The following is a 57,671-nucleotide window of genomic DNA, read 5'->3' as shown; positions in this document are numbered from 1 at the left end:
GACGGCTCGATCCACGTCACGGCCGTGGACGAACGCCGTGACATGGTGCGGTTCGGCGGTGCCCTGCCCGGTCTGGGGCGCGTCGAGCTGGCCGTCGTCGCCAGGGCCGTTCCGGCCGAACCGGACGCGCACGTCCTCGCCGCCGCCCTCGCCGGCCAGGACGTCGAGCTGGAGGGCAAGGTCGCCGTGGTCACCGGTGGCAGCCGCGGCTTCGGTGCCGCGTTCGCCGCCGCACTGGCCCTGCGCGGTGCGCACGTGTACGTCACCCACCGCCGGGACCCCGGTTTCCCGCCGGAGCTGCTGGCCGGTCTGGGAACGGCCGCCGAGCGCGTGCACGCGGTGCGTTCCGACGCGGCCGACCCCGCCGGGTGCGCACGGCTGCGCGACCACGTGCTCGCCCGGGAGGGCAGGCTGGACCTGGTGGTGCTCAACGCGTTCCCGAGCTTCCAGCCGCTGTTGCCGGGACCGGACACCGCCGAGCGCGCCGCCGAGTACGTCGCCACGGCCGTCACCGCGGTGTCCGCGCCGCTGTCCGCTCTGGCCGAGCCGCTGTCGGCGGCCGGTGGTCAGGTCGTGCTCGTGTCCAGTGACGTGGTCGCCGGTGCCGCGCGGACCTGGCAGCACTACGTGGACGCCAAGCTCCGCTGCGAAGAGCTGCTGCGCACGACGATCAGCGGGCACCCCGGTCTCGGCGGGCTGGTCCTGCGGCCCCCGAGGATGGACACCGGGTTCTCGCCGACCGTTCGCGGGGTCGTCGACGGGCTCGCCGTCGAAGCGGTCGCCGCGGCCGCTGTGGGCGGGCTCGGTCAGGTGAGCGCCGGCCGGGTCGAGGTGCTGGAGTCCTTCGCACCCGCAGGCGCACCTGCGGCCCCTGGTGTGCCGCCGACGGCGAACGCCGCCGCACCCTCGCCCGAGCCGACCACGGACCCCGCGGCGGACGGCGCCGTGCTCGCCGTCGCCGCGACCTTCACCACCGACCCGCTGGCGGCGCCCCTCACCGCGTGGTGCCGCGACCTCGGTCTCGGCCTGCGCCCGGTGCTCGCGCCGTTCGGCCAGGTGTTCCAGGAGCTGCTCGACCCCGCCGGCACCCTCGGGTCCGCGCGGTCGGGATGTGCGGTGGTGCTGGTGCGCTTCGACGACTGGCCGGCCGAGGAGACCGAGCGCACCCTGGGCGAGCTCGCGGAGGCCGTGCGGTCGTTCGCCGCACGGGCCCGCGTCCCGCTGCTGCTCCGCGTCTGCCCCAGCCCGTCGGTCACCGGCGCGGACCCGCGCCAGCACCGGCTCTTCGCCGACCTGGGCGACATCCCCGGGGTGCACCTGCTCGGCGCCGAGGACTGGCACGGTGGCACCGATCCCGGCGACGTGCACGACGAGGCCCGCTACCGCATGGCGCACCTCGCCTACACGCCGGCGGGGTACGACGCCCTGGCCACGGGGATCGCCCGCTCGGTGCACGCCCTGCTCGCCCGGCCGTTCAAGGTGCTCGTCCTCGACTGCGACAACACCCTGTGGGCTGGTGTGGCCGGCGAGGACGGCCCGGAAGGGGTCCGGCTCACCGGCGGTCACCGCCACGTGCAGGAGTGGGCCGTCGCCCTGCGCGAGCAGGGGGTGCTGCTCGCCCTCGCCAGCAAGAACGACCCGGAGACCGTGGACGCGGTCTTCCGCGCCCGCCCCGAGTTCCCGTTGCGGTCCGACCACGTCGCCGCGCGGGCGATCGGGTGGGACCCCAAGCCCGTCGGCCTGGCGCGGCTGGCCGCGGAGCTGAACCTCGGCCTCGACAGCTTCGTCTTCCTCGACGACAACCCGGTGGAGGTCGCCCAGGTCCGTGCCGCGTGCCCCGGCGTGCTGGCGCTCACCGTGCCCGCCGACGAGGAGGAGATCAAGCCGTTCCTGGACCGGGTGTGGGCCTTCGACCGCCTGGTGGTGACGGAGGAGGACCGCGGTCGCGCGGCCGCCTACGACGCCAACCGGGACCGCGGTGAGCTGCGCCGGTCCTCGCTGACCTTCGCCGACTTCATCGCGGGCCTCGACCTGGTCGTGGACATCACGCCCGCGGCGGAGGCGGACCTGCGCCGGGTCGCGCAGATGACCCAGCGCACCAACCAGTTCAACTTCAGCACCGTGCGCAGGCAGGAGAACGAGCTGCGCGCCCTGCTGGCGGAACCGGGCGTGCGCTGCCAGGTGGTGCGCGCCACCGACCGCTTCGGCGACCACGGCGTCGTGGGCGCGGTGATCAGCCGGCAGGACACCGACGAGCTGGTCGTGGACACGTTCCTGCTCAGCTGCCGGGTGCTCGGCAGGGGCGTGGAGCACCAGGTCCTGGCGTCGCTCGGCTCGGGCACGGCCGTGAAGATCCGCCTGCCCTACGTGCCCACGGCCAAGAACGAGCCCGCCCGGCGCTTCCTCGACGGCGTCGCCGACGGGGCACCGGCGGCCGGGGGCACCGACTACCTGCTGACGGCGGAGCAGGCCGCCGAGGTCCGCTTCGACCCGGAGTCGGCCGTCCTGGCGGACGACGCCCCCGCGGCCACCGCGGTCGCGGTGGTCGACGCGGGACCGCGGCTGAGCACGCTCGCCGCACTGGCCGAGAACCCGGCAGGCGCCCGTGAACCCGGCGAGGTCGCGGGTGTCGAGCAGCACGACGCCCTTGCGCTCGTGATCGACGCGCTGACCGACGTGCTCGCACTGCCTCGGGGAGCGGTGACGGCGGACAGCGCGCTGGCCGGTCTCGGTGCCTCGTCGCTCGCCCTGGTCGAGGCCGCGGTCGCGTTGCAGGCGCACTTCGGTGCCCTGGAGCTGGAGGTGTTCTACGAGCACCGCACCGTCGGCGACCTCGCCGCCTCCCTCGGCCCGGTCGTCCACCGGCCGCAGTCGTCCGCCGCCGCTCCGGCGGAGGACGTGGAGCCCCTCGTGGACGGCCTGGTCCGCGGTGCGCAGCAGGCGCTGGAGGCGTTCCACGCGCTCGGACAGGAGCAGGTCGACCACATCGTGGCGAAGGCGGCGCGTGCCGCCGCCGCGAGCCACCTGGACCTCGCCGTGCTGGCGGTCGCCGAGACGGAGCGCGGAGTCGTCGAGGACAAGGCGGTGAAGAACCTCTTCGCCGCGGAGCACGTCACCAACAGCATGACCGGCATGCGCACCGCGGGAGAGGTCCGCCGCGACGAGCTCACCGGCCTGGTGGAGATCGCCGAACCCGTCGGTGTGGTGTGTGCGATCACGCCCGTCACGAACCCGACCTCGACCGTCGTGTTCAAGGCCCTGATCGCGCTCAAGACCAGGAACCCGATCATCTTCGCCTTCCACCACCTGGCGCCCCGCTGCGGTGCCGAGGCGGCCCGCATCGTGCGCGACGCCGCCGTCGCGGCCGGTGCGCCCGCGCACTGCGTGCAGTGGGTGGAGACGCCCAGGCGTGCGGTCACGCAGGCGCTGATGAACCACGACGGCGTCTCGCTCGTGCTGGCCACCGGCGGCAACGACGTCGTGCGCGCCGCGCACTCGGCCGGCAAGCCGGCGATCGGCGTGGGAGCGGGCAACGTGCCCGCGTTCATCGCCGCCGACGCCGACCTGGCCCGCGCCGCGCACGACGTCGTTCTGTCGAAGAGCTTCGACAACGGCATGACGTGCGCAGCCGAGCAGACGCTGCTGATCGACACCGGGGTGTGGGACCAGGCTGTGGACAGCCTGCGGACCCGGCTCGCGCACGTGCTGACCGCGCAGGAGAAGCGCGCGCTGGAGGACTTCCTGTTCGGCCCGGACGCGCGCAGGGAGGGCAAGGTGTCCGTCAACCCGGCCGCCTCCGGCCGTTCGGCGCACTGGATCGCCGGCCGCGCCGGGTTCAGCGTCCCCGAGCACACCACGCTCCTGCTCGCCGAGGTCGGTGACATCGGCCCGGACGAACCGCTGACCAGGGAGAAGCCGTGCCCGGTGGTCGCGCTGCTGCGCGTGGCAGGGGCCGAGGAGGGCATCCGGCGGGCCGCTGAGGTCGTCGAGTTCCACGGCAGGGGCCACACGGCGGTCGTGCACACCGCCGACGAGCGGCTGGCTGAGCGGTTCGGCAAGGGCGTCAAGGCCGTGCGGGTGGTGTGGAACTCACCGGCGGCGCAGGGCGGCATCGGTGACCTCTACAACGCGTTCCTGCCGTCGATGACCCTCGGCTGCGGCAGCTACGGCGGCAACTCGGTCTCCGGCAACGTGACCGCGGCGAACCTGCTCAACATCCGCCGCATCGCCCGCCGCAACAACAACATCCAGTGGTTCAAGGTGCCGCCGAAGATCTACTTCGAGCCGAACTCGATCCGCTACCTCGGCGAGATGACCGGGGTGCACCGGGTGAGCATCGTGACCGGTCGCACGGTGGCCAAGCTCGGCTACGCGGACAAGGTGCGGTCCGTGCTGGCCGGCCGCTCCGAGCCCGTGGCCGTCCAGCTGATCGACTTCGTCGAGCCGGAACCGTCGCTGCAGACCGTGCAGCGCGGTGCGGAGATGATGCGCGAGTTCCAGCCGGACACCATCGTGGCCATCGGTGGCGGGTCCTCTTTGGACGCCGGGAAGCTCATGTGGCTGTGGTACGAGCACCCCGAGGTCGACTTCGCCGAGGCGAGGGGCCGGTTCGCCGACATCCGCAAGCGCCTCTACCGCTTCCCCGAACCGGAGCGCGCCAAGCTCGTGTGCGTGCCGACGACGTCGGGCAGCGGTTCGGAGGTCACCCCGTTCGCGGTGGTCACCGACCGGGAGACGGGCCGCAAGTACCCGCTGGCTGACTACGCGCTGACCCCGAGCGTGGCCATCGTCGACCCGGTGCTCGTGCGCTCGCTGCCCGCCGGGCTCGCGGCGGACTCCGGGTTCGACGCGCTCACCCACGCGACCGAGGCGTACGTCTCCGTCTACAGCAACGACTTCACCGACGGGCTGTGCCTGCAGGCGATCAAGCTGATCTTCGAGAACCTCGAGGACTCCGTGCTGCTCGGAGCGGAGAAGGCACAGGAGGCCATGCACAACGCGGCCACCATCGCCGGCATGGCCTTCGGCAGCGCGTTCCTGGGCATCGTCCACGCCATGTCGCACACGCTCGGCGCGACCTTCGGCCTGGCGCACGGCCGGACCAACGCGCTGTTGCTGCCGCACGTGATCCGCTACAACGGCCAGCCCCCCGCGAAGCTCACCGGCTGGCCCAAGTACGAGAACTACCAGGCACCGCAACGCTTCCAGCACATCGCCCGCACCCTGGGACTGCCCGCGGCCACGCCGGAGGAGGGAGTGCGCTCCTACGCCGCCGCGATCGAACGGCTGCGCTCGGCCGTCGGGCTGCCCGCCTCGTTCGCGGAGGCGGGGGTGCCCGAGGCGGCGTTCCTGAGCTCGCTGCCGCAGCAGGCCCTCAACGCGTTCGACGACCAGTGTGCTCCGGCCAACCCCAGGCAGCCGGTCCTGGCCGACATGGAGGAGCTGATGCGCACCGCCTACGCCAACGGGGCGGTGGACCTGGAAGACGTGCGCGCCGCGGCCCACAGCGGCCGCTGATCCGGTCCCGGTGGGTCCGCCCCGCGCGGACCCACCGGGATTGTGGCGTTTCGAGACGTGACTCTCCGGGTCACGTCTCGTTTGGGGTGCCCGGGACGTGATCGCGGAGGCAGACCCCGGGGGCCAGGCGGGCAGTGCGCAATCGGGCGCACTCCTGCCCGCCGTGCCGAAGTCGCGCGGCGAACTCGCCTTCCGCACGCGGTGCCCCGGCGCGCCCGGCACCGCTCCCGCGGTGCCGACGGCCGTCACCGCGGAGACCGCCAGGGGGCATGGCGACCGGTCCGCTGTGGAGTCCGGGCTCCCCCGGCTTGCCGAGCAACGTCGTCGCTGGTCACGGCCTTGATGCGCAGTCAAACGCACACTTCCGGCCATTCCACCCGCGCGGGCTCACCGGCTGCGCTGAACCACCGCGCGACCGGATGGTGTGGACACGCCCGACGACACCTCGCGCACAAGCGTTCCGGCACCGCACGCGCACCGCCGGAGCCCGGTGACCACGGCCTGTTCGCCGCCGATGTGGACGCGACGGCGACTGGCGCGGCTGTCGTACTGTTCGCCTCGAAGCGCTGGTGGACGTCGAGGCAGCCGGAGGCAACGTGCTCAAGGAACCCGAGGGCCTGCTGTGGCCGGTAGCACCCGCATCCACCCCGCGGGCCGAGCCGGGCGGGATGGACGGCGGCCTGGTCGCGCACTCGCACGGGCAGCGGCTCGACCACGCGCTGAGCAGGGTCACCAGCGGGTTGACGGCGACTGGCCCCTGCCGCAAACTCCCGTCCAATTCGAATTTGCACGCGGTCATGGCCGAGGGGTTCACCCGGCGCGACAGGGCGGCGCAGCAGGCCTGAGCCAGGCCGCGGCGTCGCTGGTGCTCACCAACCGGACCGACTCACGACGGAGCTCCGCAGATGGCTCAGCAGCGCAACGAACCGCACAGGACTTCCTCTGACGCGCCCCGGTCGGTCCACCGGGGCAAGGAACTCGGCCGGTTGCTCAGCGCGCTCACCGCGGCGGAGACGAACAGGCCGGCGGTGGTGCTGGTGGAGGGCACCACCGGCGTCGGCAAGACGACGCTGCTGGGCGAGGTGGCGGACGCCGCCAGGGCACGCGGGTTCCAGGTGGCCGGTGCCGCGACGTCCACTCTGGACGGTTTCATGTCGTTCTCCGTCGTCCGGCAGCTGTTCGAGAACCTCACCGCGGGGCCGGAGGCCGGCGTCCTGGAGTCGATCCTCGGTGTGGACGGTCAGCCGGAAGCCGGCAACCGCACCGCGGCGGGGCTCGACGAGCCGGCGACCCACCAGACGTACCACGAGCTCTACCGGCTCGTGAGCGGCCTCGCCGACCGCGGACCGGTCTGCTTCGTCGTCGACGACCTGCAGTGGGCCGACGCCTCGTCGTTGCAGTGGCTCAACTACCTCATGCGGCGGGCGACCAAGCTGCCGCTCGCCGTGCTGCTCAGCTGCACGACCGGGATCTACCCCGCGGACCCGCTCCAGATCGCGGAGATGCAGATCTACGCCACCCGCGTGCGGATCGGCGGTCTCACCGCGGACGAGGTGTCGACGTTCGCCGAACCGGTGCTCGGCAGCCGGCCAGAACTTGAGGCCGTCACAGCCCTGCACGCGGCCACGGGCGGGAACCCGCTGCTCCTCCACTCCCTGCTGGAGACGACCGGGGAGTTCTCCGTGCAGGAGATCCCGTCCTCGTACGGGGTGGAGGAGCTGGGCGAGTCGGTGCTCGCACGGCTGCACGGCGAGCCCGAACCACTGCTCCGGCTGGCCAGGACGATCGCGGTCGTGGAACCCCCGGACCTCGGGCTCGCGGCCGAGGTCGCCGGGATGACGGTGCCGGAAGCCACCGACGGCGCCGACCGGTTGACGCGGATGGGGCTGCTGACCGGCGCCGCCAAGCCGGCGTTCACCCACTCCGTGTTCACGGACGCGATCACGAGCTCGATCACGCGCGCGGTCAGGGACGACCTCCACGCACGGGCCGCCGCGAGCCTGCACGCGTCCGGTGCACGAGCGGCGCTCGTCGCGCGGCACGTCCAGTGCACCTCCGCGAAGCTCGGCCGGTGGGCCGCCGACGCGCTCCACCGGGCAGCGGACCAGTTGCTGCACGACGGTGACGCGACCACCGCCGCGAGCTTCCTCACCAGGGCGCTGCAGGAGCACGTGCCGGCCGAGCTCAGGACGAAGCTGCTCGTGAAGCTCGGCCACGCCGAGTCGTTCTTCGACCCCTACCAGGCGGCCACGCACCTCAAGCAGGCGTTGGAGGACATCGAGGAACCCGAGCTCCTCCTCGACGTCACCTCGCTGCTGTCCAGGACGCTCTGCCTCGACGGGCGCTACGAGGACGCGCGCGCGGCGTTGAGCGAGTCCATCGCCAGGATGTGCGCCTCCGCACCGGAGTTCTCCGCTCAGCTGCGCCTCGCGCTCCGCGTCACCCTGCCAACCGAGCAGTCCGAGCAGTCCGAGGAGCCCGACGCCGCTCCGGACCGCGTCGCGGTCGACTGGCGGCGCCGTGACGCCCGTGGCCGCGGGCTGGCCGCACTGGTGGCGGAGGACCTGAGCAACCGGGGCGAAGACCTGACGACGTCCCGCGAGGCCGCGCTGACCGCGTTGTCCGCGGGCGCGGTGTCGATCATGCATGACCCGCAGCGGATGATGGCCGCCATCAACTCGCTGATCAGGACCAACGAGCTCGACCTGGCCCTGCGGTACTCCAGCGAGGCGATCCTGGAAGCCCACCGCCAGAAGCTGGACCTGGTCTTCGTGCTGGGCCACACGCTGCGGTCGCGGGTGCACTTCCACCGCGGGGCTCTGGCCCAGGCGGTAGTGGACGCCCGGCTCGCACTGGCCAAGGCGCACCGGATGAACCTGCACCAGCGCCACCCCGGCCGCATCTGGCCGATGGACGCGCTCCTGTCCGCGCTGCTGCACCTCGGTGACGTCGAGGCGGCACGGGAGCTGGTCGAGCCCATCGGCCTCACCAGCCCGCTGCCGAACAGCTGGCACCACACCAGCCTCCTGCAGGGACGCGGTCACCTCCGCATGCGGCTGGGGGACGACGCCGGCGCGCTCACGGACCACCTGGAGTGCGGGCGGAGGCTGAAGTCGTGGGGTGCTCCCGGCCCCGCCGTGCTGCCGTGGCGCTCGTACGCGGCCGTTGCGCACCTCCACCTCGGTCAGTCGCTGGAGGCGGTGCAGCTGGCCCTCGAAGAGCTCGAACTGGCCAAGAAGTGGGCCTCCGCACCGAGTCTGGCCCGCGCGATGCTCACCGTCGGCATGGCGACCGGTGGCGCGGCGGCACTGCCGTGGCTCATGGAGGCCGAACACGTCCTGCGCAACACGCAGGCGTTGCTGCTGCGCGCGACGGTCCTGGTGGAGCTCGGGACGACGAGGTGGCGCCACGGGCAGCAGAAGCTCGCCAGGGAGGAGCTGGCCCAGGCGAAGGTGGCCGCGGAGCGGTGCGGTTCGCTGCCGTTGCTCACCAAGCTCGCCGAACTGCCGGCGGAGGCGGTGGGACGGTCCGGCGCCGGGCCGGCCGCTCCTGTTTCCGTTTCCGCGGGCTCTCCTTTGACGCCGCAGGAGCACCGCGTGGCGAGCCTGGTCGCCACGGGCTCCTCGAACGACGAGGTCGCCAGGAAGTTGTCCGTGTCGCGGCGGGCCGTCGAGTTCCACCTCACCCACGTCTACCGCAAGCTCGGCATCCAGCGGCGCACGCAGCTGGCGGCGATGTTCCACTCGACCGGCAGCAGCAGGTAGGGAACGGCTTCCCTCACGCGGGGCCCGCCACGAGGTGCGCCGAGATGCTGCGCAGCTTCGCGCAGGTCTCCTCGATCTCCCGCTCCGGCCGCGAGGACGCCACGATCCCGGCGCCCGCGCGCAGCCACCGCCGTCCCTTCCGCTCGTACACCGCGCGCAGGACCAGGCCCGCGTCCAGGAACCCGTTGTCCGACGCGAACAGCACGGCACCCGAGTAGACGCCCCGCGGCGCGGCCTCCGCCCGGGAGGTGAACTCACAGGCCGCTTTCCCCGGCGCACCCGAGATCGTGACGCCGGGGAACAGCAACTCCAAGGCGTCCCAGGAGGTCTTGCCCTCGGTCAGCCGGCCGCACAGTCGCGACGCCGGCTCGTCCACCACCACCGAGCCCGGCTCGCACACCTCGGTCAACCCGGCGAACGCGCACTCGACGGCGATCGCGTGGTCGTGCGCCTCGTCCGGGTCCGGCACCAGCTCGTCCACACGGGACTCCAGCCGCGGCCGCGTGGCGACCTTCCCGTCCGACCCGGCCTCCAGCACCGTCTGCGCGCAGAAGCCCGTCGTCGTCAAGCCGCCGATCGACAACAGGAACGACCGCTCCGGTGCGGTGGCCGCGCGCCCGGCCAGGTACGTCTCCACGAAGTCGACGGGCTCGTCCACGGGCACGCTGCGGGACAGGGTCACCTTGCGCAGCCCGGTCGAACGGATCTCCTCCACCGCCGCCAGCACCGCGTCGCGGTACCGGCCGCTGCCCGCGTCCAGGTCCACCGGCACGGTCGCACGCCCCGGTGCCGGCGCGTCCTCGACCGGTGCGGTGCGCAGGTGTTCGAGCAGTGCGCCGAGCCGCGCGTCGCCGCCCCGCACGACGCTCGCCCTCCCGTCCTCGATGCGCACCTCCACCTCGGGCACCACGAGGTGCACGACCTCCGAGTCCCCGGCGAGGTCCGAGCGGTCGTTCAAAACGTGCACGGCCTCGAACGCGATCCAGCCGCACACCGTCCACTCGCGCAACGACAACCGCTCCAGCGCCGCACGTGCCGCGCGCACGGGCCCGCCGACGACCGGCCACGACTCCTCCACCGAGTCACGCCGAACCCGCACACGGGTCGCGTTCACGACGATCTCCACGCGCACACCCCAAGTGACCGTCCACACGTCGCCGTGCTCGTAGACGAAGTAGGTGTCGAAGAAACCGGTGCGGATCAGTGCAGCGGCGAGCTCGGCGGACGACATCGGGGAGGGTTCCGTGAGAACGGCCATTACCAGCTCCTCGGGTGTCGCGGAGCAACCGCGACTCGGCGATCGGTCTTCCTGTCCGCACCGGCCACCGCTCTTCCCCCAGCTCCACGGTGGTCCCTCGGTCCGGCAAGACCAGAATTGGCCCCAAACGAATCTATTCACGTCCGATCCACCCGGTCAAACAGCCGTGCCAACCGATGGAACTTTTCGGACATCAACCGGGCAGTAACACCGAGTATTCGCAACATTCACTCTTTCGCGTACGGGTTTGTGGAACTCCGTAGCTACACGACGCGACGTGCTCAATACGGTGTGGTGGAACCCACAGGCGAAAGAAGATTAACCGTGATCACCAGCCAGAACACCGCCTTGGAAGCCCCCGCGACCGTGCCGGCACCGCGAGACCCTTCGCGACGCACTGCGGCCACGAAGGTGTTGTCCGTGCTCCAGGCCTTCGGTGCGTGCGACGGCGCGGCGTCGCTCACCGAGCTCACCCGCTACTCGGACCTCCCGAAGTCCACAGTTCACCGCATGGTCGGTTTCCTGCGCGCGGAGGGACTCGTCGAGATGATCGACAACCGGTTCCTCCTCACCACCAAGATCACCGAGTTGTCGACCGCCGTTCCGCTGGAGATCTCCGACCACACCAGGGAACGGCTGCTGCCGGTGCTCGCGGACCTCTACGAGTCCACTCGCGAGGCCGTCCAGCTCTCCGTCCTGTGCGGCACCACGGCGCGCGTCGTCGAACGCCTGCACGGCAGGCAGTCGAGCGAGCTCGCGACGCGGCTGCGCGGTCCCCTCCCCCTGCACTGCACCGCACCGGGGAAGATCCTCCTGGCCGGCGACCCCGGTCTGCTGCCCGTGCTGTGCGCCCACGGGCTGGAGGCGCTCACCCCCGCTTCCATCACCTCCGCGGGGGTGCTGCAGTCCGCGCTGACCGGTGTGCGCAAGCACGGCGTCGCCTTCGACCGCAGCGAGTGGCTTCCCGGCTTCACCGGTGTCGCAGCCCCGGTGTGGGGACCCGGCCCGACCCTCGTCGGCGCGATCTCCGTGTTCGGGCCCGTGCAGCGCCTCAGCCCGGACGCCGTCGCGCGCCGCGTCCACCACGCCGCCGAGACCGCGTCCAGGGAGCTCCACTCCGCTCCCCCGTCCGCGGGTCACCGACTCGCCGGATGAGCACGACCGCCCGTCGACATCAGCCGTTCCACAAAGGAGTGGCCGGTGGTGCCGACCGGCGTCAGAGCGCTCGTGCGATGGCGATGTTGCCCGCGAGCCGGTCTCCAGCTTCGTAGATCATGTACTCGTGTCCTTGGTAGGTGCCGAACGAGGGTGCGGCGGAGCGGCCGTTGTCGGGTGCGCCGGTGAGGGAGTCGTGGAAGACGCCGAGGTGGCGGCGCTGGGTGAAGTCGCGGCCGAGTTCGGTGATGAGGATGTTGCCGCCGCTGCCGATGTCGGTGTTGTAGACGACGTAGGCGCTGTTGTTGCGGAAGAGCAGGTGGGGTCCGCCGATGTTGACGGCGCCGACGTCCTGGTGGCGGATGAGCGGGGTCTGGGAGAAGGTCCAGTCGCGGGCGTTGGGTGACCAGCCCCAGCCGATGTCGCGGTGGTTGGTCTTGTTGTTGGTCATGAAGACCATGACGTAGCGGGCGCCGCGGGCGGGCAGGTCGTGGCGGAAGACCCTGGCGTAGGAGGTCTCGGTGGTGCCCGCGGGCATCAGCCGGGTGGACAGGACCTCCTTCTCGTAGCGGAAGTTGATGCCGTCGGCGGAGCTGGCCAGCCGGGTCACGGTGTTCTCGCCGTGGAAGTACAGGTACATGCGCTTGACGTCGTCGTTCCACATCGCGTGCGGGGACGACACGTGGCTCACGCTGTACTCGCCGGGCCAGCTGCGGGTGATGATCGGGTTGCCCGGGTACTCGGTGAACTCCTCGTCGAGGGTGTTGGCATAGGCCAGGCAGATCCCGCCCGGTGCGTCGTGCGGCGCGTAGTACAGGTAGTAGGCCGCCCTGGCGCCGGGGATGCGATCCTTGGTGCCGCGGATCGTCGGGAAGATCAGCTCACCGGTCGGGTTGTACCGCAGCTTGCTCTTGACCAGGGCGAGCCTGCGGTAGCGGTAGTCGGGAAACCCCGCCGGCGCCGCGGCGGCGGTACCGGCCGCACCGGTCGCACCCGCGGTGCCCGCCAGCAGAGCCGCACTGCCCAGCAGAAGACGGCGACGGTTGACTGTCATGGAACGCTCCTCGACGCTGAAGAATCCATTGTGGACCGGACAGTGCCGGCGAACGGCGCGTTCGTCGGCAGTGGAACGACGGTACGCCCGCGACTTCGAGGTCACAGCGGAGGCATACCAGGCGGTGGGACGAGGGCGTGATCAACTCGCGGATCACCGCTAGCTTCGCCTCGGACGCTCCACCGCTCATCGGTCAGCCGCAGACCGAAGACTTCTCACCGGTACCCGCCCGTCGTGCCGCGCGTACCCGCAGATCGAGAGGATTCGACCACATGACCGCGACAGCAGGTCCTCACGAGCACCAGCTCCTCACCTCGACCGACCGCCGGCAGACGATGCGCGCCCTGTTGCGGGAGGACCTGTTCGATCCGCGGCTGCGGGACGACCTGCCCCTGCGCGACTACATGGACCTGACCATCGAGCGGATGAAGGCGATCTTCCGGGAAGGCCTCGTCGACAACGACATGTGGATGGGCCGGCCGGATGAGCACGCGTTCCGGTCCATGTGCGACGTGATGGGCCTGACGGGTGCTTTCGACTTCGCGCTCACCTCGACCATCACCGACCACCTCATCGCGGGCAGTGCGCTGTTCAACCACGGCTCTCCCGAGCAGGTCGGCCGCTACCACGCCGAGATCACGCAGATGCACCAGGTCTACGCCTTCTGCTGCACGGAGATCGGGGGCGGCACCAACCTGCGGGAGATCCGCACGACGGTGACGTGGGACCGCGCGGAGCAGTGCTTCACGCTCGACACCCCCTCGGACGCCGCGTGCAAGTTCTGGATCGGGAACATCAAGCACGCCGCGACCGTCGGCATGGTCCTGGCCCGCCTCGTCATCGACGGCGAGGACGTCGGCCACCACTGGTTCCGCGTCCCGCTGCGCGACGAGGAGAACGGCCCTGCCCTGCCGGGCATCACGATCCTGTCCTGCGACCCGAAGGGCGGCATCCAGGCCAACCAGGTCGGCGGTGCCCGCTTCACCGGCGTCCGGCTGCCCCGCGAAGCGTTGATGGAGCGGTACTCGCGCATCGACGAGGACGGGCGTTTCTCCAGCACCCTGCCCGATGCCGGCACCCGTTTCGTGAGGTCGATCGAGACCTTCGTGCAGGAACGCATCTTCCCGCTCAGCGCGGGGGCGCGGGCCGCCGAGCTCGCGACCCACCTCACCTGGCGGTTCGCCGGTCACCGCGAGACCCGCGGCGCGCCCCGGCGCAGGACCCTGCTGGACGAGCCGCTGTTCCGCGACCGCCTGTACCAGGTCCAGCTGCGCAGCCTCGCGCTGCGGCTGCTGGAACGCGCCGTCGTCAGGGGTGTCGAACGCGACTGGCACACCGACCCCGGCCGCAAGAACATGCACGTCCTCACCGCGACGGGCAAGTGCGGTTCCTGGCTGGCCCTGGAGGTCCTGGGCGCGTGCCGGGAGATGTGCGGCTCGCAGGGTTTCCACGGCCACAACCAGATCGTCACCCTGCGGACCGACTTCGAGGTCAACGTGACCTTCGCGGGCGACAACTCCGTGATGGCCTACCAGGTGGCGCGCAGCGCGCTGAGCTCCGACCGGTTCGCCTCCCGCCCGCCGGTGACGTTGCCGGAGCGGGTCGAGAAGGCGCTGACCGAGACGTGGCGCAGCCGCGCGGACGGGTCGTTCACGCACGCCGAGGCCGTCGTGCTCGTCCACGCCCGCATGCTCGACCTCATCCTGACCGAGCACGACGCCGAACCGCTGGTGCCACAACAGGTCATGGACGACCTGGTCGCCGACTTCGCCGCGCACCGGCTGCGCGAGCCGCACCGGGCCGTCTCGCCCGACGGGGAGAAGATCGACCTCCTGGCCGAGCTGCTCGCACCCCTGCCGGAGCTCGTCACCGCCCCCATGGTCGACGACCGCTACCTGGCGGAGTTCACCTCCTCCGCGCGGGCCCTGGGCGTGCAGATCCCGGTGCAGGGCAAGGTGAACCGCCGTGGCGACGCGCGTTCATGAGGAGACGCGTGCGGCGGGCGGGCTGCGGTTCCGCCTGCGGCGCGCCGGAGAGGGTCCGCTGGTCCTCCTGCTGCACGGCTGGCCGCAGACCGGCCACGCCTGGCGCCACGTCCTCCCCGCACTCGCGCGGGACCACGAGGTGGTCGCGCCGGACCTGCGCGGCTACGGGGCCTCCAGCCGGCCGCGCAGCGGGTACGACAAGCGGACCATGGCGGCCGACATGAGCGGGCTCATGCGCGAGCTGGGACACGAGCAGGCCGTCGTGGTCGGCCACGACCGGGGTGCGCGCGTCGCCCACCGGTGGGCACTGGACCGGCCGGACGAGATCAGCCGCCTGGTGTTGCTCAGCGTCGTGCCGACGCGGGAGATGTGGCGGCACATGGACGCACGCGTCGGGACCGCGTACTGGCACTGGCTCTTCCACCTCGTTCCCGACCTCCCCGAGTTCCTCACCGAGGGGAAGGGCGGGGAGTACGTGCGGTTCATGCTGGCGGCCGGGGCGTTCCGGCACGAGGCGTTCACCGAGGCGGACCTGCGCCACTACGCGGAGACCTACGCCCAGCCGGGGGCGCTTCGCGCGAGCTTCGACGACTACCGCGCCGCCCGCCACGAGGACCTGGAAGCCGACGACGCCGACGCGGAAGCGGGTCGTCGCCTGACGATGCCCGTGCGGCTGGCGTGGGGCGCCCAGGGACTCGTGGGAAGCATGCCCGTGCTCGACCTGTGGCGGGACTACGCCACCAGCGTCGAGGGGGCCCAGATCGACTCCTGCGGGCACTTCCCCGCCGAGGAGCAACCCGACGTCCTGGTCGAGCGGATCCGGGCGTTCCTCGCCGACGAGAAAGCTGTGGTGGAAGAATGAGGGCGCTGGTCGTCACCGAGGAGCGCGGGCTGAGCCTCGCGGAGGTCCAGGACCGCGAGCCGGCGCCCGGCTGGGTGCGCGTGGACGTGGCGTTCTGCGCCATCTGCGGCTCCGACCTGCACCTGCGGGCCATGCCGCACGTCGTCCCCGCCGGGGCCGTGCTCGGGCACGAGATCTCCGGCCACGTCGCCGCACCGGGCGGGCAGCGGCTGGCGGCGGGACAGGCCGTGGTGGTGTGGCCGAAGGCGGGCTGCGGCGACTGCGACGTCTGCCGCACGGGCGACAACCACCTGTGCGCGGTGCAGCCGTGGCACCTGAGCTCCCTCGGCCTGGGCACCCGTCCCGGCGGCTACGCCGAGAGCGTCGTGGTCCCCGAGCACACGGTCTACGCGGTACCGGACGGCGTTCCGCTGCAACACGCCGCCCTGACCGAACCGCTGTCCTGCGCGGTCCACGCCGTCGACCGCTCCGGGGTGTCGGCGACGGACACCGTCACGGTCCTCGGCGGCGGCACGGTCGGCTTCCTGCTGGCGCACGTGCTGCGGCTGCGCGGAGTCGAGGACGTGTGGGTGGTGGAACCGAGCGCCGTGCGGCGCGCACGCCTGGCCGCCACCGGGATCACCGCGGTGGACGTCGACGAGCCGATGGCGGCCGCGGACGTGGTGTTCGAGTGCGTGGGTTCGGTGACCGCGCTCGCGGAGTCGGCCCGGCGCGTGCGGACACGGGGAACGGTCGTCGCGCTCGGGGTGAACGAGCGGCCCACCGAACTGGACTCGGTCGCCCTCATCACCAAGGAGATCCGGATCGTGGGCAGCTTCGCCCAGAACAGGGGCGCGTTCGAGGCGGCACTGGGCCTCCTCGCGGGCGGCAGCGTCCCGGTTGACCAGATCATCACCGACGTCGTGCCGCTGGCCGACGGGCCGGTCACGGCGATGATGGACGCCCTCAGCGGACGGCCGGGCGACCACCAGGTGGTCATGATCGCTCCCGGCGGGTGACGCGGCCGAACGCGGTCGTCCTCCACGTGGTCGTCCGCCGGCCAAGACCGGCGGGACGCCGATGAGCCACATCGGCCTGATCGACCTCTCCCCGGAGAACCGCCCGCCACGACTGCGGTGGCATCAGCCGTCCACTCACGCCGAGATCGCCGGGGTGCCGGGCGCGCCCGGTCTGTTCCACACCACGAACGCCGCCGGCACCGGCAGCACACCGCTCCGGCGTGCCTCCGGCAAGGTCCGGGAGCTCGTCGAGCTGCTGGGGGTCGAGGGCGTCGCGGTGCGTTCCGACGCCTACGTCGAGGTTTTCGGCCACGGCTCCAGCGTCGTCCACCCGCAGGTCGAGGTGGGCGGCAACGTCTTCGCGGTCCACGTCAAAGCCGTGCGGAACCGCCTGTTCGACGGCGCCGAGCGCATCGACGTCGTGTCCGGTGTCTGCCTGTTCAGCAACCGGCGGCTGCGGGTCCTCGACGCGGCAGGACGCGACGTGGGCCTGCTGCGATCGAACGCGCAACCGCTGAGGGAGAAGATCGTCAGCCTGCGTGTCGACGACCGGCTTTCGCTCTACGAGTACGAGTCGAGCCTGCGGCAGACGGCGTTGGTCCGCGGGGTCCTGGCAGGTCTGCCGGCATCGACTCCGGTCTCGGTGCTGCTCGACCTCCCGCGGGCCCAGTACTACCTCTTCCTCGCCGATGCGCTGAGGCACGGCATGGTCGGCGCTGAGCTGGCTCTCGGGTGGTTCGACGAGGTGGACACGCGCAGGCAGCGCGTTGCGCAGCTGATGACCGACGAGCTCCACCGTCCCGGCACGGGGCCTCGGCGCAGCCTCACGGTCCGGCTGGCGACCGCGTTCGACGACCTCGCCGAGCACGTGCGGTCGGTGGTCGCCACGGGCGGCGTTCTCGAGCTCGCAAACTGCGTGACCGTCTTGGACGCCGGCGGAGATCACGTGTGGCAGCTGCTCAGAACGGTGTGGAGCCCGCGCACGTTCCACGAGCTCGGCCACGCCGGTTACACGATCGAGAAGCTGCGGGCCTCGCTGTCCGTCGAGGGGATCTCCCCCGGCCTGGGCTTGGTGGTCGACAGCGCCTCCGAGCGGCGCGGCCACGCCGCTGCCGAGTCGGTCCAGCGAGACCTCGCCCGCCACCACCCCGGGCTCTCGTTCACGATGGCCGGTCTGTACTCGCTGGAGAAGCTGGTGGTCGCCGGAGACTCCCGGCGGTCGAGATCCCTGTTCTTCAACGACCCCGGCACGGTCGCCGTCGATGCCACGGGCGACGAGGTGGACCTCTTGGAAGCGGTGGAGGAGCGCTACGGCCGAGCGGAACCCGGTGAGGTCCGGGTCCCGCTACCAGCTGAGCGGCATCGGTTCCCACGCGGTGCGCACCAGCGGGTCCTCGGCGGTCAGGTGCTCGCCTGACCGGTGGTCCGCCGTGCCCTCGACGATCCGGCGCAGCACGGCGGCCGCCTCGGCAGCCGCCGGACCGGCGGCACCGGGGTCCACCGGTCCGGGGTGGTAGCTCAGCACCGCGACGCCGTGTTCGCGGGTCTCCGCCGCCAGTCCCTCCGTCAGCCCGACCACCGCGGCCTTCGCCACCGAGCAGGCGGTCGCACGGGCTCCGGTCGCGTGGCTCACGACGGTGACGATCCGGCCGTGCTTGCGCGGCACCATGCGCGCGAGCACCGCCGCGGTCGTCACCGCCGTGCCGCGCAAGGCGACTTCAACCGCCCGCCACCAGTCGTCCTGGTCGACCTCCCAGGCCGGACCGACCGGGCCGGCCACGTCGACGACGTGCACCAGCGCGTCGAGCGGTCCGGACGCGGCTTCCGCGGCGGTCACCGCCGCCTCCACCGAAGCCCGGTCGGTGCTGTCCATGGTCACCGCGCAGACGCCGGGCAGCTCGTCGCGGGCCTGCCGCAGCGCCCCGGAGTCCCGGCCGGTGATGACGACCGCCGCTCCGGCGCGGCACATCTCCTCCGCGAAGACGCGACCGAAACCCGTGGCTCCGCCCGTGACCAGCACCCCCGGTCTCATCGCGTTCCTCCGGCAGGGACGTCGGTCAACCGGTGCACGAGCACCTTGCCCATGGCGGAGCGCGGAATCCGGTCGACCGCGGTGATCGACCGGATCTTCTTGTACGGCGCGACCCGGCCCGCCACGAAGCCGGTCACCTCGGACAGCTCCACCGGCTCGCTCAGCACGACGAACGCGACCGGGATCTCGCCCGCGACCTCGTCCGGTGCCCCGACCACCACGGCGTCGGCGACGGCGGGGTGGCTGAGCAGCACGGACTCCAGCTCGGCCGGTGCGATCTGGTGGCCCTTGTACTTGATGAGCTGCTTGATCCGGCCGATGATCGTGACGTGCCCGTCCCGGTCGCGCCGGGCGATGTCCCCCGTGTGCAGCCAGTGTTCGTCGTCGGCGAGGCCGTGCACGGTGCCGTCCTCGTCCAGGAAGCCCGGTGACACCTGCGGGCCGCGGACCCAGATCTCCCCGGTCTCGCCGTCCGCTCCAGTCGCCGGGTCCACCAGCCGGATCTCGGTGCCGGGCAACGCCTTGCCGATCGAGGTCGGCACGGACGGGGTGCCGTCGGGCGGGGCGAAGGTGCACCCTGCCTCCGTCATGCCGTAGCCCTGCACCACCGGTACGCCGAGCATGCGGGCACAGCTCCGCGCGACGTTCGCGGGGAGCGGGGCGCCGCCGGAGTAGACCAGGCGCAGGCTGCCCGTGTCGCGGTCGCCGGTGTCACCGCGCCGGGCGAGCTCCGCGAGGGTGCTCGGCACCAGGTACGCGACGGTGACCTTCTGCGTCTCGATGACCTCCAGGAGATCGTCGACGTCGAACGGGGTGCGGACCGTGACGAGCGTGCCGCCGGCGCGGAGCGTCGGGTTCATCGCCATCTGCATGCCGTAGATGTGCCGGAACGGTGTCGTGGCGAGCACGACGTCGTCGGCGGTGAGCCGGTGCACCGCGTCGATCTGGTCCAGGTTCGACACCAGGTTGCGGTGCGTGAGCACGATCTGCTTCGGGAGCCCGAGGGACCCGCTCGACGTGGCGAGCAGCGCCGGTCGTCCGTCCCCGGTGGCTGCGGGCGCGGCGACGGCCGGCCCGTCCAGCCACTCCTGCCAGCCGGTCGTCCTGTCGCCGGAAGGGATTTCGTCGAGCACGATCACGGTGCGCACCGACGCGGCGGCCGGGAGCGCGGACAGCTGCCGCCACGCCTTCGCCGAGGCGACCACGTGGGCGGCACGGCACCGCTCCAGCACCGGCTGCCACTCGTCCGGGGTGCCCAGCGGTTCGAGCGGGAGCACGACGCCACCGGCCAGCAGGGTGCCGTGGTAGGCCACGACGAACTCGGCCGTGTTGTCGCACACGAGCGCAACGACCTCGTCCGGGCCGCGGAACCGGGACCGCAGCGCGGCGGCGAACCGTTCAGCGGCCTGCTTCAGCTCCGGGTACCGGTAGGAGCGTCCGCTGCTGTGCTCGATGAGCGCTGTGCGCCGGGACGTGGCGTCCTGCCAGACCGACTCGGCGAGGTTGGTCGACCACTGCCCATATGCCGTCATGTCTTCTCCTGCCGCTCGCACGCGCCACGCCGAGGAACCCCGCCGCTGCGGAACGCGGCCCGGTAGGACGCTCCCGACAGTAGGGGCAGAGCCGAGCAGAACACTGCTGTGGAGTTCCGCAATTGTCGCTCGCACGTGGAGGGATCAGGGCCGGCTGTCACCCGGATGCAGCAGAGCCGGCGCACCGGCCTGCCGAACCGGTTGCGCTGCCGGCCTGTGCGAACGACGTTCCAGCGCTTGGAACGAGCGGCAGACAGCACGCGTCCACCGACACACAATCAGCCGGTGGACGTCGAAGACGCGGCAGGCGCGCACCGGTGACCACGCACGAGCCGCTGGTGCACCCGTTCACCCGGCCCACCACCACCCACTGGAGCCCGCATGTCGACGGTTCACGACATCGTCACCCACGACGTCACCCTGCCGGGCCGGCTCGACGCGGCCATGCTGGAGCGGGCGGCCGGGGTGCTCCACGTCGGGTTGTCCGAGACCGCCCGCGCCGAGCTCGAACGCTGCCGCCGGTTCGTCGACACGGTCGTCGCCGACGGCCACGAGGTGTACGGCGCCACAACGGGTTTCGGTCCGCTGGTGACCTACGCCGGCCGGGACACCGCGGCCGGGCAGTGCGACAACACCCTGCAGCACCTCACCGCGGGACAGGGCGCCGACCTGCCGATCCCCGTTGTGCGGGCGACGGTCCTGGCTCGGCTGGCGTCGCTCACGAGGGCCAGGTCCGGTGTCACACCCTCCGTTGTGGACGGTCTGACCGCGATGCTGCGCACGACGTTCACCCCGGCGGTGCCGACCTACGGGTCGGTCGGCGCGAGCGGCGACCTCGTCCCGCTCGCCTACGTCGCCCAAGCACTGCGCGGCACCGGTCACGCCTATGTGGACGGTGTGTGGCTGCCGGCGGCCGAGGCGCTGCGGGCGGCGGGCCTCACACCGCTGGAGCTCGACGGGCGCGACGCGCTCGCGCTGGTCAACGGCACCTCGCTGACCGCGGCCACCGCGGGTCTCGCGTGGCGGTCGATCGGCCGGTCGCTGCACACCGCCGCCGCGTTGAGCGCGCTGCTGGCGGACGTGCTCGGCAGCACCACCGCGTTCCTCGACCACCGGCTGCTCGCCGCGTTCGGCCACGCCGCCGCCGGTGAGGTCGGTGCGCGGATGACCGCGATGCTCGACGGCACCCGTCCGACCGGCCTGCGGCCCTTGCAGGAGCCCTACAGCGTCCGGTGCACCCCGCAGCTCCTCGGCGCCGCGACGTCGGCGCACCGGTACGCGGGCGGGGTGGTGCACGACGACCTCAACGGGGTCAGCGACAACCCGCTGTTCTTCGTGGACGACGAGGCCGTCGCGCACGGCGGCAACTTCTTCGGCCAGCCCTGCTCGTTCGTGAGCGACCTGCTCACCACGGTCGCGGTGCAGGTCGGCAACCTCGCAGAGCGGCAGCTGGACCTGCTCGTCGACCCCAACCGGAACACCGGGCTCCCGCCGATGCTGTCACCGCGTCCCGGTGTGCACCACGGGGTCCAGGGCGTGCAGCTGGCGTCGACGGCGATCGTGGCGGCGATGCGCCGGCAGGCGGTGCCCGCGAGCGTGCAGAGCCTCCCGACGAACCTGCACAACCAGGACATCGTCCCGTTCGGCACGCAGGCGGCGCAGAACGCGTGGGAGACCGCGCGGTTGCTGCGGCACCTGCAGGGCGGGCTGGCGGTCGCGTTGCGGCAGGCGGTGCACCTGCGCGCCGACCGGCCGACCGCGCCGTTCTGCGCCGGCCTCGCCGACCGGTTGGCCGAGGCGATCCCGCCGATCGAGCAGGACCGGCCGCTGGACGCCGACGTGCGCCTGGCCGCCGACGTCGTGGACGCCCACGTCGCCGGCGCCGGGATGGCCGAGCCCTGCGACCCCGGGGGTTCCGGGGACGTCACGGCCGCCGCGTGGAACCAGGGCCTCTGAGCCGCCGCACCGACCGAGGAGGTCTGGCATGAGCGTGACCCTGAACGGCACGACCCAGGTGGACAAGCGGATCCGGTTGACCCCCGAGATCCTCGACTACGTCCTCGCCTGCACCGAGCAACCGGTGCCGGTGCAGCGGTGGCTGATCGACGCCACGACCGCCCTCGGCCAGGTCGCCGAGATGCAGATCGCCCACGAGCAGGCGGTGCTGTTCACCCTGCTCGCCGCTGCGAGCGGGGCGCGCCGGATCGTCGAGGTCGGCACGTTCACCGGCTACTCCGCGCTCGCCTTCGCCAGGGGCATGCCGGCGGACGGCACCATCGACACCTACGACATCACCGACCGGTGGGCGCCGACCGCGCGCCGGGCGTGGCAGGAGGCCGGGTTCGCCGACCGCATCCGCCAGCACATCGGCCCGGCGGCCGACCTGCTGGACCGGCTGCCCCCGGAGCCGGCCGTGGACCTCGTGTTCATCGACGCGGACAAGGTCGGCTACATCGGGTACTGGGAGCAGCTGCTGCCGCGGGTCGTCGACAACGGGCTGATCATCGCCGACAACGTGCTGTACGCGGGTGAGGCGACCAGCGCCCACTCCGAGGGCAACGCCGCCGCGATCCGCGCGTTCAACGAGCACGTGCGGGCCGACGACCGGGTGCAGGCGGTCATGCTGCCGCTGGCCGACGGGCTGACCATCGCGCGGAAACTGCCCGCCGGGTACCGGCGGTGAGCTGACCAGGACGGTTTGAGCGCGGGCACGAGAATCGAGCTGACCGAGTCGGTCAGCTCGATTCTGCTGTCACGAGGACGGCAGGGACGGTCACGGCAGTGCGGCCCCGACGGGTGCCTCGGCCGGCAGGGGCCCGGCGACGACGGCGATCAGCTCGTCGACCATGCCGGGGAGGCCGGTCGGCAGGAGGGCGAACACCTCGGCCCGCGCGTCGACCGGGTCAGCGGCGAGGTCGTCCCGGATCGCGTCCAGCCGCGTCAGCATCGCGGCGGTGAAGCCCGCTTGCGTGACCACTCCGCGGTGCACCAGGAAGAACTCGTCGAACAGGTCGCGTTCGGCGTCCGTGATGTCGTTGCCCGCGCGGCCTCCGTGGCCCTTGAACAGCGAGGCCCCCTCGGGCACCAGCATCTGCGCCACGGTCATGTGCACGAGGCGGTTGCGCTTGAGCGCTCGCTTGAGCACGCCGTCGCGGGGCACGCTCAGCGTGCCGAGCAGGCTGGCCACCCGCTCGTGGTCGCGGGCCCACAGGCCGCTGAAGGCCGGGTGCTTCGCGGCCATCCGCGGGCGGATGGACCGGGCGTAGACCTCCGGGGTGCAGCTGCCCGCGTAGAGCAGCAGCGCGCTGTAGCAGTCGTACCACCACGCCGCCCGTGCCGTGCCGGCCTCGGACAGGCCGCCGGTTCGTCCCGCGTCGGCGAGCAGGTCCGCGAGCATGCGCCACACGCCGAACGTCACGTGGTGGCCGATCATCCAGCGGTAGAACGCCCGATCCGCGTCGTCGGCCGCCACCCTCGCGACGGGCGCGGACAACTTCGGCGCCACCGGACCGGCTTCGAAGACGGGGTCCGGCTCGGCCAGCGGATCGCCGGGCATCGGCAGGCACAGGACGTCGAGCCCGAGCGGTCGCTCCCACGCGGTCGTCATCAGGCGGTCCGGAGTCCGTCGGGCGGGTTCGCGGTGAGCGGAACACCGACGCACCGACACCCGGACAGAGGGGAAATGCTTTGTGCGCACATGGTCAATCGCCTTCTTGGCCCGATGACGGAGATGTCCCGACCGGCGGAACGCCTGGTGTGCCGGCTGGTCGCGCCCTCCCGTCGTCGCCGGTGGAGCCATCGAAACCTGCTGTGCGGCAACGGCGGAAGTGCGCGTTCCACCGTCCGGGACGAGGACGGGTGCGCGCCATTACCCGTGGGCGTAAAGGAAATCAAGTGTGCGCCCAATGCCCTTGTCGTCGGCTTTCCCTTGGCACCACCACGTCTGTTCGCCAGGCTGTGCGACACATCGCCCCACCTGGGCACGCTCATGGACTTTTCGAGAGGAACAGCATGGTGAAGAAGCTGATCGCCGGCGCCGCACTCACGTGCGCGTCGCTCGTGGTGGTCGCCCCGGCCGCGCACGCCGCGTCGTTCGCAGGCGTTTACCCCAGCCACAACGCGGCGGTCAAGGCCTGCAAGCAGGGTGTCGCCCAGGGTCGCTGGTACGACACGTGCAGGTACCAGGGCTACGCCAACTCCAGGCAGGTCGGTCTCTGGGTCCAGCCCCGGTAGTTCTCCCTGACCGCCCTGTCCGCGGGCGTGCCAGAGCCGGTTCGGCTCTGGCACGCCCGCACCGGTTGGAAGCCCTCATGACCAGCTCGGTGGAAGACCTCCGGATCGAGTGGCCGGACGATCCCGCGGCGTTCTTCCGCCGCCACGCCGAGGTGCTGGCCGGCATCGGCGCCGGCGCTTTCGCCCAGCCCGAAACCGTGATGAGGCACCAGGTCGCCGACCGGTTCGCCAAGGCGGCGCTCGCGCAGATCCTGCGGGTCGACGGCGAGATCGTGGGCTTCGGCCTGTTCGACCGGCTGGACGTCCCCGGACGAGAGCAGGGGCTGTGGGTCGTCGAGGGCCGGGCGATCGCACCCGCTCACCAGCGGGGAGGGCTGGGAACGCGGTGCTTCCGCGAGTTCGTGGACACCACCGGGGCGAGCGCCGTCGCCACGGTCACGCGCAACCCGGCGGTGTGCCGGATGATGGCGGCCGAGTTCCGCACGGTCCTCCCGGACCTGACGTCCGACCGTCCACTGCGGACGCTGCACCACCCCGGCGTCGCCACGGCCGTCCGCTCCTGCGCCGCACACCTCGGCGCCGACGGCGCGGGACTGCCGTTCGTCCGCAACCGCTACCCCGGTGGGCTGTACGGAGTGCGCGACCCCGGCCTGCGCATGCCCCTGCCGGAGATCAGCCGTGACCCGTCGTGCGGGGTCATCACCGTGGGAGTGGCGTGCTGACGCGGTCGTCCGGCGCGGTCACCAGCGCGCGCACCGCCGAGGCGACCCCTGCGGGATGGGTCAGGAACCCCTCGTGGCCGCCGGGCAGGACGGCGAGGTCCTCCCCGAGCACGTCGGCCAGTCTGACCGTGGTGCGGCGCAGGAACGCCGAGCTCACCGTTCCGACCGCCGGCCGCACCCTCGCCGTGCCGGACCGCAGGGCGGCCCAGCCCTCCTCGCCGATCCGGTAGGCCCACGTCATGCCCGCCTCGACGGCGAGGAACGAGTCGATGTTGGCGATCGTCCGCCTGCTGGGCGGTTCCCAGCCGACGTCCGGCTCCCGGTCGAGCGGGTCGCGCGCCTCCGCGCCGAAGCCGACGTGCAGCAGCCTCGCTGCCCTGCGCCAGCCCGACTTCCCGTGGACCCGCCGAACCTCGTCGTGCAGCGCGTCGAACTCGACGCGTTCCGCCGCGTTGGCGAGACACCGCAGCGGGGGTTCGTGGGCGACGAGCACGCTCACCCGCTCCGGTCGCTGCCGCGCCAGCTCCAGACCGATGACCGCGCCGGTGCTGCACCCGAACACCGCGACCGGGGTGTCCCCGTAGACGTGCGCGGCCAGCGCCGCCACGTCCTCGGCGTGCTGCTCGATCGGCACCGGGCGCAGCGGGTCGGCGACCGAGGTGCGGCTCTGCCCGCGCCGGTCGTACGTCAGCACGGAGTGCGTTGCGGCGAGCCGGACCGCCAGCGGGGCGGCGCTGTGCGCGTCACTGCCGCCACTGGGCAGCACCAGGACCGGCGGACCACCACCGCGGACGGTGAAGCTGATGTCCGCGCCGTCGACCCGGAGCGTGCCCGTTCGTTCAGCGATCGCCACGGCCGGCTCCGCCGCCCCCGTGGAACCGTTCTGCCAGCGCGAGGTCGCCGTTGGACAGACCGTGGCGCCGGAAGAACATGCGGGGGTTGAAGTACACCGCGACGCGCGCCGGACCGTCGGCGGAACGCTGTGCGCTGAGGAAGGAGTGCGCGTACATCTCGCCGCTCGCGTCACCGCCCAGGAAGAACTGGGCGCACCGCTCGTAGGCCGCACGGCTTTCCGGTGACACGTCGTAGGCGTCGAGCACCTCCCTGACCATCCACTGCGCCTCGGCGTCCGAGCGGCTGCGCGGGGTGAGCCCGAACTGGTGCATGACGGACTCGATCGGGCGGGCGCGCCCCGGCAGGAACGAGACGTACGTCCCGTACGACCAGAAACGGCGGTGGTTGGAGCGCCATTCGAGGCGGGTGCGCGACGGCACGTCCTGCCGCCAGGCCGACCGTTCCCAGGCCCTGGCCGCGATCCGGGCCATCGTGGGGCCGTCGTCCAGCTCGGCCGACGGCCCGAGCCGGTCCCAGCGGGCGAGCCGGTCCGGTGTGAGGGACCCGCGGTGCTGCACGTAGAGCTTCGTCCTCGCCGACGGTCCCGCGGCGAGGTCGAGGCACAGGTAGGACACGGTGTCGTCGTCGTCCATCACGTCCGCGACGACCTTCCACTGACCGGGGAACCCCAGTGCGGTGAGCACCGCGTCGGTCCGCTCGGCCGTGGCCGACCGGCCGCCACCGGCCAGCCACAGGTGGATCTTGCCCTCCGGTGGCCTTCCCGGAACCCACCCCAGGGTGTGGAAGGCCGCCATCGGCGGACGATCGGCCGGCCGTGGTGCCACCAGGTGCTCGATCTGCCGCAGCCTGCGCAGGTCGAGGCCGTGGACGGAGGACAGGCGCTCGCTGAGCCGGAGGGCGCTCTCCCAGTAGGACAGCGGGCTTCCGGGTTCGGCCTGCGCCTCGACCGAGGCGCGCAGCCCGAGCGGCCGGTCGCCGAGCACGACGGAGAGCTCCAGCGGTGTGCTGTCGGCGGTGAGCGTCGACCAGGCGGGCGGCGTGCCGGGTGAGCGGTGTCCCCACGACTCGCCCATGAGCCGCACGTCCGCTGCTGCCCGGTCGGCGAGGTCGGTGAGACCGCTGGCCCGGCACAGCCCGCGCACGGCGGCGTCGGCGAGGTCGGCGCACGTCGTGCTCATCGGCTGAACCTCATCGGCAGGCCCGTGATCCCGTTGACCACAGTGGACACGAGGTGGCGGGGCGGACCGGCGAGCTCGAACCGGACACCGCTGTCGGCCAGTTCGCCCACCAGTGCGGCGAGCAGGGTGCGACCGGCCGCCGCGCCGACGCAGAAGTGCGGACCGAGCCCGAACGCCAGGTGCGGGTTCGGTGCGCGCCGGGGGTCGAACCGGTCCGGGTCGGCGAACACGGTCTCGTCCTGGTTCGCCGACGCGAGCCAGGCGACGACCCAGTCCCCCGCGCGCAGGTGCGCACCGGCCAGCTCCGCGTCAGCGGTGACCCGGCGGACCAGCTGACGTGCCGGGGTGCTCCAGCGCGCTGCCTCGTCCACCAGTCCCGGCACCAGCGAGCGGTCCTCGACCACCTCCCGCCACAGCTCCGGTGTCCGCGCGAGGTGCAGCAGGAGGTGCAGCGCCGTGCTCAGCGTGGCGGTGGTGCCCCCGATCAGTGCGCTGTGGACGTTCGCCATGACCTGGCGGCGTGTGAGGGCGGACCCTTCGACCGAGACCTCCGACAACGTCCCCGGCAACGTGTGCGGCATCGTCAGCGACGTGGTCAGCGCTTCCCTGATGGCACCGAACAACCGGGTGCTCGCCCGCAGCACCGTCTCGGTCCCGTCGCCGTCGGCGTGCAGCGGGTCGTGCGGCGCGATGGTCGCGGTCGAGGCGGACACCGCCATCTCCCACGACTTCTCCGGCAGGCCGAGCATCGGCCCGGCGGCGACCATCGGCAGCCGGCGCAGGACGACGGCCAGGTCGTGGACACCTCCGGCGAGCACCGGTTGCAGCAGTTCCCGCACACCGCGGTCGATGCCGTCGGCGTGCGCCCGCACGGCCACCGGACCCAGCGCGCGTGTGGACGGTCTGCGCAGGGCGGCGTGCCGCGGCGGGTCGGTCGTCGCCAACGTGTGCCCACCGAGCGGGTCGGGTGTGCCCACCGAGGTGAGCAGGGTGCCCGAGGTGGAGCTGAACAGAACGGGATCACGCAGGATCGTCTGGCAGTCCGCATGGCGGTAGAACGACCGGAACGGCACCCCGCCCTGGCTGGTCTCCTCGCGCACCGGACAGGTCCGGCGGAGCTCCCGCCACACGTCGCGATCCTCTTCCACACCCACCCGCAGATCTTCACCGCCACCGCGGTCGTCGTCCAGGGCAGAGTTGGCTGCCCTTCCGGTCAACCGGTCCCGCCGACCCACCGGACGAGGATGACCATGTGTCCCATCAGCACCGAACCCCGGGGGTCCGCAGTGGACGATGTGGAACGCGCGATCAAGGACTTCGTGGCGGAGGTCCTCCTCGAAGGCGAGCACGTCGAGTTCGACGAGCACACGCCGCTGCTGGAGCACCGCCTGATCGACTCGCTCAACGTGGAGGAGCTGCTCGTCCACGTTGAGCAGACCTTCGCCGTGTCACTCAGCCGTTGGCCGCACTCGGACTGGAAGACCATTCACGCCATGGGAGAACTCATCCGCACCCACGCGCCCGCCGATCACGCACAGGCTCCCGACGAGGAGCCGGCGGCCATCGTCAGCGACTACGAGAAGTGGGTGGCCGGTTACTGGAACGAGAAGCAGAACGACCCCATCAACCTCCTCCTCGGCGAGGAGGACGGGCTGGTCCACCACCACTACGGCCTCGGCGAGTACGACCCCGCCGTGCTGACCGCGCCCGACCGGGAGGCCGCGATCATCCGCGAGCTGCACCGCCTGGAGTGCGCGCAGATGGACGTCGTGCTCGACGCCCTGGGTCCCATGACCGCGGACGAGCGGTTGCTCGACGCGGGGTCGGGCCGGGGCGGGGGTTCGTTCAGCGCACACCTCAGGTTCGGCTGCCGGGCGGACGGCATCACGCTCTCGCAGTACCAGGTGGACTTCGCGACGAAGCTCGCGGCCAGGCACGGCTGCACCGACAAGGTGAGCTTCCACCTGCAGAACATGACGCGCACGGCGTTCCCGGACGGCCACTTCGACCGCATCCTCACCAACGAGACGACGATGTACGTCGAGCTGGCCGACGCGTTCAGCGAGTTCGCGCGGGTGCTCAAGCCCGGCGGGCGGTACGCGTGCGTCACCTACTGCGTCAACGACACGCTCGCACCGACGAGCGAGGCCTGCGAGGCGGTGGACGCGCACTACGGCACCCGCATGCACAAGCGCAGCGAGTACCTGGCCGCGCTGTCCGCGGCCGGTTTCTCGCCCAGCCGCGTCAGCGTCCTCAACGCCGACACGATCCCCTACTGGGAGCTGCGCACCCGGTCCGAGCACAGCACCGGCGTCGAGAAGGCGTTCCTCGACGGCTACCGGTCGAACGTCCTGCAGTACGTCCTGATCGTGGCGGACAGGCTGCCCGCCTGACCTGCCGGCACCCGTTCACCTGGCCGAGGAGCCCATGGACTTCGCACCGGACCCGGACCAGTCGTTGCTCGCCCGGCGCAGCCACGAGCTCGGCCTGGCGCTCAACGCACCCGACGAGCACGACCGTTCCGGCGACCCGTGGTTCAGCAGGCGGAAGTGGCGGCGCTGCGCGGAGTTCGGCCTGCTGGGCCTGAGCGTTCCCGAACGGTGGGGAGGTCTCGGGCTGGACTCCGTGAGCACCTGCACCGCCGTCGAGGCCTTCGCCAGGGGTCATGCCGACCTGGGGTTCGTGTTCTCGGCGTGTGCGCACACGTTCGCGTGCGGGATGCCGATCGCCGAGCACGGAACGCAGGCGCTGTGCGACGAGGTGCTGCCGCGGCTCGTCTCGGGCGAGTGGGTCGCGGCGAACGCGATCACCGAGTCCGAGGCGGGTTCGGACGTGTACGCGATGCGGTCGACCGCTGTCCGCGACGGCGACCGCTACCGGCTCAACGGCACGAAGAACTACGTGACGAACGCACCTCTCGCGGACGTGTTCGTCGTGTACGCGAGCACCGACCCGAGCAGCGGCTACCTCGGCATCAGCGCGTTCGTGGTTCCCCGCGACACCCCCGGCGTCACGGTCGGGGCTCCCCTCCCGAAGACCGGGCTGGCCTCGTCCCCGCTCGCACCGGTCTACTTCGACGACGTCGTGGTGCCGGTGGAGAACCGGCTGGGCGAGGAGGGCGACGGGCGGGCGATCTTCACCGGTTCGATGGACTGGGAACGCACGTGCCTGTTCGCCGCCTACGTGGGCGCGATGGACCGGCAGCTCGCCGCGACCGTCGCGCACACCGGTGAGCGCCGCCAGTTCCGCCGTCCGCTCGCGCGGCACCAGGCCGTCGCGCACCGGCTCGCGGACATGAAGCTCCGGCTGGAGGGCGCGCGGTTGCTGCTGTACCGCGCGTGCTGGCGCCGGGACCGGGGACAGGCCACCCCGCTCGACGTCTCCCTCGCGAAGCTGGCGGTGAGCGAGGCCGCGAAGCTCAACGCACTCGACGCGGTGCACCTGCACGGCGCGATGGGCGTCATGGCCGGGTCAGGAGTCGACCAGGCGATAGCCGACGCCGTTCCCGCGGTCATGTTCTCCGGCACCTCCGAGATCCACCGCGACATCATCGCGGCGCAGCTGCGGTCATGAGGCTCGAACAGCACGTCTCCGGCTTCGCGAAGGCCACACCGGAGGCGTTGGCGGTGTGCGGGCCGGACGGCGACCTGACCTACCGCGAGCTGGACGTGCGAGCCGACGTGCTCGCACGCGAGCTGGCATCGCTCGGTGTGGCGGCGGGTGACAGGGTGGTGCTGTGGGTGCCGAAGTCGGTGTTCGCCGTCGCGGTCACCCAGGCCGTCCTGCGGCTGGGCGCGGCCTACGTCCCGGTGGACCCGAGCGCTCCCCCGGCACGGGTGGCCGCGCTGATCGCCGACTGCGGGCCCGCCGCCGTGGTGACGACCGGAAGCCGGATCTCCGCGCTGCCACCCCTGCCCGCGCTGGTCGCCGAGGACGACCTCAGCGGGTGGGCGGCCAGACCCGCCGCGCGGCCGGCGGTGGAGCGTTCGCCCGACGCGGACCTCGCGTACGTGCTCTACACGTCCGGCTCGACCGGCACGCCCAAAGGGGTGTGCGTCAGCCACTCCGCGGCCTCCGCGTTCGTCACCTGGGCGGCCGCCGAGCTGGAGGTGACCCCGTCGGACCGCCTGTCCAACCACGCGCCGCTGCAGTTCGACCTCTCCGTGTTCGACCTCTACGCGGCGTTCCGGTCGGGCGCGTCGGTCCACCTCGTCCCCGAGCTGTCGCTCCCGCGGGACCTCGTGCGGTTCGTCGTGGACCACGCCATCACCGTCTGGTACTCGGTGCCGTCCGCGCTGACGATGATGATGGAGTTCGGCCACCTGCTCGACGTGCCCCGGCTGCCGCTGCGCGCCGTGGTGTTCGCGGGAGAGGTGTTCCCCGTCGCCCACCTCAGGGTCCTGCGCGAACGCCTGCCGTCGGCGGCCCTCCACAACTTCTACGGCCCCACCGAGACGAACGTCTGCGCCAGCCACCGCGTCGGGGACATCCCGGCCGACCGGTCGGAACCGGTCCCGATCGGCACGGCCGCGGCGGGCGACGAGATCTGGGCCGTGCGCGAGGACGGCACCATCGCGGCGCCAGGGGAGGAGGGCGAGCTCGTGGTCTCCGGTCCCACGCTGATGACCGGCTACCTCGGCCATGAGCCGTTGAAGGGCCCGTACTCCACCGGTGACGTCGTGCGCAGGCTGCCAGAAGGCGGGTTCCTGTACCTCGGGCGGCGCGACGGCATGGTGAAGGTCCGCGGCTACCGGGTGGAACCGGGTGAGGTCGAGGCGGTGCTGCACACCCACCCGGACGTCCTCGAGGCCGCGGTGACCGTCACCGGCTCCGGGCACCTGGCACGACTGGTCGCGTGGGTCAGCACCCGCTCCGGGCAGCCACTGCGCGCAGGCGAGGTCAAGCGCTTCCTGGCGACGCGGCTCGCTCCCCACCTCGTTCCCGACCTCGTGCGCACTGCCGGCCGGTTGCCCAGGACGACCAACGGCAAGGTGGACCGCCGTGCGTTGAGCGAGCAGGACAACCGTTCAGAGAGGCTCCAACCGTGACAACGGATGTCTACGACGTGTGCATCATCGGTGGCGGTCCCGCGGGCTCCACCACCGCGTCCTACCTGGCGATGGCGGGCATGCGCTGCATCGTGCTGGAAGGCGACTCGTTCCCGCGCGAGCACGTGGGTGAGTCCCTGGTGCCGAGGTCCACGGTGGCACTGGACGAGATCGGTGTGCTGGACAAGATCGACAAGGCCGGTTTCGCCCGCAAGTACGGCGCCGCCTGGACGGCCTCCGCGGACGACCTCCCGCTGCCGGACGGCGTGCAACGGCGCCGGCGGGCCCGCTTCAGCATCCCGCAGGTCGAGTTCCGGTTCGCGGAACGCGAGCAGACGGGTGTGGCGTTCGACTACACCTACCACGTCGACCGGGCCAGGTTCGACACGATCCTGCTGGAGCACGCCGCCGAGCTGGGCGCGGTCGTGCGCCAGCAGGCCAGGGTGCTGCGGGTGGACCTCGACGGCGAGACCAAGCGGGTGGTGTACCGGCACAACGGGGTCACGTCGGAGGTGCGCGCGCCGATGGTGGTCGACGCGAGCGGACGCGGCACGTTGCTCGGCCGCCAGCTGAAGCTCAAGGTGCCCGACCCGGCGTTCAACCAGTACGCCGTGCACAGCTGGTTCGAGGGCCTGGACCGGGAGGCCGCGAGCGGCACCACCGGCATCGGTGACTACACGATCATCCACTTCCTGCCGTTCGCCGGTTCGTGGATGTGGCAGATCCCCATCTCCGACACCGTCACCAGCGTCGGCGTCGTCACCGAGAAGTCGCGCCTGCGCGGCGCGAGCGCCGACCTGGAGAAGTTCTTCGACGAGTGGGTGGGCACGCGCCCGCCGCTGGCGCAGGCACTCCGCTCGGCACGGCGGCTGCGCCCGTTCAAGGCGGAGGGCGACTACAGCTACTCGATGCGCGAGCTGTGCGGCGACGGGTGGGTGCTGGTCGGTGACGCGGCCCGGTTCGTCGACCCGATCTTCTCCAGCGGCGTGGGCATCGCGCTCAGCAGCGCACGGCTCGCGGCGAGCAGCATCATCGCCGCCGCTCCGACCGGGTTCTCCAAGGCCGCGTTCGCGGAGTTCGAGCGCAAGAGCCGCAACGCGACCCAGTGGTGGCGCAACTTCATCGTCCTCTACTACCGGCTCAACGTGCTGTTCAGCTCGTACATCCGCGATCCGGAGCACCGGCTCGACCTCGTCCGGTTGCTGCAGGGTGACTTCTTCGACGACGACGAGGAACCGGCGGTGCTCGGCAAGATGCGGGAGAAGCTGGAGCTGGTGGAGAACAACCCGAACCACCCGTGGCACGACGCCCTCCGCTCGCTGCAGACGCAGGCGTGGATCGACAGCAGGTGACAGCGGGCCGTTCCCGGTGTCGTCACGTCACCAGATGAGCCCCCGGCGCAGGGCCTGCAGGACCATCGCCGCCCGGTCGCCCGTGCCGAGCTTCCTCCCGATGCGTTCCAGGTGGGACTTGACCGTCATGGGGGACAGTCCGAGCTGCCTCGCGGCCCCGCTGTTGGTGCAGCCCGCCGCCACCAGCCGGATGACCTCGACCTCGCGCGCCGTCAGGTCGCCGGGGCACAGGTCCCCCGACAGGACCCGGCCGGCCCAGCCACCCCGCGCAGGGTGGGTGTCCGGCCGGACCAGCACACCGTCCACGCCCGCGTCGAGAACCGCCGCGTGCGCCTGTTCGTCGTGCTGCGGCACCACCGCCAGCACGCTGCTCCACCCCAGCGTGCGCAGCGCCCTGATCAGGTGTGCACCCCGCCGCCCGGTGGCCGCCAGGTCGACCAGGGCGAGCCTTCCCGGCGGTTCGTCGAGGACCAGGCGGCGCAGCGACTCGAAGCCGGGCGCCGGGTGCACCACCCGCACGTCCACCGCGTCCAGCGAGTCCGCCACCAACGACGTGACGTGCGCGTCGACGCTCACGACCAACGCGGAACCCCCGCGGTCGCCCTGGAGAGGCGGCCAGAACATCATCCCCACCTTCGCCGCGCAGCAGGTCGCGGTCATCGAACTCCGTTGTCCGGACGGCCTTCCGAGCTCCTCGGGCGGGCCCCTCCCACGGTGACACGCCCCGACGAGGTCGTTCCGCCCGAAACGGCACCTGATCACACCCGGTCCGCGACCGTGGCCCCCGCACGGCCCGGGGAGGGGTGTTCGCGCACAGTTCATGCCCAAACGGACTCGAAAGCCCAGGTGAAGTCGAGAACCTCCGGCCGTCGGACGAGCATCCTCACTCGACCTGGTGAACACCCGACGACCCGGAGGAGTCCCGATGATCAGCTGGGACCGTTGCGGCGACTCCATCTACGTCGGAGTGCTGAGCAGGTACGAGATCGAGGTGCTGCGCAGCTACGCCGACGGGCTCGTCTCGTTGCTGGACCACCACCTCGCCCTGTTCGACACGACACCGGACGGGTGGGCCTGGCCGCACCCCTCGCTGCACAGCGACGTGAGGGCCACCGCGATCCTCCTGGCCGAGATCGGAGGGCAGGAACCCGACTGGGTCCACTCCCTCTCAGCGGCCACGTGCCTGCGCGACGTCTCGTCCCGCGCTCGCCTCATGGGGTGCGCGCTGTCGTCCACGACCGGCGTCGTCCACCTCGCTTCCCGCGCGGAAGCGGAAGCCTGGCTGGGCTGCATCCGGCTCGTCCTCGTCATCATCACCGCGGTGGCGGACGAACGGGGAGAGGTGTGCGGCAACGCCTGCGAGCCGACGGTGTCCTGGTTGACCGAGGTGTCAGCGGGGCTCAGCGCGGTGCTGGACGGCACCGCCAGCCCGACGATGACGATCGGCCGCTGACACTCGTTGTCCGTTGTGGACGATTGGCCGTTCGCTTCTCACCGATGCGGAAGCCCGGGTTTCGCGTGCCTTCCACCTGACGGGCGAGCAGGTCGAGGTGGAACGCCACCGCTTCGTGGTCATCCCGCCCGAAGGCGGCCATCATCTCGGCGGCCGCGGCGACGGCGAACTGCAGCTCTCCCACGTCCTGCGCGGCGCGGCCCTCACCGGCACTCCGCAGTGCAGAACAGAGCCGGCGCAGCACTTCTTCGAGCGACTCCGCCACGTCAGTCCACCTCACGGAGCGGAGAACTCGTCGAGGTGCTTCCGGGAGACGCGCGAGGCGTTCGCGTGCCGAGGCGTCGATCCGCGCGGAGTCCGCCTCCACGGTCCCGGTGGCCTCACCAGAGGGCCGTGCCCGTTCTCCCCACCGGGCTCAGACGTCCGTTCTCCGATCGCGGTGGTGACCGCCGCCATCGGCGGTGTTCGCACAGGACAACCGAACCAGGCTTCCGCGCCCCGAGCGGCGGCTCAAGCTCGTTGCCCGAACGAACTTGCGATCCTGCCTGGAGGAGGCGACCGACTGAAGTCCTCAGTGGACAAAGATGCATCCCGGGCCCGGCCTGGTGGCACGAACCCGGGACGGGTACACCTCGGCGCGGCGTACGAACGGCTGGATCAGCCGCCGACCACTGTAACCCGGTCACACCCGGTCCTGGTTCCGTACTGCCCGAACGCACACGGAACAGCGCCGCCGTGCACTTCCGGTCAGGCGATCAACTCGTTCCGCCCGTCGGGACGGGACGTTCTCCAGGGCAGCCCGGCGCCATAGCATCCCTCTGGGCAGCACCGGTGAGCAGTCACATCGGCACCGACCGGCGAGCTCGACGAACGCACAACGGGTGTGGGGCGAGCAGTCCGTCCAGCTCAAGGACAAAGCGCCGGCAGCCCCCCACCACCCGGGACCTGCGCCGGGCGAATATCTCGAAGGATCGGGAGACATCGTGAGACGCATTCCGGAAGAGAGCGTGCGAGCGCAGGCGAGCACCTCGGTTCCCCTCGTGGTTCTGGACGGCCGGGTACTGGATCTCTCGGGCTTCCTGGAACACCACCCCGGCGGGGCGTCCGTCCTCCTCGCGAACCTCGGCCGGGACGTTTCCGCGGACTTCCACCACGTCACCGCTCACGCTCGCGCCGCGGTGACCCGCAAGCTGGACCAGCAGGTGATCGCCGAGGTCGCTCCCCTGACGATCCCGCCTGCCGCGAAGGACTTCGCCAGGTTCGTCGACTACGTGCGGCTTCTGCTCAACTCGTTCGACGTGCAGGCGGACCCGGCGCGGGACCCGATCTCCGACGTCTTCTACGTCGGGCAGCTCTACAGCCACTTCGTCGGAGACCACCTCGTGTCACTCCTGAACACGCTGGCGGAGACGGTGGGCGTGCCGGTGGAACCGGCGGCGTCGCAACGGCTGCGGCGGGTCTTCGAGGCCGTGCCCGGCCGGGTGGAGGCAGTGGTCGTCGCAGCGGACGCACCCGCCGCGACCGAGTTGTCCTGGCAGATGCAGCAGCGCTGCCGGGCGCTCCTGGACGACCTGCTGCGCATCGGCTCCGAGGCGCTCGGCGAACTGCGCGCCGCGAACGTCCACCAGACCACCTCCTGTCATGCGACCAAGATGATGTGCCTTGCGAACGAATGGATCAGTGAGGAACATGACCTCGTCAACGCTGAGCAGCACCGATGCGCGCACGAAGAACGCGCTCACGGACCACGTCCTGTCGTGTTCCGATCCCGAGGTGCTGCACCTCGACGGTGATCTGACGTTCTCCAACGGGTTCATGCCGCGCACGGCAGCCAACCGGCCGCTGACCGGAGCCCACGAGGCGTGGGAACAGCTCGCGGGTCAGCTGCCCACGCTCACCACCTCTCCGCACGCGCAGCGGATCATCGCCGACCTCCCGATGATCCCGGCGGGAGTGGACGACCTGCCCGACTCCCAGCTCAAACGGGCCGCGACGGTGCTCGGGACGATCGTCCAGTCGTACTGGCGGTTCGGGATCGGCCCGATGTACCTCGCACGCGGCGAGCAGATCTCCTCGGACCTCCCCGCCGTGGTCGAACGCCCGTGGCGGCAGGTGAACCACCGACTCGGCCGCGCCGAGGTCATTCTCAGCACCGAGGACAGCTTCTTCAACAACTTCACCTTCATCGACGCCGACCGCATCGCCGACGACGGCACCTACCGCATCGAGGACGCCAGGATCGAGCTGATCCGCCCGAAGGTGCCGGCTTTCGGCAACGCGGCCGAGCGGGTGTTCATCTCGGCGTTCGTGGAGGTCAACTCGGTGATCGCACCGGTGGTGCCGCTGACCTGCCGGCTCGCCGAACTGCTCGCCGAAGGTGGTCCTGATGCGCACGGCGAGATCAGCGCCCTGTTGTCCGGCATCGCCGACTGTGCGCGCGGCGCCATGAAGGCCTTCCGCCGCGTCAGTCCGCACAAGGGTTCCGCGACCCACTGCGACCCGGTCGAACTGGCCAAGACCTTCGCCATGTGGGACGTGCCCGCTCCCGGCTACCCGACCGGCCCGAGCGGCTCCGCGACGCCGGTCCTGCACTTCTTCGACGCGCTGATCGGCCGCTCCCGCTACGACACCGAGCTGGGCAAGTTCGCGCACCACCTGCGGGACAACCAGCTTCCCGCGAAGCACCGGGTCTTCTTCGACCTGGTGCGCGAGCTCGACGTGCGCGGCTACGTGACGGGCCTGGCGGATTCGGCGCCCGCGCGGTACCGGGAGGTCTCCGCGGCGTTCAACGAGGTCGTGTCGTCGTTCGCCGGTGACGACGGCTTCCTCGGCGTGCACAAGGGCAAGGTCGTCGACTACCTGGGGGTGGGCACCGTCGTCGGCCGCAACCAGTCCACCGCGCACGACCAGATCTTCATCGCGGACGCCACCTGGACCAGCATGGCGGACAAGCTCCAGCAGGCGAGGGACGAGCGCACCGTCCGGGCGGTGGACGAGAACCAGATCTGATCGCGCCGGATCGTCCCGGTGTCGAGCCGCTGTGCCGCGACCTCGCCGAGGCGGGCGGATCGACACCGATCCAGGTCGGGGAAATCCGCCCGCCGTTGGACCACAAGGGAGAACCGCGCTGCCCCTGAGCACCTGTTCCCACACCGGAGCGGAACTGGCTCCTAACCTCGGAACCGCACCCGCTCACGGGTGCTCAGCGAGGAGGTGGCCGATGGTGCTCACCAAGCCGGAGCCGGCGCAGGCCGGCGCGCGGTGGTACCGCGAACGCATGCTCTGGAACACGGCGGTCGCCGGCAGGTCGATCGTGTTGTCGCTCGGCGGAGGACTGGTCGCGTTCGAGACCACCGCTTCCCTTCTCCTGCGGGCGCGGAAGGTCATGGAGCACAGCGGGATCGAGATGCCTCCCACGGTGCTGGACCGGCGCGGGAGGACCGCGGTGGTGCTCGCGGAGTCCGACGGTGCCGTGCTCGGGCAGTGCCAGATGCCCGGTGGCGTCCGCTACCTGATGGCACCCAGCACGGTCGAGCTGCCGGTGGTGCACGTCGCCGCGACCGCCCAGGACAGGAGCTGGGTGCGCTGCCCGAAGGCCGACGACCGCCGGCTGCCGTCCGCCAGCTCGGTGCTGGCGGCCTTCATGGCGGTGGTTCCGCCCGGCCTGCGCCCGGCGAGGTCCGTCACCGCTGCCGTGCGAGCGCGGACGCTCATCGGCTGAGACCGCTCCGGCTCCGCAGTCACCGGGACGCGTGGGCCGGTCGAAGGCAGACATGTCTGCCTGTTCGGTTCGAGTTCCGGCCGGTCGCCGCGATCTCCAGTTGACTGGGATGTCACCGCAGTGCGGCAAACACCATGGAGTACTCGCATGTCTTACGGTTTGGGTGTCGACATCGGCACGACCTACACGGCCGCCGCGGTGTCGGACGCCTCGGGCACCCGTGCCATCCCGCTCGGCCGCGACGTCGTCGTGTCCTCCGTCGTGTTCGCCACCGAGGGCGGCGAGCTGATCACCGGTGACGCCGCGGACGGGGAGTCGAGGAAGCAGCCGCTGCGGGCCTCCCACTCCCACAAGCGGCGGCTGGCCGACCCGACGCCGTTGAAGATCTGCGACGTGGTGCGGTCCCCCGCGCTCCTGATGGCCGCGCAGCTGCGCGACGCGGTCTCGCTGGCGACCGCGATGCGGGGACGGCCACCGGAGTCGGTCGTGCTGACCTGCCCCGCGGTGTGGGGGCCGTACCGCCGCGAGCACTTCTCGGAGGTGCCGCGGCTGGCGGGCGTGCAGGACGCCGTCATCGTCACCGAACCAGAAGCCGCTGCCATGCACCACTCGGTGGAACGCAGGCTCGGCGAGGGCGAGATCGTCGGTGTCTACGACCTCGGCGGCGGCACTTTCGACGCCACCGTGCTGCAGGCGCGGCGGCACGGCATGGAGATCCTCGGCACCCCGGAGGGGGTCGAACGGCTGGGCGGCATCGACTTCGACGACTCGCTCCTCGCGCTGGTGGACCAGCGGGTGGACGGCGAGATCACCCGGCTCGACGCGGCCGACGCCGAGCAGGCCCGCGTCCTGCTGTCGGTGCGGGAGGCGTGCCGCAGCGCGAAGGAGGAGCTGTCCGCGGCCACGGACACCGTGCTGCGGCTGGACCTCCCCGACGGCACCCGCGAGGTGACCGTGACCCGCGCGGACTTCGAACGTGCCATCGCACCCCAGCTCGCGCTCACGACGGACGCGTTCCGCCGCACGATCTCGTCGGCCGGTCTGCGCGCGGACGACCTCGCGAGCGTGCTGCTCGTCGGCGGGTCCTCCCAGATCCCCCTGGTGGCCGACACGCTGTCCAAGGCCGTCGGCAAACCGCTCCGCGCCGGACTGCACCCCAAGCTCTCCGTCGCCCTGGGCGCCGCTGCCCTGGCGCGCAACGCGCTTCAGCGCTCCCCTGCCGTGCCGGCCGCTGCTCACCGGTCCGCCGTGCCTGCTCACGCGGTGCCCGGACACCCGGCGGGGCCGCAGGCTCCTGCGGTCGGGCCGGTCCCCGTGGGCGTGCCGGTGCACGCGAACCTGCCGACTCCCTCGGGTCCGTCGGTGCCCGCGGGCGCGTCATCGCCCGCAGGCCAGCCACCGTACGCAGGCCCGTCGCCCGCAGGCCCGTCGTTGCCCACAGGCCCGTCGATGCCCGGCATCCGGCCCGTCGCCTCCGTCGACGAGCTCCCGGTGCGGCGTCGCAACGTCACGACTACACCGCCCACCAGGTCCGCGCGCAAGCGGAACACCGCGGTGATCGCGGCAGCGGCCGTGACTGTGCTGGCCGCCGGCGCCATCACCGCGGCGGTGGTGCTGACCTCGGGAGAGGACTCCGGCGAACCGCCGGCCCCGGCCGCGGCGAACGGCACCAGCGCTCCCCCGGCGTCTTCCGGCCCCAGGTTCCTGCACGACGGCCGGGACGTGGCGCCGTTCCACAGCATGGTCGGCTCCGAGGCCAACTGGGCGGGCACCGCGCTGACGGCGGACGGCAAGGCCTCGCAGCAGGCGGTCGCGGTCCGCCCCGCCGACGTCAACGGCTCGAAGGACGGGCGGCAGGTGACGTGGACCGGCAAGGGCGCGGCGCAGTTCTACGTGCAGAACCCGCAGGGCCGGCTGGACGCGACGTCCTACCTGAAGCAGGGCACCCTGACGTTCGACGTGGTCGTCGTGAAGGCGCCCACCGCCGAGGTGTCGCTCGCCGCCCACTGCGGTTACCCGTGTGCGGCGCAGCTCAACGTCACGAAACCGTTGCAGCGGCTGCCGGTCGGGCAGAAGACGACGATGCGCATCCCGTTGAGCTGCTTCGCGGGCAAGGGCCTGGACACGGCCGCCGTCGACGTGCCGTTCCTGGTGCACACCACCGGCGCGTTCGAGGCCAAGTTCGCCGAGGTGCGGTGGGAACCCCTGGGGACGACGGGTTCGGCGCCGGTCACCCCCTGCGCCGACCTCTCCTGAGCTTCTCCCTGACGTGACCAGCGGTTCCAGCCCGGGCTGGAACCGCTGGTCGCGTTGGCAGCTCAGCCCACGGAGGCCAGCCCCTCCTCCGCGGCGACCCGCGGCGTCCCGCTCCTCATGAGCAGTTCGAGATCGGCGGCGGTGAGGGTGCGGGAGGCCGCCGTGGTGGCGAGCCGCTGTGCGAGCCGGTGCACGTCCCTGGCCGTCCGGCCGCGGGTGTGCGGCAGGAGGTCGCGCAGTGCGGTCGTCACCTCCTCGGGCACCTCGTGCCCGCGGCGGGTCAGGTGGCGCACGACCAGCGCCGCCAGCTGGTCCACGTCGTAGTCCTCGAAGTCCCACCGCTGCGCGAAGCACCCGCTCAGCTCGGAGGAGAACTCCAGCAGGCGGGCCAGCGCGAGGTCTTCACCGCTGAGCAGGACGACGGGTCCGGCCGGGTTGCGCCGGGTCACCTCCACCAAGGCTTCCAGCACCTCGATGCGGCGTTCCGCCGAGTCGGCGGCCCACTCGTCGTCCACGTCGAGCAGCAGGACACCGCCGCGCGCGTCGTCGAAGGCCGTGGCCATCAGGCTCATCGCCTGTCCGGGCCAGCGCGGGCACAGGTCCGTGCCGAGCGACAGCCGCGTCACGTGACCGGAGTCGACCAGCCGCAGCTCCGCCAGCGCCTGCGCGTAGTGCGCGGCCACCGCGCGCCGTCCCATGCCCTTGCTGCCCGACAGCACCACGTTCGCGTGCCGGCCGACGCCCTTGTTGCGCGCCTTGAGCCCGCACAGCTGCACCAGGGTGCGGCCCAGGGCTTCGCGGACGCCGGTGAGCCCGGACATCGCGACGACGCGTTGCCAGCCGAGCGTCGCCTCCACGGCGGCGACGGGGTTCGTGGCCGAGTCCGGTCCCGCGGTCCTGGGCGCCACCTCGCCGAGCGCGGTGACCTCGGCGGCGAGGTCCTGGCCGGTGAGCCGGTTCAGCTCGGTGTCCTTGTCCGGTGGGGCCAGTGCGAGCCGGGACGCCTGGTTGTTCACCATCGACTCGAACAGCTTGCGGGCCACGCGGCCGTTGCCGAACGTGTCGTTCTTGGGCACGCGCTCGAAGTAGTCGGTGAGCGCGTCGACCGCGTCGTCGGTCAGCTCGTAGTAGTGCTTGCGGCACAGGTTGGTGGTGATCGTGACGAGCTCGTCGACGCTGTAGTTGGGGAACTCGATGGTGCGGGAGAAGCGGGACGCCAGACCGGGGTTGGAGGCGAGGAACTGCTCCATCAGCTCGGAGTAGCCCGCCACGATCACCACGATCTCGTCGCGGTGGTCCTCCATCATCTTCATCAGCGTGTCGATGGCCTCCTGACCGAAGTCGGGGCCGCTGCCGCCCGACCCGCTCGACAGGGTGTAGGCCTCGTCGATGAACAGGACGCCGCCCATCGCCTTCGTGACGACCTCGGCCGTCTTGATGGCCGTCGCACCGATGTACTGGGCCACCAGGTCGGCCCTGGCGACCTCGATCATGTGTCCCTTGGCGAGGATGCCGAGCTCCGCGAGGACGGAGCCGTAGAGCCGTGCGACCGTCGTCTTGCCCGTGCCGGGAGGACCGGCGAAGACCAGGTGGCGGCTCATGGGCGGCATCGGCAGGCCCATCTGCTGCCGCCGCTGGGACATCTTGATGAGGTTGATCAGACCGAGCACCTCGTGCTTCACGCCGTCCAGGCCGATCAGCGAGTCGAGCTCGGCCAGCGGGCCGTCCAGCTCGGCGCCCATCGCACCGCCGAGCGCGGACGACGCCGGGGACGCGGTGCCGGAGGGGTGTTCCGGCGCGGCCGGCCTGGGTGCGGGAGCCGCGGGCTGCGCGGGCCGCTGGGAGGCCTGCTCACCCGTGGTGATCCCCGTGACGGACAGCCGTTCGTGCTCGACCGCGCGGCGCACCGGGCTGCCGCCGCTGCCGGTGACGGTGCAGTCCGCGACGGTCACCGCCTCCTCGGTGTCCAGCAGGACGCCGTCGCCCGCGCTGTCGGTGATCTCGCACCCGCGCACCTCTCCCCGCGCGCCGCTGAGCAGGTGCACGCCGTGCCGCCGGGCGGACCTCACCCGGCACCGCACCGCCTGCAGGACGCTGCCCGCACCGGCGCTGAGGCCGTCTCCCGCCGCCGCGACCACCTCGCTGTCCTTCATGGACAGCGAGGCGTCGTTCGCGTGGACACCGCCGCCACGGACCAGGGTGGAGGCGAACTCGCCCCGTGCTCCGCTCAGCACGGTGACCAGGTGCTCCGCGGACCCGGTGACGCGCACGTCCGTCACCTCGGCCTGCGCCGACTCCGCCAGCGAGATGCCCGCCGCGTCACCGACGTCGATCACGGCGTCGGCGAGCAGCAGCCGGGACTGGCCCTTCACCAGGACGGCGGGACCGCTCGCCGGGGTGGCGCGGAAGCCCTTGAGCTCCACCGCGGACCCGGAGTCGACCAGCACGGCGCCGCGGTCGCTGCCCTCGACGGTGAGCTTGCCGAACACGGCCTTGGACGCCGTGTCGACGACCACCCCGACCGGGCTGGCGCCGACGCGGCAGTCGTCGAACCGGGGTGAGGCCCCGCCGGTGACGTAGACGGCGTTGCGGCCGGCCGAGGTGAAGTGGCAGCCCCGCAACCGGGGGGAGGCACCGCCCGCGATGTGCGCGGACTGCACGCCCGCGCCGGTGAACACGGAGTCGGTGACGGTGACGTCGCCGGTGCTGCGCACGTAGAGGTCGAGGCTCGCGCTCTGGCTGATCTTGACGCCCCGGACGTCCGCGTTCGCCTCCTGCTCCACGACGAGCGCGGGCTTGTCCGCCTCGACGATCTCGCAGTCCTCGACGACCAGCCGTGCGCGGCCGTTGGCGCAGATGCCGTTGCCACCGGCCTTGCGCACGGCGACCCGGCGCAGCACGAGGTTGCCGTCCTCGGTGACCACGACGCCGGAGGAGGCGTTGCCGACCACCTCGGTGTCCTCGACCGTGCTGAGGACACTCGACGTGACGACGATGCCCGCGCCACCGGTGCTGGTGATGGCGCACCCGCGCAGGACCAGGCTCCCCCGCCCCTGCACGAGCACCGCCCACGAGGACGCCGAGACCCGGCAGTCGTTCAGCGCGACCTCACCGGCCCGGATGTCGACGGCCGGCACACCGGAGTCGGTGCACGTGAGCACCAGGCCGGAGAACTGGGCCGCCGCGGCGGCCACGACCGCGACGCTGCCGGTCTGGGCGACGAGCTCCACCGTGCCGGCTCCGTCCTCGGCGGTGATGGTGACCATCCGCTCGATGACGAGGTTCTCCTCGTAACGGCCGGGCAGGACGCTGATGGTCGCGCCGTCGCGGGCTTCCCGCAGCGCGGCGCCGATCGTCGGGTAGGCGCCCGGCCGGTCGGTGGCGACCACCAGAAGTTGCCGGTTCATCAGCTCTCCTCGTGGGTCGTGGTCCTGGTGAGCCCCGGCCGCTGGACGAAGCGCGCCAGCGACGACTCGGGGACCCGTGCCTCCTGCGTGCCCGCCCCCCAGGTCTGCACGCACCGCCGCAACGAGTTGAGCGCCAGCTCGTCGAGCGCCTCGCGGTTGCGGTCGACCTTGCCCGTCGGGTCGATCTCGCCGGCGGCGAGCTCGCGCAGCAGCAACCGGCCGCGCGCACCGTCAGCGGGAGGGGTCAGCTCCAGCACCTTGAAACTCGTCCCCGGCACGAAGAGCACGCGGTCGGCGACGGCGTCGACGTCCGGTTCCAGCAGCTTCGTCCGCCGGGCCGTCATCGACCAGACGAGCACGTCGACGTCGTTCTGCTCGGACTGGCGCGCACAGGGCGCGCTCAACGCGTTGATGAAGCCCCACTCCGTGACGAGCTTGCGACCGCCGTAGAAGTCGAGCTCCTGCTCGGTCAGGGAGGTGGAGAACACCGCCGGTCCCCGGTGCGACGGCAGCCTGCTCAGCCCCGACACGACGCAGCGCGCGAACGGCACGTGCGGGCCGACCCCGCCCGAGCGCAGGGACTGGTCGAGGCCGTCACCGCTGGGCGACAGGTACAGCCGGATCGCGACGGCGTCGGTCAGCACCGCGCCGGACGACCGCTCGATCGCGCCCTGGAACCCCGGGTGCTCCGACAGCACGCGGTTCACGGAGTTGGCCACGGCCGCGTACTCCTGGCTGAGCGTGCGGCGCAGCCAGCCCCGTTCCTCCTCCAGCCCGCGCTGCGGAACGAGCGCCGCCGCGGCGGCCGCCGGGGTCGGTTGCACGACCGTCACCACCGGGCGTGCCGCGGCCTGCGGCGGTGCCGGTTCTTCTGCCGCAGGCGGCTCCTCGGCCGGGATCGCGGCAGGCGCGGTGACCGCGGGTTCGGTGACCGCGGGTTCGGCCGGACGCTCCGGTGGCGGAGCAGCAGCGGGTTCGGCGACGGTCAGGTCGGGTGCCGAGGGCGGGAGCAGCGGTGGCGTGCTCGCCGGAGGCGCGGAGACCGGTCCGAAGTCCAGCACTGGCGCGGAAGACGCCGGCGCTGGCGCCGACTCGGAGACCAGCGGCGACTGCGCCGGCAGCGGGTCCGCGACCAGCTGCCCGTTCTCCAGGCGGACCGTCGCCGTCTCGAACGACGGCTCCAGGGCGAACGGCGCGTCGGTCGGCGCCGTGGTGAACTCGCGCGGCAGGTGCGGTGCGGGGGCCGGCAGCGACGGGACAGCGGGCTCGGCCACCGGCAGCGGCAGCGGCGCGACCTCGGTGGCCGGGGTCAGCACCGGAGCGGCGACCGGCTCGGCCGGCTGCTGTTCCACGACGCCCCACGCCTTGCCGCCGACCTGGTTGCGCTGCCGCGCGACCGCCAGTGCGGGCACCAGCTCGCTCACCCGGCGCGTCTGCGAGTCGAGCCTGCCCAGCAGGTCCTGGGCCGCGCGCCGCACCTCCGGTGCCACCGCGTCGACGCCCTCCTCGAACAGCACCAGGTGCCGCTCGCCGTCCGGTTCGGCCGTCCTGACCGCCGGAGCGTGGGCGACCTCCTGCTCCAGGCGCACCCAGAGCCCCGCGGGGACGACCTCCAGCAGCACGTCCTGGGTGTACCGGTAGACGGCCGGTTCGACCTCCTCGATGCCGAACAGCGGGTCCCGGTAGCTCAGCAGGGCCGGCAGCGGTGCGGCCTGCCCCTGCTGGGCGGGGAAGTAGGCCACCTCCAGCGCGAACGGCTGCCAGCCCGGCGTGCCGTCGGAGCGCAGGGTCACGATGCGGGGATCGGTGCGCGACCCGACCGGCAGACCGTTGTAGCAGGTGATCTGCTCGCCCAGCGCGTCGGCGACGTGCTGGCCGTACGGGCCGCTGTCGGGCAGCGTCATCGGGCCGAACCTGACCACGCGCAGCTTGGCCCGCAGGTCCTGGGGCAGCCAGCTCCAGAACCGGGTGATGTCGTAGAGCGTGATCGGAGGGGCGCCGGGGCAGCCCAGCACGATCGTGCAGACGTCGGGCTGGCACGGCATGGTCTCGATCAGCCGCTGCCGGTGCTGCATCAGCAGGCTCTCCGACCCGCGCGGACGCAGCCACACCCCGCCGGGCAACGGCTCGCTCACCGCGCTCGCGCTGGTCGGCATGACCTCGGCGAGCGCGGACACGGTCTCCCAGGTGGGCCTGGGGAAGCGCTTGCCGTCCCGCTTGGGGGGCTTGCCCGGCTGGAACCGCACCCACCCGGTGCCCCAGCCCGCGTCGACGAAGAGCGAGCCGCCGACGCCCGGCATCACCGTGCCGTCGGGTGCGATCACGGTGCGGCCGAGCCGCTCGGAGAACCACTGGCCCGCGAGCACCGTCGTCTCCCTGGTGCGGCCACCGATGACGAGCCGCACGCCACGTCGCTTGCGGGGCAACAGCTTCGCCGCGGACTCCCACGTCGTGAACGTGCTCGACGGTGGCAGGTCGACCACGACGAGCTCGTGGTCGGGGTCGGCGGCGAGGTTCAGCGCCATGTCGCGGACCTCGTCGCGCAGGACATCGCGCGGGTGCACCACGAGGGCGTTGCCGATCGTGTGACTGGTCATGTCCCGGTCACCACCGCGGTGATCCGGCCTCCTGGTCAGCAGGCTCACTCAGCCACGTCCTTTCCCACTCACGCCCACGGCGGCCCGGCTGAGGCCCGGACCGCTGGGAATCTGCGCCAGCACCCCGGCGGCGACCGGTACCGGTGCGACACCGCCGAACCCGAGTGCGCTGATGCTGTCGTCGTCGGCCAGCCGGTACTTCAGGCCGCGATCGGTGATGAGGTAGCGGTCGGGCTTCGCACCGGCACCCTTCGGGGCGGGCACCGACGCGGCGAGCACCCCGGTGCCGGGCTTCGCGCGCACCCCGACCCGTTCGTTCATGCCGAACCCCGCGTCCGCGCGGTCGACCGTGACGGCCTGGCTCACGACCTCCGCGCCGTCGGGTTGCTGGCGCAGGCAGAACGCGCGCTCCCCTGCGGGAACCGGCTTCGCGGCCAGCAGGTCGGGAACGCGCTTCACGAGCGAGTCGTCGTCCGAGTGCGGTGCGCTCGCCAGCGCCTCGGACCCGATCTCGACGGCGGCGCCGCCGTTCTTGGCCTGCAGCAGCACGGCCTCGGTGCGCGACACCGGGGCCAGGCCGTCCTCGCGCAGGACGGAGAAGTTCTCGACGCCGTTGCCGGCCACGTGCCGGAACACCGTGCCGACCGGCCGCGCGACACCCCCGACGTCCACGTTCTTCTTGCCCTGCTGGGGAATGACCGCCGGTCCCACTTCGGGGCCGTCCGGCAGCGCGGAGAGCCACACGGGCGGCGCGACGGGCGGCTTGCCCCCGCCGAGCCCGAGCGCCAGGGGGACGAGCGGGTCGGTGAGCCGCAGCTTCCGGTTGCCCCACACCACGTACTGCTGGCCCTCGGCGGACGCCACCCAGAGGTACTCGGTCCCGGCGACGGGGGCCGAGGGCACGTCGGGGTCGACGGTCATGCTCATCAGACCGGTGCCCTCCACCTCGACGCCGGCGCTGCGCGGCAGGCACAACAGCCAGTGCCCGGCCACCAGCGAGGAGGCCGGGGGCACCGGGTCGGGCGCGTCGGGGATGCCGACCGGCTGGCCGCGTTCGAGACCGGCGAGCGAGGCCCGTGAGATGGACTCGACCTTGGCGCCGGCGCCCTTGAGGAGCATCGCGGACGCGTGGTTGAGCACGGGCACGAGCTGTCCCCGCTCGTACACGAACCGCGTGCCGCTCTCCTTCTCCACGAGGATGGCGTTGGGCTTCTTCCACGCCGTGTTGCCGCCGGGGTTGATCAGGCCGTACACCCAGAACGCAACGCCGATCAGCAGCGCCAGCACCAGCCCGAACACCAGGCCCATCAGGGCGCGCCGCGCGGGTGCCTCGCTGTAGTTGGTGTCCCCCAGCAACAACGCCGAGCTCATCCGGCCGACGAGCGTCTGGTAGGCGTGGACGTGGTCCTTCTTGGTCTGCACCGCTCACCCCGCCAGTCCGCGGGCCCAGGCGAAGAGGCCCAGCGCGTGCAGGACGAACGGCACCAGAGCGAGGCAGAGCAGGTTCTCCACGACGTCGCCCAGGTGCGGCCAGATCGGCAGCACCCGGCGGTAGGACGGGCGCAGCGCCGCCAGCACGAGCAGCAGGGCGGCGGCGAACAGCATCAGCACGCCGAAGAGGCGCTCCAGGTCGCTCATCCCGGACAACATGTGCAGAGCGGGCAGCACCGCGCCCCAGGTGCCGGCCAGCGCGAGGGACGTGCGCTGGCCGACGTTCAGGAACTCCCGTGAGCGCAGCAGCACCAGCGCCGCGAAGAGGCCGCTCAGCGTGTAGTCGAGCCAGCCGGGGTCCGCCACCAGGTAGACGAACCCGACGGCGAGCACCGCGGACGCCCCTGTCGCGAGCACGCTCAGGTAGCGGTCGGCAGTCCCGGTCTGCTCGATCACCTGCGCCGCGGGCATGGGCTCGACGTCGATCTTCATCTCGTCGGCGTTGCGGGGCAGCTGCGGGCCGCGCAACCGGGCGACCCTCGTCGCGAGCTTCGGCGCGAACAGCAGCAGCGCGAAGAAGGCGCTCATCAACGACGCCGCGATCTGCAGGCGGGTCAGCTCCAGCCCGAGGTGCAGCCACACCGCCAGCACCATCGCGATGCCCGCGACCGCCGCGCACCCGAACGGGACGATCGGCAGCTTCGGTGCGAGCAGCCGTTGCACCACCAGCAACACCACCGACGTCGCCATGAGCACGACGCCGCAGATCAGCACCCCGTGCGGGTCCAGGGCGAGCGCCCCGTCCACGCCGGCGACACCGATCAGGCCGGCCAGTCCGGCGTACCCGCAGCCCGCCACCCCGATCAGCCCGGCGAGCACGCCGTCCTCGATGGTGCGCGCGACGAGCACGGAGGCCAGGCACAGCACCAGCGCCAGGACACCGGCCGTGATCGTCGCCGCGACCGCGCTCGCGTTCTCGAACAGCGAGACGGCGATGGCGAGGAGCACGAACCCGCTCAGGCTGAGGAACAGCTTCCGGTTCACCGCCTCGTTCCAGCGGTTGCCCTGCCGGTTCACCGCCGTGGCCATGCCCTCGGCCACGTCGTCGAAGTCCAGCTCCGGCAACGGGTCCTCGGCGCGGGAGAGGTGGAACTGCTCACCGTCGAGCCAGTCCAGCGTCTCCGGCGTGCCCTCCGGGTCGAACGGGGCGCCGCCGAGCCGTTGCAGCACCCACGAGCCGTACAGCTCACCCTCGTGACCCCGGTCGTGGTCGCGCACCACGTGCCGCACCAGCGTCGGCAGCAGCACCGCCACCGTCGTCGAGACCGGCACGGAGAGGTCGGCCTTGCCGCTGGGACCGTGCACGGTGATGCGACAGAGTTCGGAGGTCGTCGTCACATGCCCTCGTTCCGCGCGAACGCGCCGACACCGGCCGGCTCGTCCTGCGACTTGTCGACCGGCACGAGACCGGTCTGGATCAACTTGACGCCGCGTCGCGTCACCAGCTGGGCGCGGCCCTGCGGCAGGGTGCGCGGAGCGGCCTCGCCGAGGAACTTCCCCTCCTCCTTGGGGTAGGAGAAGAGCAGCGCGGGCGAACCGAGCTCCCACAGCCGGCGCATGACCGGGTCCATCATGCCGCGCAGGGCGTTCGCGCTGCTGCGCGCGACGATCAGGTGGAACCCGATGTGGACGCCCTGCGCCAGCAACGGCAGCAGCGTGTCGAGCGGGGTGCCCATGCCGGTGCCCGAGGTCATCAGCTCGTAGTCGTCGACGACCACGAACAGCTGCGGTCCCTCCCACCAGTCGCGCCGGCGCAGCTGCTCGGACGAGATGTCCGGGCCCGGTACCCGCTTGTGCAGCGACACGGCGGCCTTGGTCGCGAGCTCGGTCAGCGCGTCCGAGCTGACCACGTGGCCGATCCTGTACTCGTCCGGCACCATGTCGTCGAGGTCGCGGCGCGAGTCCGCGACGAGGATCTTGGCCTCACCCGGCGGGAAGCCCTCGACGATCGACCGGATCACCAGCCGCAGCGCGTTGGTCTTGCCGGTCTCCGCGTCGCCCATCACGAACAGGTGCGGGATGGCGTTGAAGTCGTGCCACACCGGGTTCAGGCGCTGTTCGTCGAGGCCCAGGCACACCTTCAGGCCGCCGTTCTGCGGCTTCGGCAGGTCGACGATCGGCAGCCGGGTCGGCAGCAGCCGCACACCGGGCGCGCTGCGGCCCGGCCAGAAGGTGCGGACCTCCTCCACGAACGACTTGGTGGCGCTCGCCAGGTCCTCGGTCGCCGAGGACCCGTCCAGCCGCGGCAGGGCGGCGAGGAAGTGGAAACCGGAGCTGGTCAGGCCGCGACCGGGCTGGTTCGGCACGGTGGCGGCCTTGCGGCTCTGCACCTCCGACTCCATCGAGTCGCCGAGGCGCAGCTCGAACCGCGTGCCCAGCACGTCGCGCAGCCACGGCCGGATCTCCGACCAGCGCGTCGAGGACACCACCAGGTGGACACCGAAGGAGAGGCCGCGGGCGGCGATCTCGGTCAGCTTCGTCTCCAGGTCGCCGAAGTCCTGGCGCAGGGTGAACCAGCCGTCGATGATCAGGAACACCTCGCCGTGCGCGTCCTCGACCCGTCCGGCGCGCCGCGCGGCGCGGTAGTCGGCCATCGACTCGAAGCCGTGCTCGGCGAACGCCGCCTCGCGCAGCTCCATGACCTGCACGACCTCTTCGAGGGTGCGCACCACGCGGTCGCGTTCCATGCGGGTGGCGACCGAACCGACGTGCGGGAGGCCGCTGATCGACATGATGCCGCCGCCACCGAAGTCGAGCCCGTAGAACTGGACCTCCTCGGGGGTGTGGGTCAGCGCCAGGCCGAGGACCAGCGTGCGCAGCAACGCGGACTTGCCGCTCATGGGGGCGCCGACGACACCGACGTGGCCGTCGGCTCCGGACAGGTCGGCCACCAGCAGCTCGCGCAGCTGCTCGTAGGGCAGGTCGACGACGCCGACGGGCACCCGCAGGCGTCCTCGGGTGCCGGGGTCGTCCACGCACATGCCGAGCTCGGGGTGCGGCACCACGCTGGGCAGCAGTGCGTCGAGGCTCGGCGACGCGGACAGCGGCGGCAGCCACACCTGGCGGGCGGCGGGTCCCGCACCGGCGAGCCTGCCGATCAGCACCTCCACCACGCTCGGGGCGTCCTCCGCGGGCGTCTCCGCCTTCTCCTGCTTGGCCTCCGGTTCCGCGGGCTCGCTCTGCCGCAGCTCGTGCACGCGCGGGCTGGGCTGGGTGTAGAACGGCACGATCTCGCCCGCCGCGCGGTCCTCACCGCTGATCGCACCCTGCTCGGGCGCGCTCGTGAGGCAGGGACCGGACACGTACGCGCCCTTGAAGCGCGTCAACGTCGTCGTGTCGAACTTGAGGTACCCGTTGCCCGGCCCGGGAGGCAGCTCGTAGGCGTCGGCGACACCGATGACGCTGCGCGACTCCATGGAGGAGAAGGTGCGCAGCGCGATGCGGTAGGACAGGTGGCCCTCGACGCGGTGGATCCGCCCCTCGTCGAGGCGTTGCGAGGCGAGCAGCAGGTGCACGCCGAGGCTGCGGCCCAACCGTCCGATCGAGACGAACAGGTCCATGAACTCCGGCTTGGCGCTCAGCAGCTCGGAGAACTCGTCGACGATCACGAGCAGCGTCGGCAGCGGCGGCAGCTGGCCACCGGTCATGCGGGCCTTCTCGTACTCGAACAGCGACGAGTACCCGCTCTCGCGCAGGATCTCCTGGCGCCGCGTCATCTCACCGTTGATCGAGTCCTGCATGCGGTCGACCAGCGGGAGCTCGTCGGCGAGGTTGGTGATCACCGCGGAGGTGTGCGGCAGCTTCTCCATGTTGAGGAACGTCGCGCCACCCTTGAAGTCCACCAGGACGAAGTTCAGGGTCTCCGACGAGTGCGTGGCCGCGAGCCCGCACACCAGGGTGCGCAGCAGCTCGCTCTTGCCGGAACCGGTGGCGCCGATCAGCATGCCGTGCGGTCCCATGCCGCCCTGCGCCGACTCCTTGAGGTCGATCTCCACGACCTCGCCGTCCTCGGTGACGCCGATCGGCACCTGGAGGCGGGCGCGCTGCGGCGTCTTCTGCCGCCACATCGCGTTGACGTCGAACGTGTGCAGGTCGCGGATGCCCAGCAGCGAGGGCAGCTCGAAGTCCGTCTCGAAAGGACGGTCCACGACGTCGACCGTGCCACTGGTGCGCTTCGGCGCGATCAGCCGGGCGAGGGCGTCGGCCTGCACCACGCCGAACGAGTCGTGCCGTGCGGTGCCGGTCTCGTCGCCGACCGGGTAGGTGACCTCGCCGTCGCGGCAGGTGAGCCGCAGCACCTTCGCGCCACCGGGCAGCGCGCCGGTGGCGTCGAGCAGCACCGTGTTGCGCAGGCCGGGGCCGAGCAGCGGGGAGTGCTCGGGGATCGACGCCAGGTGCGCGACGACCACCACGAACGGTTCCACCACACCGGGCAGGACGGACTTGTCGTGGTCGCCGCGGTCCGTGACGTCCTTGCCGAGCAGGTCGACCAGCTCGTCGTGGTCGCAGGTGAGCATCCGCAACGGGCCGGCGGCGTCGCGGGCGGTGGGGTGCGCGAGGTGCGGCAGCCACTTGACCCAGTCCCAGTCCGCCTGGTTCGAGGGCGCGGTCAGCACGGCGATCCGCAGCTCGTCCGGCGCGTGGAAGGTGACCAGCTGACCGATCATCGCGCGCACCAGGCCGACGACGGCGTCCGGTTCGCCGGCGAGCTCGATGCTCGTGAAGCTGCGCAGCCCCACCGAGATCGGGATGCCGGTGACGGTCCGGTAGGTCTCGCTGAAGCGCCGCAGCGAGATCGCCGACAGCGGTTCGAGGTCCTCGATCGGCTTGGTCGACGGCGGCAGGAACTCCATGGCCGCCTGCTGGGTGCCGAGCCCGATCCGCACGCGGGCGAAGTCGTCGTGGCTGCCCCGCCGTTCCCACAGCCGCGGCCCGGTGGCGACCGACCACAGCCACGACGGGTCGGGGTTGTCCCACGCGACGGCCGCACGCTGCTCGTTGCTCGTCTCCCTGGCCCGCCGCCGCAGCTGCCCGATGTAGCGCAGGTAGTCGCGGCGTTCCGCATCGAGCTTGCGCTTGCGCTCCCCCGCGTTGCGGAAGAGCTGGTTGATCGCCATCGCGACCATGCCGATCGACATCGCGCCGGCCATGATGAAGATGAACGGCGACCCGCCGCTCGATCCCATGGAGGAGAAGATCAGGATCATGGCGATCGGCCCGAGCGCCATGGGCAGGAACATCAGCACCGAGCTGAAGTCCCGCACGGCGGGTTCGGGCATCACCGGCGGTTCCTGCAGCTCCTCCTGACCCTCCGGCATCGGGGGCCCTTCGGCACGCGGCCCCCGCTTCGCCGTGACGGTGCTCATTCGATCACCCCCGGCGCCGCCTTCTTCCTGCCGCTGTCCGCCCACACCCCGGTGTCCTGCTTGAGCAGGTCAGCCGACGTGCGCTCGTCCTCCCCGTCCTGCTCGTCGTCGGTGTCGTCCACCGGCTCCTCGTCCTCGGGGGCGTCGAGACCGGCGCACCCCAGGCCCGACACGTTCGGGTCGAACCGGGGCAGGTAGGACGACATCTCGATCGGCCGCGCAGCCGTCTCCTCCTGCACCCGCACAACCCCCTCACGTCCCGCGCTGTGCCCCCACGCCGTCGAGTCGCGCAACGTGTAGTCAGGCTTCTCCGGCGCGCTCTCCTCCCGCAGTGCGGCGGCGGTGGGCAGCCAGGGCAGCCCACCCGACGCACCGGCGTCCCACGCGCTGAAGTCCTCTTCCCCGCCGGCGTGGACGAGCGCCACGCGGTCGTCGTCGAACGGGGCGATCAGCGGCTCGGTCAGCGGTGCTCCGGGCGGGGTGTCGGTGATGGGCAACGGCACGCCCACGAGGGCGTCTTCGCGGCGCCTCTCCCCCGGACCTGCCGGGGCCGCCGGGGCTGCCGGAGTCGCCTGGGCCGCCGGGGTTGCCGGAGCCACCGGGACCAGCGGAACCGGCGGGATGATCGGCAGCACCGGTACCTGAGGCGCCGGGGGCTGGGGCGCCGCCGCCTGGGACGCAGACGGCTGGGGTGCAGGGGGCTCGGGCGCGGAGGGCTGCGCCACCGGATGCTCGGAGGCAGGGGCCTGGGGCACCTGGGCCTCGGCCGCCGGAACGTGAGCCGCCGGAACGTCGAGCGCCGGAACCTGCGGCACCACGCCCCCGGCCGCCGGAGCCTGTGGCACCAGGGACTCGGCCGCCGGAACGTGTGCCGCAGGAACCTCGGGCGCCGGAGCCTGTGGCACCAGGACCTCCGACCCCGGACCGTGGGCCGCGGGGACGTCGAGCGCCGGAACCTGCGGCACCGACCCGTCCTGCGTCCACGGCTCCGGCCGCCCACGCGGCGCCTCCGCACCACCCGGATCACCGGTGGGCACCGCGGACGCGTGCTCCCACGGAGCCGTCTCACCGTCCACGAGACCGGACGCGTCCGAGCGTTCGGCCGCGCCGGCACCACCCGCCGCGCCACCCTGTCCGGGCGCCATCGGCATGGGCGGCATCATCGGCGAGCCGGCACCAGGCTGAGCAGCGCCCTGCGGTGCCGCACTCCACTGCTCCGGCGTGCTCTTCTCCTGGCCGGGCGTGTTCGGCTCACCGACACCGGGCAGCTCGACGCCCTCCCACGGCTTCGCCTCCCCACCGATGAGCCCGGCGGCGTCCGGACGCTCCCCAGCACCCGAACCACCACCGGTACCCGCACCAGGCGCACCCGGCGGCATCATCGGCATACCGCCACCGGGCATGCCGGCACCGGGCATCGCAGAGCCGTTGTGCTGGGACGAAGCCCATTCCTCCGGCTTACCCCCCACCTGACCGATGGCCTGCGGCTCACCGACACCGGGCAGCTCGACGCCCTCCCACGGCTTGACCTCGCCACCGATCAGCCCGGCGGCGTCCGGACGCTCCCCAGCACCCGAACCACCGCCAGTGCCCGCACCGGGCGCACCCGGCGGCATCATCGGCATACCGCCACCGGGCATGCCGGCACCGGGCATCGCAGAGCCGTTGTGCTGGGACGAAGCCCACTCCTCCGGCTTACCCCCCACCTGACCGATCGCCTGCGGCTCACCCAGACCAGGAGCGTCGACGCCCTCCCACGGCTTGACCTCGCCACCGATCAGCCCCGAGGCGTCCGGACGCTCCCCAGCACCCGAACCACCACCGGTACCCGCACCAGGCGCACCCGGCGGCATCATCGGCATCCCACCGGGCTGCCCGCCACCGGTCATGCCGCCGGGCAGCAAAGGAGTGTTGTGCTGGGACGAAGCCCACTCCTCCGGAGTCGACGGCAGCTCGGGGACGCCGCCGTGCGGGTCGCCCAGGCCGGGGGCCTTGGAGCCCTCCCACGGCTTGACCTCGCCACCGATCAGCCCCGAGGCGTCCGGACGCTCCCCAGCACCCGAACCACCACCGGTACCCGCACCAGGCGCACCGGGCGGCATCATCGGCATACCGCCGCCGCCGAGGGCGTTGCGGTCGTCGTTCGACGCGCCCGAACCCTTGCCCGCGGTCCAGTCCTGGGGGCTCGGCACCTCGCCCGGCTTGAACTCACCGGGCTTGAAGTCACCCGGTTTGAACTCGCCCGGCTTGAAGTCAGCCGGAGGCGCACCTTGGCCAGCACCGGGCGACACCTTGCCGCCGGGGAACTCGCTCGGCTTGAACTCACCGGGCTTGAACTCACCGGGCTTGAACTCACCGGGCTTGAGCTCACCCGGCTTGAGCTCGCCGGGCTTGAAGTCACCAGGAGGCGTGACCTTGCCACCGGGCGGCGTCTTCCCACCGGGGAACTCGCCCGGCTTGAAGTCACCCGGCTTGAACTCACCGGGCTTGGGCACGTTGGGAACAGGCGTGTTCCCGCCACGACCGGACGCCGGCGGCTTGGAGCCCACGAACGAGCCGACGGGCGGCGGAACCGCTCCCTGACCACCGGGGAGGCCACCGCCACCGGGACCGTTGCCGGGGGTGAACTCACCCGGCTTGAAGTCGGGCGGCGGCACGTTCCCACCGGCGGACTTGCCGCCGGGAAGCTGGGAAGCGTTGAAATCGCCCGGTTTGAACGAGTTCGGCGAAGGCACGCCTCCACCGCCGGGGAGGCCGCCTTGGCCTGGGCCCGCTCCAGGGGTGAACTCGCCGGGCTTGGGGATCTCCGCGCCGGAGCCACCGAGTCCGGAACCGGGACCGCCGAGGCTGCCGGGGTCGAACTTGCCCGGCGGTGGCGTGGCGGAGAAGTCCCCGGGACCACCGGCACCGCCGAAGGCGTTCCCGCCGGGCATGTCCGACGGCTTGAAGCCGGGAATCTCCGGGGACTTGACCTCGGGGATTTCCGGGGACTTGACCTCGGGGATCTCCGGCGTCTTGATCTCGGGGACTTCCGGGACCTTGCCCTTGGGCGGCGGCGGGATCTCGGACTTGGGCGGCGGCGGGACCTCGATCTTGGGCGGCGGCGGGACCTTGGACGGTGGCGGAACCTTGATGTCCGGCGGCTTGAAGCCGGGGATCTTGATCTCCGGAACCTTGATCTTGGGAGGCTTCGAGTCGGGCCCACCGCCCAACGGGTCCGGCTTCGGGATGGTGGTCAGCGTGGTGTCGTAGGCCTGCTTCTCGTACTCCGCCGCCAGGGTCTTCAGCACCTGCCGCATGTCGCGGTCGAGCAGCTTGACGATCTCGGGGAACTTGCTGATGTGGACGAGGTTTCCCTTGTCGCTCTCGATGATGACGTCCTCGCCCTTGATCGCGGCGATGCGCTGCGCTTCACGGGCGTAGAACTGGTCGATGTCGTGGACCGTCTTGATGGCCCACGCGAGGTAGTTGCCCGCCGCCCACAGCTGTTCGGGCACCGGGGCGAGCCGGGCCGCGCCGCCGTCGATCTGCATGGCGTGGGCGGTGAACGACTTGGAGAACTCCTCCATCAACCCCATGAAGGCCTTGGACGCCTCGCCCTGCCACGGGCCGCCCTCGCCACCCAGCGCCTTGGCCTGCTCGGCGATGCTCCTGCCCGTGGAGGCGAGGATCTCCTTAACCATGCGGAAGCTCAGCGCGGCGTCCCACAGCGTCTGCGGGTCCGAGGCGGCGCTCGCCCCCAGCTCGGAGCGCTCCTCGGCACCGATCGCGGCCGACCCGGTGATGCGGGCCATGATCTCTTTCCAGCCCCACGAGTCGTAGTCCGATGTGGACG

The 57,671-nt window shown here is 71.9% G+C and carries 37 protein-coding genes (2 of these 37 running past the window's edge); 21 read left to right on the top strand and 16 right to left on the bottom strand.

The window, feature by feature from the left end; translation table 11 throughout:
* The 3 genes from adhE to ACZ7CF_RS37700 all read left to right on the top strand — a co-directional run.
* Positions 1 to 5,517, top strand: partial view of a bifunctional acetaldehyde-CoA/alcohol dehydrogenase gene (gene adhE / locus ACZ7CF_RS37710; RefSeq protein ID WP_470372066.1) — the 3' portion only. Its footprint begins 618 nt before the window's first position; the window shows 5,517 of its 6,135 coding nt (coding positions 619-6,135); its start codon lies beyond the left edge, outside the window; the stop codon is at positions 5,515 to 5,517.
* A gap of 569 nt (positions 5,518 to 6,086) precedes the next feature.
* A complete protein-coding gene (locus ACZ7CF_RS37705; RefSeq protein ID WP_360400079.1) occupies positions 6,087 to 6,362 on the top strand; it encodes a hypothetical protein in 276 nt (91 codons plus the stop codon).
* Between the two features lie 60 nt (positions 6,363 to 6,422).
* Positions 6,423 to 9,281: a helix-turn-helix transcriptional regulator gene (locus ACZ7CF_RS37700; RefSeq protein ID WP_470372065.1), complete on the top strand. Its 2,859-nt coding sequence runs from the start codon at positions 6,423 to 6,425 to the stop codon at positions 9,279 to 9,281.
* 13 nt (positions 9,282 to 9,294) lie between these two features.
* Here ACZ7CF_RS37700 and ACZ7CF_RS37695 read toward each other — a convergent pair whose 3' ends face one another.
* Complete coding sequence (locus ACZ7CF_RS37695; RefSeq protein ID WP_470372064.1) at positions 9,295 to 10,539, bottom strand: chorismate-binding protein; 1,245 nt, start codon at positions 10,537 to 10,539, stop codon at positions 9,295 to 9,297.
* Here ACZ7CF_RS37695 and ACZ7CF_RS37690 point away from each other — a divergent pair.
* Positions 10,441 to 11,694, top strand: a complete 1,254-nt coding sequence (locus tag ACZ7CF_RS37690) for an IclR family transcriptional regulator (RefSeq protein ID WP_470372063.1) — start codon at positions 10,441 to 10,443, stop codon at positions 11,692 to 11,694. The two genes, ACZ7CF_RS37695 and ACZ7CF_RS37690, sit on opposite strands and share 99 nt — an antisense overlap.
* 61 nt (positions 11,695 to 11,755) lie before the next feature.
* On the opposite strand, the gene ACZ7CF_RS37685 is transcribed toward ACZ7CF_RS37690, so the two are convergent.
* Positions 11,756 to 12,748, bottom strand: coding sequence for a hypothetical protein (locus tag ACZ7CF_RS37685; protein ID WP_458432991.1), 993 nt, complete (start codon positions 12,746 to 12,748; stop codon positions 11,756 to 11,758).
* Between the two features lie 272 nt (positions 12,749 to 13,020).
* Between ACZ7CF_RS37685 and ACZ7CF_RS37680 the strand changes: the two genes are divergently transcribed.
* The 4 genes from ACZ7CF_RS37680 to ACZ7CF_RS37665 all read left to right on the top strand — a co-directional run bounded on the left by ACZ7CF_RS37680 (position 13,021) and on the right by ACZ7CF_RS37665 (position 18,010).
* Positions 13,021 to 14,733: an acyl-CoA dehydrogenase family protein gene (locus ACZ7CF_RS37680; RefSeq protein ID WP_470372062.1), complete on the top strand. Its 1,713-nt coding sequence runs from the start codon at positions 13,021 to 13,023 to the stop codon at positions 14,731 to 14,733.
* A complete protein-coding gene (locus tag ACZ7CF_RS37675; RefSeq protein WP_470372061.1) occupies positions 14,714 to 15,595 on the top strand; it encodes an alpha/beta fold hydrolase in 882 nt (293 codons plus the stop codon). Before ACZ7CF_RS37680 ends, ACZ7CF_RS37675 begins: the two co-directional genes overlap by 20 nt.
* Positions 15,592 to 16,593 (top strand): zinc-dependent alcohol dehydrogenase, encoded by a 1,002-nt coding sequence (locus ACZ7CF_RS37670; RefSeq protein ID WP_470372060.1) that lies wholly within the window; start codon positions 15,592 to 15,594, stop codon positions 16,591 to 16,593. Before ACZ7CF_RS37675 ends, ACZ7CF_RS37670 begins: the two co-directional genes overlap by 4 nt.
* Before the next feature lie 61 nt (positions 16,594 to 16,654).
* Complete coding sequence (locus tag ACZ7CF_RS37665) at positions 16,655 to 18,010, top strand: hypothetical protein (RefSeq protein WP_470372059.1); 1,356 nt, start codon at positions 16,655 to 16,657, stop codon at positions 18,008 to 18,010.
* Here the strand turns inward: ACZ7CF_RS37665 and ACZ7CF_RS37660 are convergent.
* Complete coding sequence (locus ACZ7CF_RS37660) at positions 17,939 to 18,625, bottom strand: SDR family oxidoreductase (protein WP_470372058.1); 687 nt, start codon at positions 18,623 to 18,625, stop codon at positions 17,939 to 17,941. The two genes, ACZ7CF_RS37665 and ACZ7CF_RS37660, sit on opposite strands and share 72 nt — an antisense overlap.
* The gene (locus tag ACZ7CF_RS37655; protein ID WP_470372057.1) at positions 18,622 to 20,157 is read right to left on the bottom strand and encodes an AMP-binding protein; all 1,536 of its coding nucleotides are present in this window, start codon (positions 20,155 to 20,157) and stop codon (positions 18,622 to 18,624) included. The genes ACZ7CF_RS37660 and ACZ7CF_RS37655 overlap by 4 nt, the downstream gene beginning before the upstream one ends.
* A 381-nt stretch (positions 20,158 to 20,538) precedes the next feature.
* On the opposite strand from ACZ7CF_RS37655, the gene ACZ7CF_RS37650 reads away from it, so the two are divergent.
* Positions 20,539 to 22,113: an HAL/PAL/TAL family ammonia-lyase gene (locus ACZ7CF_RS37650; RefSeq protein ID WP_470372056.1), complete on the top strand. Its 1,575-nt coding sequence runs from the start codon at positions 20,539 to 20,541 to the stop codon at positions 22,111 to 22,113.
* A gap of 28 nt (positions 22,114 to 22,141) precedes the next feature.
* Complete coding sequence (locus tag ACZ7CF_RS37645; RefSeq protein WP_360388294.1) at positions 22,142 to 22,840, top strand: O-methyltransferase; 699 nt, start codon at positions 22,142 to 22,144, stop codon at positions 22,838 to 22,840.
* 90 nt (positions 22,841 to 22,930) lie between these two features.
* Here the strand turns inward: ACZ7CF_RS37645 and ACZ7CF_RS37640 are convergent, their stop codons facing one another.
* A complete protein-coding gene (locus ACZ7CF_RS37640; protein ID WP_470372055.1) occupies positions 22,931 to 23,764 on the bottom strand; it encodes an L-tyrosine 3-hydroxylase in 834 nt (277 codons plus the stop codon).
* Positions 23,765 to 24,168: 404 nt separating this feature from the next.
* Between ACZ7CF_RS37640 and ACZ7CF_RS37635 the strand changes: the two genes are divergently transcribed.
* Positions 24,169 to 24,390 carry a hypothetical protein gene (locus ACZ7CF_RS37635; RefSeq protein WP_360388288.1) on the top strand — a complete coding sequence of 74 codons (222 nt, stop codon included), beginning with the start codon at positions 24,169 to 24,171 and terminating at the stop codon, positions 24,388 to 24,390.
* 77 nt (positions 24,391 to 24,467) lie between these two features.
* Complete coding sequence (locus ACZ7CF_RS37630; RefSeq protein WP_470372054.1) at positions 24,468 to 25,112, top strand: GNAT family N-acetyltransferase; 645 nt, start codon at positions 24,468 to 24,470, stop codon at positions 25,110 to 25,112.
* Here the strand turns inward: ACZ7CF_RS37630 and ACZ7CF_RS37625 are convergent.
* From ACZ7CF_RS37625 to ACZ7CF_RS37615, 3 genes are read right to left on the bottom strand one after another with little or no spacing between them, the layout of a single operon-like run.
* Positions 25,090 to 25,965, bottom strand: a complete 876-nt coding sequence (locus tag ACZ7CF_RS37625) for an alpha/beta fold hydrolase (RefSeq protein ID WP_360388283.1) — start codon at positions 25,963 to 25,965, stop codon at positions 25,090 to 25,092. The two genes, ACZ7CF_RS37630 and ACZ7CF_RS37625, sit on opposite strands and share 23 nt — an antisense overlap.
* A complete protein-coding gene (locus ACZ7CF_RS37620; protein WP_470372053.1) occupies positions 25,952 to 27,145 on the bottom strand; it encodes a hypothetical protein in 1,194 nt (397 codons plus the stop codon). Before ACZ7CF_RS37620 ends, ACZ7CF_RS37625 begins: the two co-directional genes overlap by 14 nt.
* Positions 27,142 to 28,293: a cytochrome P450 gene (locus ACZ7CF_RS37615; protein WP_360388278.1), complete on the bottom strand. Its 1,152-nt coding sequence runs from the start codon at positions 28,291 to 28,293 to the stop codon at positions 27,142 to 27,144. Before ACZ7CF_RS37615 ends, ACZ7CF_RS37620 begins: the two co-directional genes overlap by 4 nt.
* A 138-nt stretch (positions 28,294 to 28,431) precedes the next feature.
* Between ACZ7CF_RS37615 and ACZ7CF_RS37610 the strand changes: the two genes are divergently transcribed.
* From ACZ7CF_RS37610 to ACZ7CF_RS37595, 4 genes are read left to right on the top strand one after another with little or no spacing between them, the layout of a single operon-like run.
* Positions 28,432 to 29,538 (top strand): methyltransferase domain-containing protein, encoded by a 1,107-nt coding sequence (locus ACZ7CF_RS37610; RefSeq protein WP_458433009.1) that lies wholly within the window; start codon positions 28,432 to 28,434, stop codon positions 29,536 to 29,538.
* Positions 29,539 to 29,572: 34 nt separating this feature from the next.
* A complete protein-coding gene (locus ACZ7CF_RS37605; RefSeq protein ID WP_470372052.1) occupies positions 29,573 to 30,718 on the top strand; it encodes an acyl-CoA dehydrogenase family protein in 1,146 nt (381 codons plus the stop codon).
* Positions 30,715 to 32,193, top strand: coding sequence for an amino acid adenylation domain-containing protein (locus ACZ7CF_RS37600; RefSeq protein WP_470372051.1), 1,479 nt, complete (start codon positions 30,715 to 30,717; stop codon positions 32,191 to 32,193). The genes ACZ7CF_RS37605 and ACZ7CF_RS37600 overlap by 4 nt, the downstream gene beginning before the upstream one ends.
* Positions 32,190 to 33,545 carry an NAD(P)/FAD-dependent oxidoreductase gene (locus ACZ7CF_RS37595; RefSeq protein ID WP_458433011.1) on the top strand — a complete coding sequence of 452 codons (1,356 nt, stop codon included), beginning with the start codon at positions 32,190 to 32,192 and terminating at the stop codon, positions 33,543 to 33,545. The genes ACZ7CF_RS37600 and ACZ7CF_RS37595 overlap by 4 nt, the downstream gene beginning before the upstream one ends.
* 27 nt (positions 33,546 to 33,572) lie before the next feature.
* Here the strand turns inward: ACZ7CF_RS37595 and ACZ7CF_RS37590 are convergent, their stop codons facing one another.
* Complete coding sequence (locus tag ACZ7CF_RS37590; protein ID WP_360388266.1) at positions 33,573 to 34,205, bottom strand: helix-turn-helix transcriptional regulator; 633 nt, start codon at positions 34,203 to 34,205, stop codon at positions 33,573 to 33,575.
* 265 nt (positions 34,206 to 34,470) lie between these two features.
* Between ACZ7CF_RS37590 and ACZ7CF_RS37585 the strand changes: the two genes are divergently transcribed.
* A complete protein-coding gene (locus ACZ7CF_RS37585) occupies positions 34,471 to 34,998 on the top strand; it encodes a DUF2017 family protein (protein ID WP_470372050.1) in 528 nt (175 codons plus the stop codon).
* Here ACZ7CF_RS37585 and ACZ7CF_RS37580 read toward each other — a convergent pair.
* Positions 34,946 to 35,263 carry a hypothetical protein gene (locus ACZ7CF_RS37580; RefSeq protein ID WP_470372049.1) on the bottom strand — a complete coding sequence of 106 codons (318 nt, stop codon included), beginning with the start codon at positions 35,261 to 35,263 and terminating at the stop codon, positions 34,946 to 34,948. The genes ACZ7CF_RS37585 and ACZ7CF_RS37580 overlap by 53 nt on opposite strands.
* A gap of 616 nt (positions 35,264 to 35,879) precedes the next feature.
* Between ACZ7CF_RS37580 and ACZ7CF_RS37575 the strand changes: the two genes are divergently transcribed.
* The 4 genes from ACZ7CF_RS37575 to ACZ7CF_RS37560 all read left to right on the top strand — a co-directional run bounded on the left by ACZ7CF_RS37575 (position 35,880) and on the right by ACZ7CF_RS37560 (position 40,975).
* Positions 35,880 to 36,791, top strand: coding sequence for a cytochrome b5-like heme/steroid binding domain-containing protein (locus ACZ7CF_RS37575; protein ID WP_470372048.1), 912 nt, complete (start codon positions 35,880 to 35,882; stop codon positions 36,789 to 36,791).
* On the top strand, positions 36,688 to 38,007 hold the full coding sequence (locus tag ACZ7CF_RS37570) for a PrnB family protein (protein ID WP_470372047.1): 1,320 nt from the start codon (positions 36,688 to 36,690) through the stop codon (positions 38,005 to 38,007). The genes ACZ7CF_RS37575 and ACZ7CF_RS37570 overlap by 104 nt, the downstream gene beginning before the upstream one ends.
* A 211-nt stretch (positions 38,008 to 38,218) precedes the next feature.
* Entirely contained in the window at positions 38,219 to 38,719 is a 501-nt protein-coding gene (locus tag ACZ7CF_RS37565; RefSeq protein WP_470372046.1) for a hypothetical protein, read from the top strand.
* 147 nt (positions 38,720 to 38,866) lie between these two features.
* The gene (locus ACZ7CF_RS37560) at positions 38,867 to 40,975 is read left to right on the top strand and encodes an Hsp70 family protein (protein ID WP_470372045.1); all 2,109 of its coding nucleotides are present in this window, start codon (positions 38,867 to 38,869) and stop codon (positions 40,973 to 40,975) included.
* 62 nt (positions 40,976 to 41,037) lie between these two features.
* Here ACZ7CF_RS37560 and ACZ7CF_RS37555 read toward each other — a convergent pair whose 3' ends face one another.
* The 6 genes in view from ACZ7CF_RS37555 to ACZ7CF_RS37530 are tightly spaced (at most 48 nt apart) and all read right to left on the bottom strand, a layout consistent with a single transcriptional unit that may run on beyond the window.
* Complete coding sequence (locus tag ACZ7CF_RS37555) at positions 41,038 to 44,382, bottom strand: right-handed parallel beta-helix repeat-containing protein (RefSeq protein WP_470372044.1); 3,345 nt, start codon at positions 44,380 to 44,382, stop codon at positions 41,038 to 41,040.
* Positions 44,382 to 46,979 (bottom strand): hypothetical protein, encoded by a 2,598-nt coding sequence (locus tag ACZ7CF_RS37550; RefSeq protein ID WP_470372043.1) that lies wholly within the window; start codon positions 46,977 to 46,979, stop codon positions 44,382 to 44,384. Before ACZ7CF_RS37550 ends, ACZ7CF_RS37555 begins: the two co-directional genes overlap by 1 nt.
* A 48-nt stretch (positions 46,980 to 47,027) precedes the next feature.
* Positions 47,028 to 48,401: a type VII secretion protein EccB gene (gene eccB, locus ACZ7CF_RS37545; RefSeq protein ID WP_470372042.1), complete on the bottom strand. Its 1,374-nt coding sequence runs from the start codon at positions 48,399 to 48,401 to the stop codon at positions 47,028 to 47,030.
* 3 nt (positions 48,402 to 48,404) lie between these two features.
* Complete coding sequence (gene eccD / locus ACZ7CF_RS37540) at positions 48,405 to 49,808, bottom strand: type VII secretion integral membrane protein EccD (RefSeq protein WP_470372041.1); 1,404 nt, start codon at positions 49,806 to 49,808, stop codon at positions 48,405 to 48,407.
* Entirely contained in the window at positions 49,805 to 53,836 is a 4,032-nt protein-coding gene (gene eccCa / locus ACZ7CF_RS37535; protein ID WP_360388245.1) for a type VII secretion protein EccCa, read from the bottom strand. Before eccCa ends, eccD begins: the two co-directional genes overlap by 4 nt.
* Positions 53,833 to 57,671, bottom strand: partial view of a WXG100 family type VII secretion target gene (locus ACZ7CF_RS37530; protein WP_470372040.1) — the 3' portion only. The gene runs 88 nt beyond the window's last position; only the last 3,839 of its 3,927 coding nucleotides appear in the window; the start codon falls outside the window, past its right edge; its stop codon occupies positions 53,833 to 53,835. Before ACZ7CF_RS37530 ends, eccCa begins: the two co-directional genes overlap by 4 nt.

The organism is Lentzea sp. NPDC036955, from assembly GCF_055608005.1.
Note: the sequence above shows the minus strand (reverse complement) of the source record. Positions and strands in the feature narration are given on the sequence as shown.

Excerpts from the sequence above, each read along its gene's own strand:
- ACZ7CF_RS37650 (WP_470372056.1), top strand. The coding sequence starts at position 20,539 with ATGTCGACGGTTCACGACATCGTCACCCACGACGTCACCCTGCCGGGC.
- ACZ7CF_RS37640 (WP_470372055.1), bottom strand. The coding sequence starts at position 23,764 with ATGACGACCGCGTGGGAGCGACCGCTCGGGCTCGACGTCCTGTGCCTG.
- ACZ7CF_RS37670 (WP_470372060.1), top strand. The coding sequence starts at position 15,592 with ATGAGGGCGCTGGTCGTCACCGAGGAGCGCGGGCTGAGCCTCGCGGAG.
- ACZ7CF_RS37680 (WP_470372062.1), top strand. The coding sequence starts at position 13,021 with ATGACCGCGACAGCAGGTCCTCACGAGCACCAGCTCCTCACCTCGACC.
- ACZ7CF_RS37630 (WP_470372054.1), top strand. The coding sequence starts at position 24,468 with ATGACCAGCTCGGTGGAAGACCTCCGGATCGAGTGGCCGGACGATCCC.
- ACZ7CF_RS37565 (WP_470372046.1), top strand. The coding sequence starts at position 38,219 with ATGGTGCTCACCAAGCCGGAGCCGGCGCAGGCCGGCGCGCGGTGGTAC.
- ACZ7CF_RS37645 (WP_360388294.1), top strand. The coding sequence starts at position 22,142 with ATGAGCGTGACCCTGAACGGCACGACCCAGGTGGACAAGCGGATCCGG.
- ACZ7CF_RS37620 (WP_470372053.1), bottom strand. The coding sequence starts at position 27,145 with ATGAGCACGACGTGCGCCGACCTCGCCGACGCCGCCGTGCGCGGGCTG.
- ACZ7CF_RS37590 (WP_360388266.1), bottom strand. The coding sequence starts at position 34,205 with ATGACCGCGACCTGCTGCGCGGCGAAGGTGGGGATGATGTTCTGGCCG.
- ACZ7CF_RS37655 (WP_470372057.1), bottom strand. The coding sequence starts at position 20,157 with ATGACGGCATATGGGCAGTGGTCGACCAACCTCGCCGAGTCGGTCTGG.
- ACZ7CF_RS37605 (WP_470372052.1), top strand. The coding sequence starts at position 29,573 with ATGGACTTCGCACCGGACCCGGACCAGTCGTTGCTCGCCCGGCGCAGC.
- ACZ7CF_RS37685 (WP_458432991.1), bottom strand. The coding sequence starts at position 12,748 with ATGACAGTCAACCGTCGCCGTCTTCTGCTGGGCAGTGCGGCTCTGCTG.
- ACZ7CF_RS37700 (WP_470372065.1), top strand. The coding sequence starts at position 6,423 with ATGGCTCAGCAGCGCAACGAACCGCACAGGACTTCCTCTGACGCGCCC.
- ACZ7CF_RS37600 (WP_470372051.1), top strand. The coding sequence starts at position 30,715 with ATGAGGCTCGAACAGCACGTCTCCGGCTTCGCGAAGGCCACACCGGAG.
- ACZ7CF_RS37570 (WP_470372047.1), top strand. The coding sequence starts at position 36,688 with ATGACCTCGTCAACGCTGAGCAGCACCGATGCGCGCACGAAGAACGCG.
- ACZ7CF_RS37555 (WP_470372044.1), bottom strand. The coding sequence starts at position 44,382 with ATGAACCGGCAACTTCTGGTGGTCGCCACCGACCGGCCGGGCGCCTAC.
- ACZ7CF_RS37635 (WP_360388288.1), top strand. The coding sequence starts at position 24,169 with ATGGTGAAGAAGCTGATCGCCGGCGCCGCACTCACGTGCGCGTCGCTC.
- ACZ7CF_RS37585 (WP_470372050.1), top strand. The coding sequence starts at position 34,471 with ATGATCAGCTGGGACCGTTGCGGCGACTCCATCTACGTCGGAGTGCTG.
- ACZ7CF_RS37695 (WP_470372064.1), bottom strand. The coding sequence starts at position 10,539 with ATGGCCGTTCTCACGGAACCCTCCCCGATGTCGTCCGCCGAGCTCGCC.
- ACZ7CF_RS37665 (WP_470372059.1), top strand. The coding sequence starts at position 16,655 with ATGAGCCACATCGGCCTGATCGACCTCTCCCCGGAGAACCGCCCGCCA.
- eccCa (WP_360388245.1), bottom strand. The coding sequence starts at position 53,836 with ATGAGCACCGTCACGGCGAAGCGGGGGCCGCGTGCCGAAGGGCCCCCG.
- ACZ7CF_RS37660 (WP_470372058.1), bottom strand. The coding sequence starts at position 18,625 with ATGAGACCGGGGGTGCTGGTCACGGGCGGAGCCACGGGTTTCGGTCGC.
- ACZ7CF_RS37560 (WP_470372045.1), top strand. The coding sequence starts at position 38,867 with ATGTCTTACGGTTTGGGTGTCGACATCGGCACGACCTACACGGCCGCC.
- ACZ7CF_RS37550 (WP_470372043.1), bottom strand. The coding sequence starts at position 46,979 with ATGACCAGTCACACGATCGGCAACGCCCTCGTGGTGCACCCGCGCGAT.